At 63.5% G+C, this 55895-nt stretch carries 54 protein-coding genes and 4 pseudogenes (2 of these 58 only partly in view); 27 read left to right on the forward strand and 31 right to left on the reverse strand.

Translation table 11 applies throughout. The features are described from left to right. From P7644_RS17610 to P7644_RS17660, 11 genes are all read left to right on the forward strand, one after another. A protein-coding gene (locus P7644_RS17610; RefSeq protein ID WP_404300536.1) for a CaiB/BaiF CoA transferase family protein crosses the window boundary here: on the forward strand, positions 1–81 show its 3' portion. 1080 nt of this gene lie to the left of the window's left edge; only the last 81 of its 1161 coding nucleotides appear in the window; its start codon lies beyond the left edge, outside the window; it ends in the stop codon at positions 79–81. Between the two features lie 8 nt (positions 82–89). After that, complete coding sequence (locus tag P7644_RS17615; protein ID WP_404300537.1) at positions 90–866, forward strand: enoyl-CoA hydratase; 777 nt, start codon at positions 90–92, stop codon at positions 864–866. 119 nt (positions 867–985) lie between these two features. Beyond that, positions 986–1942: a Bug family tripartite tricarboxylate transporter substrate binding protein gene (locus P7644_RS17620; RefSeq protein WP_404300538.1), complete on the forward strand. Its 957-nt coding sequence runs from the start codon at positions 986–988 to the stop codon at positions 1940–1942. Continuing rightward, on the forward strand, positions 1935–2321 hold the full coding sequence (locus P7644_RS17625; RefSeq protein WP_404300539.1) for a Zn-ribbon domain-containing OB-fold protein: 387 nt from the start codon (positions 1935–1937) through the stop codon (positions 2319–2321). Before P7644_RS17620 ends, P7644_RS17625 begins: the two co-directional genes overlap by 8 nt. A 2-nt stretch (positions 2322–2323) precedes the next feature. Further along, entirely contained in the window at positions 2324–3493 is a 1170-nt protein-coding gene (locus P7644_RS17630) for an acetyl-CoA acetyltransferase (RefSeq protein ID WP_404300540.1), read from the forward strand. Next, positions 3494–4399 carry an SDR family NAD(P)-dependent oxidoreductase gene (locus tag P7644_RS17635; protein ID WP_404300541.1) on the forward strand — a complete coding sequence of 302 codons (906 nt, stop codon included), beginning with the start codon at positions 3494–3496 and terminating at the stop codon, positions 4397–4399. It abuts the gene before it with no gap. Between the two features lie 5 nt (positions 4400–4404). Continuing rightward, positions 4405–5286 (forward strand): MaoC/PaaZ C-terminal domain-containing protein, encoded by an 882-nt coding sequence (locus tag P7644_RS17640; protein WP_404300542.1) that lies wholly within the window; start codon positions 4405–4407, stop codon positions 5284–5286. Between the two features lie 2 nt (positions 5287–5288). After that, positions 5289–5951: a 3-oxoacid CoA-transferase subunit A gene (locus P7644_RS17645; RefSeq protein ID WP_404303246.1), complete on the forward strand. Its 663-nt coding sequence runs from the start codon at positions 5289–5291 to the stop codon at positions 5949–5951. After that, entirely contained in the window at positions 5948–6649 is a 702-nt protein-coding gene (locus P7644_RS17650; protein WP_404300543.1) for a CoA-transferase, read from the forward strand. The genes P7644_RS17645 and P7644_RS17650 overlap by 4 nt, the downstream gene beginning before the upstream one ends. Further along, positions 6646–7818 (forward strand): acyl-CoA dehydrogenase family protein, encoded by a 1173-nt coding sequence (locus P7644_RS17655; protein ID WP_404300544.1) that lies wholly within the window; start codon positions 6646–6648, stop codon positions 7816–7818. Before P7644_RS17650 ends, P7644_RS17655 begins: the two co-directional genes overlap by 4 nt. 2 nt (positions 7819–7820) lie before the next feature. Beyond that, positions 7821–8852 (forward strand): acyl-CoA dehydrogenase family protein, encoded by a 1032-nt coding sequence (locus tag P7644_RS17660; RefSeq protein WP_404300545.1) that lies wholly within the window; start codon positions 7821–7823, stop codon positions 8850–8852. A gap of 86 nt (positions 8853–8938) precedes the next feature. Here P7644_RS17660 and P7644_RS17665 read toward each other — a convergent pair whose 3' ends face one another. From P7644_RS17665 to P7644_RS17705, 9 genes are all read right to left on the reverse strand, one after another. Then, positions 8939–10324, reverse strand: a complete 1386-nt coding sequence (locus P7644_RS17665; protein ID WP_404300546.1) for an IS701 family transposase — start codon at positions 10322–10324, stop codon at positions 8939–8941. A 149-nt stretch (positions 10325–10473) separates the two neighbouring features. After that, on the reverse strand, positions 10474–10905 hold the full coding sequence (locus P7644_RS17670) for a PaaI family thioesterase (RefSeq protein ID WP_404300547.1): 432 nt from the start codon (positions 10903–10905) through the stop codon (positions 10474–10476). 66 nt (positions 10906–10971) lie between these two features. Further along, positions 10972–11727, reverse strand: coding sequence for a citryl-CoA lyase (locus P7644_RS17675; protein WP_404300548.1), 756 nt, complete (start codon positions 11725–11727; stop codon positions 10972–10974). 40 nt (positions 11728–11767) lie between these two features. Then, positions 11768–13900, reverse strand: a complete 2133-nt coding sequence (locus P7644_RS17680) for an acetate--CoA ligase family protein (protein ID WP_404300549.1) — start codon at positions 13898–13900, stop codon at positions 11768–11770. Beyond that, complete coding sequence (locus P7644_RS17685; protein ID WP_404300550.1) at positions 13897–14394, reverse strand: MaoC family dehydratase; 498 nt, start codon at positions 14392–14394, stop codon at positions 13897–13899. Before P7644_RS17685 ends, P7644_RS17680 begins: the two co-directional genes overlap by 4 nt. Then, positions 14391–15140, reverse strand: a complete 750-nt coding sequence (locus tag P7644_RS17690; RefSeq protein ID WP_404300552.1) for an SDR family NAD(P)-dependent oxidoreductase — start codon at positions 15138–15140, stop codon at positions 14391–14393. Before P7644_RS17690 ends, P7644_RS17685 begins: the two co-directional genes overlap by 4 nt. 55 nt (positions 15141–15195) lie before the next feature. Then, positions 15196–16161, reverse strand: a complete 966-nt coding sequence (locus P7644_RS17695) for a Bug family tripartite tricarboxylate transporter substrate binding protein (protein ID WP_404300553.1) — start codon at positions 16159–16161, stop codon at positions 15196–15198. A 25-nt stretch (positions 16162–16186) separates the two neighbouring features. Next, entirely contained in the window at positions 16187–17650 is a 1464-nt protein-coding gene (locus P7644_RS17700; RefSeq protein ID WP_404300554.1) for an aldehyde dehydrogenase family protein, read from the reverse strand. Between the two features lie 10 nt (positions 17651–17660). Then, positions 17661–18866 (reverse strand): iron-containing alcohol dehydrogenase family protein, encoded by a 1206-nt coding sequence (locus P7644_RS17705; RefSeq protein WP_404300555.1) that lies wholly within the window; start codon positions 18864–18866, stop codon positions 17661–17663. Between the two features lie 105 nt (positions 18867–18971). On the opposite strand from P7644_RS17705, the gene P7644_RS17710 reads away from it, so the two are divergent. Genes P7644_RS17710 through P7644_RS17720 form a run of 3 tightly spaced genes read left to right on the forward strand, consistent with a single transcriptional unit; the run spans position 18972 to position 21028 of the window. Further along, on the forward strand, positions 18972–19760 hold the full coding sequence (locus P7644_RS17710) for an IclR family transcriptional regulator (RefSeq protein ID WP_404300556.1): 789 nt from the start codon (positions 18972–18974) through the stop codon (positions 19758–19760). Beyond that, complete coding sequence (locus P7644_RS17715) at positions 19757–20800, forward strand: NAD(P)H-dependent flavin oxidoreductase (protein ID WP_404300557.1); 1044 nt, start codon at positions 19757–19759, stop codon at positions 20798–20800. Before P7644_RS17710 ends, P7644_RS17715 begins: the two co-directional genes overlap by 4 nt. 21 nt (positions 20801–20821) lie before the next feature. After that, on the forward strand, positions 20822–21028 hold the full coding sequence (locus tag P7644_RS17720; protein WP_404300558.1) for a hypothetical protein: 207 nt from the start codon (positions 20822–20824) through the stop codon (positions 21026–21028). Positions 21029–21181: 153 nt separating this feature from the next. Here P7644_RS17720 and P7644_RS17725 read toward each other — a convergent pair whose 3' ends face one another. Further along, positions 21182–22081 (reverse strand): LysR family transcriptional regulator, encoded by a 900-nt coding sequence (locus P7644_RS17725; RefSeq protein WP_404300559.1) that lies wholly within the window; start codon positions 22079–22081, stop codon positions 21182–21184. 124 nt (positions 22082–22205) lie between these two features. Here P7644_RS17725 and P7644_RS17730 point away from each other — a divergent pair, with 124 nt between their 5' ends. The 9 genes from P7644_RS17730 to P7644_RS17770 all read left to right on the forward strand — a co-directional run bounded on the left by P7644_RS17730 (position 22206) and on the right by P7644_RS17770 (position 32610). After that, the gene (locus P7644_RS17730; protein WP_404300560.1) at positions 22206–24338 is read left to right on the forward strand and encodes a 3-hydroxyacyl-CoA dehydrogenase NAD-binding domain-containing protein; all 2133 of its coding nucleotides are present in this window, start codon (positions 22206–22208) and stop codon (positions 24336–24338) included. A gap of 57 nt (positions 24339–24395) precedes the next feature. Next, positions 24396–25586, forward strand: a complete 1191-nt coding sequence (locus P7644_RS17735) for an acetyl-CoA C-acyltransferase (RefSeq protein WP_404300561.1) — start codon at positions 24396–24398, stop codon at positions 25584–25586. Between the two features lie 18 nt (positions 25587–25604). After that, positions 25605–26801: an acyl-CoA dehydrogenase family protein gene (locus P7644_RS17740; protein ID WP_404300562.1), complete on the forward strand. Its 1197-nt coding sequence runs from the start codon at positions 25605–25607 to the stop codon at positions 26799–26801. A gap of 16 nt (positions 26802–26817) precedes the next feature. Beyond that, the gene (locus P7644_RS17745) at positions 26818–27954 is read left to right on the forward strand and encodes an acyl-CoA dehydrogenase family protein (RefSeq protein ID WP_404300563.1); all 1137 of its coding nucleotides are present in this window, start codon (positions 26818–26820) and stop codon (positions 27952–27954) included. 3 nt (positions 27955–27957) lie between these two features. After that, a complete protein-coding gene (locus P7644_RS17750) occupies positions 27958–28752 on the forward strand; it encodes an oxepin-CoA hydrolase, alternative type (protein WP_404300564.1) in 795 nt (264 codons plus the stop codon). Positions 28753–28867: 115 nt separating this feature from the next. After that, positions 28868–29869, forward strand: a complete 1002-nt coding sequence (locus P7644_RS17755; protein WP_404300565.1) for a Bug family tripartite tricarboxylate transporter substrate binding protein — start codon at positions 28868–28870, stop codon at positions 29867–29869. A 35-nt stretch (positions 29870–29904) separates the two neighbouring features. Further along, entirely contained in the window at positions 29905–30693 is a 789-nt protein-coding gene (locus P7644_RS17760) for a crotonase/enoyl-CoA hydratase family protein (protein ID WP_404300566.1), read from the forward strand. 13 nt (positions 30694–30706) lie between these two features. Beyond that, positions 30707–31249, forward strand: a complete 543-nt coding sequence (locus tag P7644_RS17765; protein ID WP_404300567.1) for a VOC family protein — start codon at positions 30707–30709, stop codon at positions 31247–31249. Positions 31250–31383: 134 nt separating this feature from the next. Next, complete coding sequence (locus tag P7644_RS17770) at positions 31384–32610, forward strand: CaiB/BaiF CoA transferase family protein (RefSeq protein WP_404300568.1); 1227 nt, start codon at positions 31384–31386, stop codon at positions 32608–32610. 88 nt (positions 32611–32698) lie between these two features. Here the strand turns inward: P7644_RS17770 and P7644_RS17775 are convergent. The 10 genes and pseudogenes from P7644_RS17775 to P7644_RS17820 form a co-directional block, all read right to left on the reverse strand. Then, a pseudogene (locus tag P7644_RS17775) lies at positions 32699–33562 on the reverse strand (IS5 family transposase). A gap of 244 nt (positions 33563–33806) precedes the next feature. Beyond that, positions 33807–35792, reverse strand: a complete 1986-nt coding sequence (locus P7644_RS17780; RefSeq protein WP_404300569.1) for a relaxase/mobilization nuclease domain-containing protein — start codon at positions 35790–35792, stop codon at positions 33807–33809. Positions 35793–36287: 495 nt separating this feature from the next. Continuing rightward, positions 36288–36887 carry a S26 family signal peptidase gene (locus P7644_RS17785; RefSeq protein WP_404300570.1) on the reverse strand — a complete coding sequence of 200 codons (600 nt, stop codon included), beginning with the start codon at positions 36885–36887 and terminating at the stop codon, positions 36288–36290. Continuing rightward, complete coding sequence (locus P7644_RS17790; protein WP_404300571.1) at positions 36884–37417, reverse strand: DUF2840 domain-containing protein; 534 nt, start codon at positions 37415–37417, stop codon at positions 36884–36886. The genes P7644_RS17785 and P7644_RS17790 overlap by 4 nt, the downstream gene beginning before the upstream one ends. Beyond that, positions 37414–37677, reverse strand: coding sequence for a chromosome partitioning protein ParB (locus tag P7644_RS17795; protein ID WP_404300572.1), 264 nt, complete (start codon positions 37675–37677; stop codon positions 37414–37416). The genes P7644_RS17790 and P7644_RS17795 overlap by 4 nt, the downstream gene beginning before the upstream one ends. Beyond that, positions 37674–38312: a ParA family partition ATPase gene (parA, locus tag P7644_RS17800; RefSeq protein ID WP_404300573.1), complete on the reverse strand. Its 639-nt coding sequence runs from the start codon at positions 38310–38312 to the stop codon at positions 37674–37676. Before parA ends, P7644_RS17795 begins: the two co-directional genes overlap by 4 nt. A 265-nt stretch (positions 38313–38577) precedes the next feature. Next, the gene (locus P7644_RS17805; RefSeq protein ID WP_404300574.1) at positions 38578–39429 is read right to left on the reverse strand and encodes a replication initiator protein A; all 852 of its coding nucleotides are present in this window, start codon (positions 39427–39429) and stop codon (positions 38578–38580) included. A 26-nt stretch (positions 39430–39455) separates the two neighbouring features. After that, the gene (locus P7644_RS17810) at positions 39456–39746 is read right to left on the reverse strand and encodes a helix-turn-helix transcriptional regulator (protein WP_404300576.1); all 291 of its coding nucleotides are present in this window, start codon (positions 39744–39746) and stop codon (positions 39456–39458) included. 83 nt (positions 39747–39829) lie between these two features. After that, the gene (locus P7644_RS17815; protein WP_404300577.1) at positions 39830–40579 is read right to left on the reverse strand and encodes a DUF2285 domain-containing protein; all 750 of its coding nucleotides are present in this window, start codon (positions 40577–40579) and stop codon (positions 39830–39832) included. 342 nt (positions 40580–40921) lie between these two features. Then, a complete protein-coding gene (locus tag P7644_RS17820; protein ID WP_404300579.1) occupies positions 40922–41269 on the reverse strand; it encodes a DUF2958 domain-containing protein in 348 nt (115 codons plus the stop codon). A 223-nt stretch (positions 41270–41492) separates the two neighbouring features. Here P7644_RS17820 and P7644_RS17825 point away from each other — a divergent pair, with 223 nt between their 5' ends. Next, positions 41493–41786, forward strand: coding sequence for a helix-turn-helix domain-containing protein (locus tag P7644_RS17825; protein WP_404300580.1), 294 nt, complete (start codon positions 41493–41495; stop codon positions 41784–41786). A 365-nt stretch (positions 41787–42151) separates the two neighbouring features. On the opposite strand, the gene P7644_RS17830 is transcribed toward P7644_RS17825, so the two are convergent. The 4 genes and pseudogenes from P7644_RS17830 to P7644_RS17845 all read right to left on the reverse strand — a co-directional run. Next, complete coding sequence (locus tag P7644_RS17830; RefSeq protein ID WP_404300581.1) at positions 42152–42466, reverse strand: DUF736 domain-containing protein; 315 nt, start codon at positions 42464–42466, stop codon at positions 42152–42154. Positions 42467–43268: 802 nt separating this feature from the next. Then, on the reverse strand, positions 43269–43661 hold the full coding sequence (locus P7644_RS17835) for a YkvA family protein (protein ID WP_404300583.1): 393 nt from the start codon (positions 43659–43661) through the stop codon (positions 43269–43271). A 218-nt stretch (positions 43662–43879) separates the two neighbouring features. Continuing rightward, a complete protein-coding gene (locus tag P7644_RS17840; protein ID WP_404300584.1) occupies positions 43880–44089 on the reverse strand; it encodes a hypothetical protein in 210 nt (69 codons plus the stop codon). 62 nt (positions 44090–44151) lie between these two features. After that, positions 44152–45624, reverse strand: a pseudogene (locus P7644_RS17845) (chromosome partitioning protein ParB); the annotation flags it as partial. A 172-nt stretch (positions 45625–45796) separates the two neighbouring features. Between P7644_RS17845 and istA the strand changes: the two are divergent. Together istA and istB are read left to right on the forward strand one after the other, a co-directional pair. Continuing rightward, positions 45797–47340: pseudogene (istA, locus tag P7644_RS17850) on the forward strand (IS21 family transposase). Positions 47341–47397: 57 nt separating this feature from the next. Continuing rightward, positions 47398–48135, forward strand: coding sequence for an IS21-like element helper ATPase IstB (gene istB, locus P7644_RS17855; protein WP_404300585.1), 738 nt, complete (start codon positions 47398–47400; stop codon positions 48133–48135). A 145-nt stretch (positions 48136–48280) separates the two neighbouring features. Here the strand turns inward: istB and P7644_RS17860 are convergent. Together P7644_RS17860 and P7644_RS17865 are read right to left on the reverse strand one after the other, a co-directional pair. After that, a pseudogene (locus tag P7644_RS17860) lies at positions 48281–48871 on the reverse strand (ParB/RepB/Spo0J family partition protein); the annotation flags it as partial. Positions 48872–48936: 65 nt separating this feature from the next. Then, positions 48937–49761, reverse strand: coding sequence for a DUF932 domain-containing protein (locus P7644_RS17865; protein ID WP_404303247.1), 825 nt, complete (start codon positions 49759–49761; stop codon positions 48937–48939). Between the two features lie 622 nt (positions 49762–50383). On the opposite strand from P7644_RS17865, the gene P7644_RS17870 reads away from it, so the two are divergent. Further along, positions 50384–50689 carry a hypothetical protein gene (locus P7644_RS17870; protein WP_404300586.1) on the forward strand — a complete coding sequence of 102 codons (306 nt, stop codon included), beginning with the start codon at positions 50384–50386 and terminating at the stop codon, positions 50687–50689. On the opposite strand, the gene P7644_RS17875 is transcribed toward P7644_RS17870, so the two are convergent. The 5 genes from P7644_RS17875 to P7644_RS17895 form a co-directional block, all read right to left on the reverse strand. Next, entirely contained in the window at positions 50681–50959 is a 279-nt protein-coding gene (locus tag P7644_RS17875) for a hypothetical protein (RefSeq protein WP_404300587.1), read from the reverse strand. The genes P7644_RS17870 and P7644_RS17875 overlap by 9 nt on opposite strands. A 65-nt stretch (positions 50960–51024) precedes the next feature. Continuing rightward, positions 51025–51375, reverse strand: coding sequence for a DUF2958 domain-containing protein (locus P7644_RS17880; protein ID WP_404300588.1), 351 nt, complete (start codon positions 51373–51375; stop codon positions 51025–51027). A 376-nt stretch (positions 51376–51751) separates the two neighbouring features. After that, positions 51752–52822 carry a competence protein ComEC gene (locus P7644_RS17885; RefSeq protein WP_404300589.1) on the reverse strand — a complete coding sequence of 357 codons (1071 nt, stop codon included), beginning with the start codon at positions 52820–52822 and terminating at the stop codon, positions 51752–51754. Positions 52823–52867: 45 nt separating this feature from the next. Continuing rightward, the gene (locus P7644_RS17890) at positions 52868–55123 is read right to left on the reverse strand and encodes a ThiF family adenylyltransferase (protein WP_404300590.1); all 2256 of its coding nucleotides are present in this window, start codon (positions 55121–55123) and stop codon (positions 52868–52870) included. Then, positions 55120–55895, reverse strand: partial view of a metallohydrolase gene (locus P7644_RS17895; RefSeq protein ID WP_404300591.1) — the 3' portion only. Its footprint extends 418 nt past the window's final position; only the last 776 of its 1194 coding nucleotides appear in the window; its start codon lies beyond the right edge, outside the window — the gene reads right to left on this strand; its stop codon occupies positions 55120–55122. Before P7644_RS17895 ends, P7644_RS17890 begins: the two co-directional genes overlap by 4 nt.

Here is a 55895-nt window from a genome sequence, read left to right on the forward strand (position 1 = left end):
GCCGTGTCGCCGCGCAAGGGTGAGCACACCCAGGACTACGTCAAGGCCAGCCGCGAGAGCGGCCTCGCTTCTACCACTTGAGATCGACCATGAACAACACCAGCAATTCGTATCGTATCGATGATATGGGCGTTGCACGCCTAACCATTGACAGCGGCGGGCCGCTCAACATCATCAGCAGCGCCACCGCGCTGCAACTGGCCGAACGCTTGCGCCAGCTCGCCAAGGAGCCGTGCGCACGCGTGGTCGTCATCGAAGGCTCCGGCGCCAAAACCTTTGTAGGTGGCGCGGACATCCGGGAACTGGCGGCCTTGAAGCCAGCGAGCGCGCGTGAATTCATCAGTGCGTTGCATGCCATGTGCGAAGCCGCCAGGGATCTGCCGGTACCCAGCATCTGCGCGCTTCCCGGGTGGTGCATCGGCGTCGGTCTGGAACTCGCCGCATCCTGCGATATCCGTATCGCCGCGCAGAACGCCCAGTTTGTGATGCCCGAGGTCAAGATCGGCATTCCTTCCGTGATTCAGGGTGCGTTCCTGAGCCGGCTGGTTGGCGACGGCCATGCACGCTGGCTGATGCTCACCGGCGAGGCCATCGACGCCGATACGGCGCTGGCCTGGGGGCTGGTCGCAAAGGTGGTTCCCGTCGAGGCGCTCAAGGCTGCGGTCGATCGGATGGCGCTTTCTCTTGCCGAGCTGGCGCCATCGGGCATGCGAGCCCAGAAGCGCGTGCTGCGCACCAGCGAGGCGCCGTACCTGACCGATGCGATGCAGCACAGCATCGAGATCTTCGGCACGGCCTACGAGTCGCAGGACCCAGAACTGCTGATGCGCGCCTTTCTTTCCAAGAAGGGCGCTGTCCGCCACTAGCCCGAGGACGCTTCCCCTTGCCTCCAAGGGAGGCTTCCAAGTGCGACTTTATGCGACGCGGCGGGCGTTTTGCGCCTGCGCACGAACCACTGCTTCTATATCAACCCAAGGAGACTTTCATGAAACGACGGCTTCTCATTCTCGCTGGCGCCCTGAGCACCACCATCGCATACGCCCAGCCGGCATACCCCTCAAAGCCTGTCACCCTCGTCGTCGCCTATGCGCCAGGCGGCATGACGGACATCCTGACGCGCAAGGTTGCCCGCGATCTCCAGGAATCCCTAGGCCAGCCCTTCATCGTCGAGAACAAGGCCGGCGCGACTGGCCAGATCGCCACCGAATACGTCGCTCGGCGCCCTGCCGATGGCTACACGATCCTGGTTGGGGCAACGAGCCACGTCATCAACCAGGCGCTGAAGAAGTCGCTGCCCTACGATCCGCGCAAAGCCTTTGACCCGGTGGCGCTTCTGGCGGTCAGTCCCAATCTGATCTTGGCCAATGCGAAGCTCAACATCAAGAGCTTCGCCCAGCTCAAGGGCTATGCCGAGGAGCACAAATCGCTGCCGTTCGGAACGGCCGGTACCGGGGGCGCGCCGCATATCGTGGGCGAGCTGCTCAAGTTCAAGAGCGGACTGCCGTTCAACCACATCGCCTACCGCGGTGCGGGGCCAGCCATGGCCGATCTTGTCTCGGGTCAGGTGCCGTTTGGCGTCTCCGAGTCCGTGACGGCCGATGCCTACCTCAAGGACGGTCGGATAGTGCCGCTGGCGGTTGCGTCGGCCAACCGAAGCAAGCGCTATCCGGATGTCCCGACGCTAGACGAGCTGGGCTACAAAGGCATCGATCTCTCCACATGGGTCGGCGCCTACGCACCGGCTGGAACCCCTTCCCAGATTCTCAGCAAGCTCAACGAAGGCATCCGCCAGGCGATCGCCAAGCCGGATACCACGGAATACATCCGTTCCACCGGCTCCGAGCCGGGCAACCTGAAGCTGCCGGACTATGTGCGCTTCGTGAACGCCGAGTTCGACAAGTGGAAGAGCGTGATTCAGCAAGCGGGAGTCAAGGATGAGTGATGCAAGCAACGTGGCTCAGGAGTCGCCCGAGGCGCGATTCCTGCAGGAGCTCGCGACAGGCGAACCCAAGGTGCAGTGCTGCCAAGGCTGCGGCAGGCGCTTCTACTACCCGCGGATCCAGTGTCCGCATTGCCGAAGCGACGATTACCAATGGGTCCCTATGAACCGGGGCGGGACGGTTTATTCGTACTCGACGTTGTTCGGTGCCCCGGGGTCCGAGCCCTACAACGTCGTGCTGGTGGACATGGACGACGGCTTCCGGCTCATGTCAACCTGCCCGGGTGCGACCATGAACATGGGCTGGATAGGCGCGCGCGTGCAGGCCAGGTCCGACCTTGACGCCCAGCCGCCGCGACTTGTTTTTGGAAAGGCGGCCTGACCATGGATTGGGACAATACCCTGCGCGGCAGCATTGCGATCACGGGCTGCGCCACCTACGGCATAGGCAACGCTGGCGGGCAGACCGATCTGGAGGTCTGCGCGCGCGCCATCGATGGCGCGTTGAAGGATGCTGGACTTAGGCATGAGGATATCGACGGCTTCATGACCGCGGGCCTGAGCTCGTCGATGTGGGTCGTGAAGCTGGCCGAATACGTAGGCATCCGTCCGCGTTTCTCCGACAGCACGCAGATCGGTGGGGCCTCGTTCGTCGGGCATCTGCTGGTCGCCGCCGCAGCGATCCGGGCGGGCCTTTGCCGCAACGTGGTGATCGCCTATGGTGCCACGCCGCGGGGCGGCAAGAGTGTCTCGGCCACGTCGCCGGCGCGCGCGGCCATGGACCCGTACCCGTTCGAGGATCCCTTCAAGCCGTTCAACCCGCCCACCAGCTACGCGCTGGCGGCGACACGCCACATGTATGAATTCGGCACCACGCGCGAGCAACTCGCCGAAGTCGCCGTTGCGGCCCGCAAATGGGCGAACCTCAACCCCGAGGCGTTCCGTAAGGGCGATCTCACGGTGGCCGACGTGCTTAACGCACGCCAAGTGTCCACGCCGTTCACCACGCTCGACTGTTGCCTTGTCACGGACGGCGCCGGCGCGATCGTGGTGCGGGCCAGCGAACAGTCGCAGGACGGTCCGTCGCAGCCGATTTATGTGCTGGGCACAGCCATGGCGCACCACCACCGGCAGATCTCCTGCATGGAAAACCTGACGGTGACCACGGCGCAGGTCACGGGTAAGCAAGCCCTTGCGCGGGCCGGCGTCGGGCTGGAAGAAATCGACGTCGTGCAGCTCTATGACGCCTTCACCATCAACCCCATTCTCTTCCTGGAAGACCTGGGCTTCTGTGCCAAGGGCGAAGGCGGCGCATTCGTTTCCGACGGACGGATCGCGCCCGGCGGCAGCCTGCCCGTCAACACCAACGGCGGGGGGTTGTCGTGCGTGCATCCGGGCATGTACAGCATGTTTGGCCTGATCGAGGCTGTTCGGCAACTGCGCGGCGGTTGCGGTGCGCGGCAGGTGGCAGGCGCCGAATTGGCGCTGGTGCATGGAAACGGGGGCGTTCTGAGCGCCCAGGCAACCACCATTCTTTCGAAAGCGTGGAACTAAATGTTGAACGGAAAAGTAGCTATCGTGACCGGCGCAGGTGCTGGTATTGGGCGATCGATCGCCATGCATCTTGCGAGCCTGGGTGCCAGCGTCGTGGTTAACGATCTGAGTGTCTCCCTCGACGGAAAGGCTCAGTCGGACAACAACGCCAGCGCCGTGGTGCGCGAGATCGAGGCCGCCGGCGGCCGCGCCGTGGCCAATACCGACTCGGTCGCAGACTATGCCGGCGCCGAACGCATGGTAGCCCAGGCCCTGGACTCGTTCGGTCACCTGGACATCGTGGTTAACAACGCCGGCATCGTGCGCGACAAGATGTTCTACAAGCTCACGCCTGATGACTTCGACGCCGTGGTCAAGGTCCATCTGTACGGCACCTTCAATGTGAGCCGTGCGGCCGCCGATCACTTCAAGGAACGCGGCGAAGGCAGCTACATCCACATGACGTCGAACTCGGCCGTAATCGGCAACCGCGGACAGTCGAACTACTGCGCGGCCAAGTTAGGCATCGTCGGCCTTTCCAAGGCTATCGCTCTGGACATGCGCCAGCACAACGTGCGCTCCAACTGCATCGCGCCGCTGGCTTGGAGCCGAATGACCGAGACTATTCCCGCAAAGAATGAGCAACAAGCCAAGCACATCGAGAAGATCCGCCGCATGTCGCCGGACACGATTGCCCCGCTCGTCGGCTTCCTTGGATCGGACGCTGCCAAGGAAGTGTCGGGCCAGATCTTCGCCATCCGCCTGAACGAGATCTTCCTGATGTCGCAGTCCAGGCCCATTCGTTCCATCCATCGTTCCGAGGGCTGGGATACGGAGACCATTGCCAGCCACGGCATGGCCGCGCTCAAGCCATCGTTCATGCCCCTGGACACCTCGGCCGAGGTGTTCGCCTGGGATCCGGTGTAAGCCCGATGTCGCTCGACTACCAAAAGCTCAAGGCGGCATCCTTGCCTCCTATCGAGGAGCAGCTTTCGGCCGACAAGTGCATCCTCTACGCCCTGGGCGTGGGGGCCGGCCTAGGCGATGCGGAGCAGGCCGGGCGCGAGGTCGCGCTCGTTTTCGAGGAGCGGCTCGAAGTGCTGTCGGCCATGGCCTGCGTCGTAGGATACGCGGGCTTCTGGATGCGCGATCCGCAGTACGGCCTTGACTGGAAGCGGGTGGTCCACGCCGAGCAGCGCATGCGCTTCCTCCGCGCCCTGGAGCCAGGCGTCCAAACGCTCGGTACCACGCGGGTGAAAAGTATTGGAGACAAGGGAGCCGACAAGGGCGCTGTGGTCGTCATCGAACGGCAACTGCGCGATGCGTCGGGGCAACTGCTGTGCGAAATGGAGCAGGTCAACTTCTGCCGAGGTGATGGCGGCTATGCCAAGGGCGATCCCACGCTTTGCGACGCGCTGCCCGAGGCGATCGACAGGCCACCGTCCCGAGCCGCGGACGCGGCGATTTCCCTTCCATCCAGCCGCAATCAAGCGGCCATATACCGACTTACCGGCGACCGCAATCCGTTGCATGTGGACCCCGCGGCGGCCCAAGCGGCCGGCTTTGCGCAGCCCATCATGCACGGCGCGGCCTCCCTTGGGATGGTGAACCGGGCGCTGCGGCTCTCAGGGGGCCCGGGACAGTCCGCAGTGCTGGCCAGCCTGGACATCCGTTTCACCGGGGTGTTTTTTCCCGAAGAAATCATGCTGGTTGAGATCTGGCACTCCAGCCCGGCGGCCTCGTTTCGGTGTTCCGTGGCGAGCAGATCGCAGGAGATCGCTTACGGCAGCGCAACCTGGAGGGATGCGCCATGAGCATGTTCAAGAACAAGGAGTTCGACCTGGCCGCCGCCGTGGCGGACATTCCGTCGGGCGCTTCCATCTTCGTCGGCGGCTTCGGCGGCTCGGGAATTCCCGCGCGCCTGCTCCAGGCGCTGTGCGAGACCACGTCGGCCAGTGACCTGACGCTGATCAACAACAACGCCGGCGCGGGCGATCCCAGCTTTAACCGCCTGGTGGATACCGGGCGCGTCAAGCGGCTGGTCTGCTCCTACCCGCGCATGCCCGGCTCCGGCAACATCCGCAAGCTGGTCGAAGAGGCCCAGGTGATCCTGGAGGTCATGCCGCAGGGCACCTTGGTCGAGCGCATGCGCGCCGCTGGTGCGGGCCTGGGCCCATTCTTCACGCCCACTGGCTACGGCACCGCTTTCGCCGAAGGCAAGGAATGCCGCGTCGTCAACGGCAAGGGCTACGTGCTCGAACATCCGCTGGCCGCTGATTTCGCATTCGTGCGCGCCTCTGTGGCCGATCAAGTCGGCAACCTCGTGTACCGCTATGCGCAGCGCAACTTCGGCCCGGTCATGTGCATGGCAGCCACCGTGACGCTGGTTGAGGTCGAGCAACTGGTGGCACCGGGCGAGCTTGATCCTTGTCAGGTCGTGACTCCGGGCATCCTGGTCGACCGGATCGTGAGGATATGAGCATGCACACATTGTCACGCGAAGAATTGGCGCGCTTGGTGGCGCACGACCTGCCCGATTTCTCCTCGGTCAATCTGGGCATAGGCATGCCCACGATGGTCGCCAGGTACCTGATGCCGCAATCTGGTGTGCAGTTGCACAGCGAGAACGGCATCCTCGGCATGCGGGATCTGCAGGCGGACGAGGCCGAAGATTCCGATCTCATCAACGCCAGCAAAGAATTCATCCGGCTTGCGCCGGGCGCGTCGATCTTCGACCACGCGCTGTCGTTCGGCATCATGCGCGGCGGCCATCTCGACGTCACGGTACTAGGCGCCTTCGAGGTGTCGAGCAACGGCGATCTAGCCAACTGGTCGCTGGGCGAGTCGGATCCACTGCCCTCGGTGGGCGGCGCTATGGATCTGGCGCAGGGCGCGCGCTCGGTCTGGGTGATGATGGAAACCCGCACTCGCGATGGACAGTCGCGTCTGCGCAGGCAATGCACGCTGCCGCTCACGGGGCACGGCGTCGTCAGCCGGGTCTATACGGAACTGGGCGTTTTCGCCGTGTCGAGCGGCGCCTTCCGACCGCTCGCTCTCGTGAAGGGAGCGACTGAAATCGCTGTCCGCAGCAGTATCGACGGCGCCTTGCAATGGACGGACGACTATCGCGTCATTGCGTCCGGTGAGAGCGCCACACCAGATGGAGGTCAAGCATGAATATCCGAGACAACACGGATGGGGCGTTCCTGGCGGACGTCGAACAGTGGCTGGATGCCACCCTGGCACGGATGCGCACGCGGTTTGCACCGCACGAATGGGTCCATGCCGAATGCCGCACGGCCTGGAATGCCGAGCTCTGCGCTGCGAATCTGGTGGCGCTGGACTGGCCGCGGGAACTCGGCGGCAGAAACCTGTCGACCGCCGCGCTGATCAAATTCCATGAAATGTGCGCCGTGCGCCGCGCGCCGCAACCGCTTAACAGCATCGCGCACTCGATCTTGGCGCCCACCTTGCTGAAGTTCGGCACTGAGGAGCAAAAGCGCAGCTTCCTCGAAGGCATACGACTTGGCACGGAGGTATGGTGCCAGGGGTATTCGGAGCCAGGTTCTGGCTCGGATCTGGCCTCTGTGAGGACGCGCGCAAGTCGAGAGGGCGATGGCTGGGTGGTCAATGGCCACAAGGTCTGGACCACCCAGGCGCACGCCGCGCGCTGGTGTTTTGCCCTAGTGCGCACCGATCCGGACAGCCGCGCCCACAAGGGTCTGAGCTTCATGCTGGTGGACCTGAAGGCCGCGGGCGCGCGCGTCGAGCCTATCCGGCAGATCACCGGCGAGGCCGATTACAACGAGGTATTCCTGGAGCAGGTCCATGTTCCAGACGGTAATCTGGTCGGGGCACCGGGTGACGGCTGGCGCATCGCCATGGCGGCCGCCGAGTACGAGCGCGGCATCTACTTCCTGCCCCGGGTCATCCAGTTGGAGGCCGAATTGCAGGAGGTCGAGACGCTGTTCGAGCGCGCGGCCCCAGCGGAGCCGGCAAGTACCCGGCTTGCGGCGACGCTGGCAACGCTGTCCGACACCTGCTTTGTGATCCGGTGCCGTGTCGACGCCATTCTTCGTCGCGTTGCCACCGGCAGCACACCGGGCACGGATGGCACGGTGCTCAAGCTCTTATGGAGCGAAACCCGCCAGGCCTTGCAGGAGATTCGCATGGAATTGCTTGGCGAGGCCGCCATGCTCGGCCCGGACAGCGGCGGACGTTTTTCCGAAGCTGCGGTCGCCACACGCGAGTTCCTGTGGTCGCGCGCCGAAACTATCGTCGCAGGAACCTCGGAAATCCAGCGAAACATCATCGCCGAGCGCGTGCTCGGTCTACCGAAAGGTTAGCAATGTCGGCAATGCCTGAAACATCAGAATTCGTTCTCGCCTCTGCGTTCGAGCGGCTGGTCTCGGAACAGCACCCCATCGTGCTGGTCCGCGATGTAGTCCAAGCGGACGCGAGCCTGAATCCCAAGCTGCTGCAACTATGGCGCGAACTGCACGACGGTGGCTGGCTCAGCCTGGGAACCGAGGCCATGCGGGCCGAAGCCATGCCGGAACTCGCTCGCATGGGCGAGGCCTCGGGACGCAGCCTTCTCAGCGTGCCTTTCGCCTTCACGTCGCTGGTGCTGGCGCCGCTGGTCGAGGCGACGCCCAACCTGGCCGACGAGTTCCTCACGGAGCCCCTAGAAGCGGGGCCGGTCTCCGGCCGGATCGACCTGGACAGCAGCGCTGGACCACTGCTGTTCGATTACGTCGGTCCCCGCGCCGGCTACTACCAGCTCGCCAAGAGCGGGCCGGCGATCGTGCTGCGGCGATACCTCGCGGCGTCACAGCCGGTGGATGGCCTGGATGCGGGTGTTCCCGTGCTAGCCTTCGCCGCCAGCGATGTGCGAAATGCGGCAGAGCGCAGATTAGACGCCCAAGCCAAAGACGTCGTGCAGTTGCTCCACCCGTTCTTCGTGTTCCAGTATGGCCATTTGCTCGGCGCAGCCGCCGCAGCATTGGATAGCGCAATCGCTTACGCTAAGGAGCGGCGCCAGTTCGGGCGCGCCATCGGTGAGTTTCAGGCGGTGAAGCACGAGTTGGCCAATGCTTGGGTTGCGTTGGACAACGCACGCTATGCGATCAACGCGCTTGCGCAGGCGGACGGCGCGCAGGCGCTTCAACGATTGCTGGGCATCACGGACCGTCTCGTTGCGGCGGGAACCAAGCTGGCCACCCGGGTGACTGTTCAGATCCACGGCGCCATCGGATTCGCCTGGGAGCACGACGCCCACCTGTACCTGAAGCGCGTTTACAAGACCTCTGCACAGATGACTCACATCGCTGGGCAGCTTATTGCGATTTGCTTGAATGAAGATTCAATGAACTGCAAATAGCGCAAAAATTCCCTATCCGCCACCTGCGATCGACTCAAAAATGGCGGAATTGTCCGCTAGTCTTACTGTGTCGTAAGTGTCTTCTCTCATTTGCCCTTCCACAGCAAGGACACTGCCCGAGGCGGGCGATCAACTGGTAGCTCAGGCGTTGGCGCAGGCTCGTGATTGAGGTCGCCACGTGGCGCTGCGCGCGCAGGACTGCCGCGGGGGATGTAATCCTTGGGAAGGGCAGGCACTTGGCGTTCGATGAAGTTTTTTTTACCGCCGACAGACTTGTCGGCAATAAGACGTTCTGCCATCAGGAATCCGTAGGCCGCGATGCTCAAGGCAGCATGGTGGTGGAATCCCCGCCAGCCTCGGCCCTCGTAGTGCCCGAGGCCGAAGTCCTGCTTCAGATCTTGGTAGTCGCGCTCGATACGCCAGCGCTGATGGGCGACACGGACGAGTTCGTCGATGGTGACGTCCTCGGGTAGCGTAGACAAGAAGTACTTGCTCGGCTCTTCGTCTTTCTCCGGCCACTCGATGAGCAGCCATTGCTCGGGACGCAGACGTGCCTTGCCCACATTTCCGCCAGCGTGGCGCACCCGCACGGCAGCGAAGCGCTCGCGCAGCGGTATGTTGGTGCCCTCTCGCCAGGTGACGGTCTGGAACTCTTCGGACGGCAATGACATCGCCAATGTCTTGACACTTATGGGCTGGAGGGTGGCTGTGCGCCGAGGTACTACGGGAGGGCGACCCTTGCCGCTGTACCGCTTGGGAGGCAGCGGCTGGACTCCGGGCGGCCAGACCACGACGGCCGAAGTGACACCGACCGCGTAGAGCAAACCCATGTCGCTGAGCGCCTGACGAAAGGCGTTGTCCACGCCATAGCCGGCATCGGCCAGCACGCAGTAGTGCGGCGCGCCTTCGTCCAGCAGAGTGCGCAATTGCCGCAGCGCGATCTGCGTCTTCGTGGCGAAGCGCACCTCCTCGGGAACGCCGGCCTTGGCACGTCGTTCAGTATCCGCCGCCCAGTCCTCGGGCAGGTACAACTGCCAGGCCACGGGCAAGCTGCCCTGATTGCTTGCAAGCGAGATGCTGACGGCCACTTGGCAGTTGTCCTGCTTGCCCAGCACCCCGCAATACTGGCGGGTGACACCGACCGAATGGCGGCCCTTCTTCGGGAACCCGGTGTCGTCGATGATCCACCAGCCGCCTTGGCTGAAGTCCATCTTGGGCATCACCCACTGGCACACGCGACGCAACATCTGGCTATCGGACCACTCGGCCTTGGCCACGAAGTGGTGCAGTGACTGGTGCCGCGCGCTGGCGTACATCGGATCCACTCGCGCGGCCATGGGCTCCACGCTCTTGCGAGACAGGGGGAGCATCAGGCCCGTGCAGTAGCCACGAAGGCCAGCATGCCGGTCCGCGTGTCCCAAGCCCTCGCTCAGGTGCTCCATGTAGCTATCGAAGCGCTCGGCTGCATTCATCGATCCCCCGGCCCGAAGTCCAGAAGATCGAATTATGTCACTTATGACACAGTAAGACTAGAGCAGTAGCCCACGCATCTGGCCAGTTGGGGCGATGAGCTGCTTCCACACCGCTGGCAGTCATGCCCACAACCCGCACCTTCAGTCGGCTAACGTCGGATCGACGAGAAGACCGCACTTGCGCGGAATGCTAGCTTCCTTCCTACTATGCCCGTGCACGCCATAAATAGCAGCCTCTTTCCCCGTCGATCCAGATGGCTGCGAACCTCCAGCCAATCGCCTTCAGACACCCGCGCCAAATAGTCCACCGCCAGATGCACGGTCGCGACCGGCAAGCCCAGGGCCTGCGCTGCGTGATAGCCCATTGCGTTGTCGACCAGACTAGCCACTGCACCACCATGCACTGCCTCCTGATGATTGAGGTGCTTTTCGTGCACCCTCAAACCGATAGTGATTCCGCCGTCGCGCTCCTCGCGCGCATACAGCGGCCCCATCGACTCCATAAAAGGGCTCTTTGCCCGATATGACTCAAACCCTGGCGGAATAACTCGCATCAAAGTCCTGGTGGTTTCTTCAGCCAAAGCTTGCCTCGCATGCGGGCACCATTTGTCCGCGCCCATTGAATCCAATAGGCAGGTGGATGAGCATCAATCGTGTGAGCTGTTGCCAGCAGCCATGTCCCAGACCTTCTGTGCGATCGGGCTCTGCTGTTCCTCGATGATGTGCGCCATCAGGCCGACCGTGCGACCGATCATGGTCAGTGCCTTGCCTAGCTCGGGTGTCAGCCCCATGTCGAGCACGATGGCGCCCTTGGCTCCCGTGGCGTTGAGCGGAATCTTGCGACCCGACAGGCGGGCAGCGGCAGCGGCCAGCTCCACCGCAAAGCGCGAGTGGTAGCCGTAGTAGCCGCATTCCTTGGCGATCTCGAACATCCTTTCGCAGCGCGGGTCGCCGTCCACGTGGATGGGGTGGCCAACGCCGGGAATCTTGCGCTTGGCGGCCTTGTTGGCCTTGACGCACTCCTCGGCGTAGGCACGCAGTTCTTCGTCGGTGTAGCTGTCCTGCTTGGGCAACGCGTCGCGCAGAAAGCGCGCGCTGTACTCGATGACGCCCAGGAAGCGGCTGCCCGCGCCCAGCAGGCCGGCGGCCAGCGCGCCCTGCATGGCCTCCGGGGCGCCGTGCAGCGTCAGGCGCGACGACAGGGCGCTGGGCGTGAGGCCGTGGTCGGTGGCGCTGACCAGGAACAGGTTCAGCATGCGCTTGAGATTGGCGTCGGGGAACTTGCCCAGCAGTTCCAGGGCCAGCACGTCGATGAAGTCGCGATTGAACAGGTCGTTGACCAGGTCATGGCCGCGCACCAGGATGGAATGGGCGTCGCCGCCGCCGATTTTGCTGTCGAACATGGATAACTCCGTGACTTGATGCTTCATTGGGGCCGGTCCGTCACTCGATGACGGCATCCAGGGCCACCACGCCCTGGCCGTCGTTCAGCACGACCAGCGGGTTCACTTCCAGCGATTGCACACTGTCGCCCAGGGCCAGGAACAGCGCGGCAATGCGCTGCATGGCGTCCAGCAGCGCGGCGCGGTCGCGCGCGGGCAGGCCGCGGTGGCTGGCCAGCCGCCGGGCGATGCGCGTCCTGTCAAGCGCGCGTTCCAGCACGGCACGGCCGGCCGGCAGGTGGCAGCGGGCCACGTCGGCCTCGACCTCCACCCACACGCCGCCCGCGCCCACGGTCAGCACCGGGCCGAAGACGGCATCTCGGTGGATGCCGACCAGCAGTTCCACGCCGTCCGTCACCATTTCCGACACCAGCACGCCCCGAACGGCCTGCTGAGGCACCCGGTGCTGCTGCGCGTTGGCCATGATGCGTGCAAAAGCGTCGCGCACCTGTTCCTCGCTGCGCAGATGCAGTTGCACGCCGCCGATCTCGCTCTTGTGCAGCACACCGTCGGCCACGAGCTTGAGCGCCACCGGAAAGCCGATCCCTCGCGCTTGCGCGGCGGCTTCTTCCGCCGTGCCGGCCTGCTCCTCCCGGGGCGAGCGCACGCCGTATTCCGCGAGCAAGGCCTTGGCCTGCGCCTCGTTGCAAGGCAGTGGCACCTGCGGCGCCACCGCCGGCAAGCCTGCCACCTCGGACTCTGACTCGTCGCCGCGGCTTGCCTGTTGCGCATACCAGCTGCAGCGCTTGAGCGCCAGCATGGCGTTGCGCAGGCTGTAGAACGGCGCGAAGCCCTCTTGGATCAGCAGGTCGTGCGCGGGTCCGCGGCGGCTACTCATCCATACCGGCACGAAGGCCTTGCTGCCGCCGCGGGCCACGTCCAGCATGTTGCGCACCGTGCCTTCGGTGGTGGCCGCGTAGTTCGAGGTGATCGGATACAGCACCACGTCCACCCCAGGATCGGCGAACAGCGGCGTGAGGCAGCGCTTGGCCAGCAGGGGGTCCACCAGCGCCTTGGTGGTCAGGTCCACCGGATTGGTCAGCGCCGCGTAGGAGGGCGCATGTCGCGCCATCTCGGCCACGGTGGCCTCGGCCAGCGTGGCCATGGCCAGGCCCGCCTCGCCCACCTTGTCGGCCGACAGCACGCCCGCGCCGCCCGACGACGAGTACACACAGATCCGCTGCAGGCTGCGCACGCCCACGCGCGAGATCAGGCCGGCCACGTCGAGCAGCTCGTCCAGGTCTTCCACGCGGATGACGCCATACTGCGAGAACACCGCATCGTTGACCACGTCCTCGCCGGCCAGCGAGGCCGTGTGCGACTGCGCGGCCTTCTTGCCGAAGTCCGAGCGACCGATCTTCAGCGCGATCAGCGGCTTGCCGGCGCGGCGCGCGGCCTGCGCCGCCGCCACGAAGCGCGGGCCGCTCTTGATGCCCTCCATCACCGTGCAGATCAGGTCGGTGGCGGGGTCGTTCGCCAGCCAGTGGATGAAGTCGGCGCTGTCCAGATCGACCTCGTTGCCGGTGGAGAACCAGCGCGAGAAGCGCACGCCGCGCTCGTCGCCCTGCATCAGCGAGCGGCCGAGGCCGCCGCCCTGCGTCACCAGCCCGATGCGCGACAGTGCGCCGCTGCGGCCGTCGTTGCGGAACTCGGTGGAGAAGGTCAGCCCCAGTCGCGGCGCCAGCATGGTCATGCCCGCACAGTTGGGGCCGTAGATGCGCATGCCGGTGCGCTCGGCCAGCGCGCGCATCTCGGCTTCGACCGAGCGGCCGGCCTCTCCCAGTTCGGCGAAGCCGCCGGTGAACACGATGGCGTAGCGCACGCCCCGGGCCGCGCAGGCTGCCAGCGTCTCCATGGCCGACTCGGCGGGCACCAGCAGCAGCGCCACGTCGATGCCATGGGCAGGCACGTCGCCGACGCCAGGGTACAGCGTCTTGCCCTGCAGTTCGCCGCCCTTGGGATTGACCAGGTACACCTCGCCCGCAAAATCCGAATGCTCAAGCACGTTGAGCACGGTGGTGTGGCCCAGCGTGCCCGGCGTGGTGGAGGCGCCGACGATCATCACGGAGCGCGGCTGCGTCAAGGCCGCGAGGTTGTCGAAGCGGACAGAGGTATCGATGGTGGGCGGGTTCATGCGGCCTCCGTTCTGCACTTCATCAGTGTGGTCCATTCGGTCTCGGCCACCACCTCGTCATGCTGGTTCTTGACGATGCGGTGCATCACCACGCGGCCCGTGTCCGGGCGCTTGGTCGACGGCGTCTTCTCGCCGATGCGCAGCTCCACATGCAGGGTGTCACCGATGAAAACGGGCTTGCGCCACTGGCAGCGCAGCTCGGTCAGCGCCAGGCGCGCGCCATCCATCAGCCGGTACACCGGCATGCGGGTGGTCAGGCCGGAGGCAATCGCCAGGGTCAGCATGCCGTGGGCGGCGCGCTGGCCAAACGGGTGGTCGGCTGCAAACACTGCATCGGTGTGCAGCGCGTTGTAGTCGCCCGAGAGGCCTGCGAACTGCACCACGTCGGCCTCGGTCACCGTGCGGCGCGGACTTTCCCAGCTCTGGCCGGTCTGCAGATCGTCGAAGTACAGGCGCCGGCCCAGGTGCTCGTCCAGATCGAAGGGCGTGCTCATGCGTAGCGCCCTCCGCTGACGTGCACGGTCTCGCCGGTGGTGAAGCCGGCTAACCTGGACGCCAGGAAGGCCACGGTGGCTGCCACGTCGGCCGGGTCGCCGAGCCGGGCCACGGGGGTGTTGGACTTGGCGCGCTGGGTCAGCTCTTCGTAGTCAGGCCGCTTTTGCATACGCGGCGTGGAAATCACGCCCGGCGCGACGGCGTTGGCGGTGATGCCGAACTTGCCCGATTCGAGCGCCAGCGAGCGGGTGAAGCCGATCAGTCCCGCCTTGGCCGCCGAGTAGTTGGTCTGCCCCGGATTGCCGAGGTGCGCGCGCGAGGCGATGTTGACGATGCGGCCGAAGCGGTTTTCCATCATTAGAGGCAGTACGGCGCGCGAGCAGTGGAAGGCGCCCATCAAGGTCACGTCGAGCACCGCATGCCAATCTTCTTCGCGCATCCTGGTCAGGTAGCTGTCGCGCGCAAAGCCCGCGTTGTTGACCAGCACGTCCACCTTGCTCCAGCGGTTCACGACCTGCTCCACGGCGTTCCCCACCTCGTCCTTGCTGGTCACGTCGGCGCGCACGCCCAGCGCCTGGCCGCCCATGGCGGCGAGTTCCCTGCAGGCCGCGTCAATGGCCTCCTGGTTGGTGTCGCACACGACGACCTTACAGCCTTCCTGCACGAATCGCTGGGCCATGGCAAAGCCCAGCGTGCCCGCACCGCCGGTGATGAAGGCGGTGCAATCTTTCAATCCCAGATCCATGACCAATATTCCATTTGATGAGTTATTCGGCAGAGCGAAGTGACGGGTTCAGCCATCAATCGATCTGCAGCTTCGCTTTCTCCACCAGCGTCTTGGCGTCCGCCCGTTCCTTAGCCCAGAACTTGGCGAACTCCTCTGGCGTGCTACCCACCAGCGGCGTGTGGATGCGGGCAAAGCGCTCGCGTACCGCGGGCGTATTCAACGTCTCGCGCAGTGCCTTGGACAGCTTGTCGACGATGGGCTGGGGCGTTCCCGCAGGCATGACCACGGCCTGCCAGGTGGTGACCTTGAAGCCCGGCACGCCCGATTCAGCGACGGTGGGCACATCGGGCATGTCCGCGACCCGCTTGTCGCCGCTGACGGCCAGTGCGCGCAGCGAACCATCCTGTACGAACGGCAGGGTGGTGGAACGGCTGTCTACCATGAAGGTGAGGCGTCCGGCCAGCAGATCCTGGATCGCCGGCGCGCTCCCCTTGTATGGCACGTGGGTCATTGGCGAATTCAAAGCCAGCGCCAGGGATGCTCCCGAGACGTGCATGGAACTGCCGGGGCCTGCGGAGCCGTAGGTCATGTTGACGTCAGGCTTCTTGGCGGCCTGCACCAGTTCCTGCATGCTGCGGTAGGGAGATGACTTGGGCACCACGACCACCAGCGGTGAATCTGTCAGCTGCGTGACCGGCACAAAGGCCTTGGCCGGATCGATCTTGACGCCCTTGTAGAGATAGGTGTTAATGGCCAATGGCCCTACGTTGGCCCACAACGCCGTATAGCCGTCGGGTGCGGCAGTGGCGGCAGCCTGGTTGGCGATGTTGCCGTTGGCGCCGGGCCTGTAGTCGGGAACGACCGGTTGGCCCAGCCTTTTCGACAGCTCGTCCTGCACCATCTTGAAAGCGATGTCCGATGCACCGCCAGGTGCAAAACCGATCACCATGCGAATGGGCTTTTCGGGCCAGTCGGCGAATGCGCTCGCCGCCAGCGTGAGGGCGGCGATGCCGCAAATGAGTTTGCTTCCAGTGTTCATCAGGATCTCCTATGCAAAAGAGGGGTCACACGCCCATGTCGTACTTGACGTTCTTGAGCTGGGTGTTTTCGTAGATCGCCTCCAGCCCGCGCTCCTTACCGATGCCGGACTGCTTGTAGCCGCCGAACGGCGCGTCGAACGAGGTGCGCACGCCGGTGTTGATGGCCACGCTGCCCGACTGGAGGCCGCGCGCCATGCGCAGGGCACGGCCGCCGTCGTGTGTGAACAGCACGGCAGCCAAGCCGTAGCGCGAGTCGTTGGCGATGCGCAGGGCGTCTGCCTCGTCGCGGAAGCCGATGACCGACTGCACCGGCCCGAAGATTTCGTCCTGCGCGGACTGCATGCGGTTGTGCGAATTCAGCAGCAGCGTGGGGCGCACGAAGAAACCCGGCTGCGTCGCGTTGTCCAGCAGCAAGTTGCCATGCACCGCTGGCGTGGCGCCTTCGTCACCCGCCAGCTGGATGTACTTTTCCACGCGCTTTTTTTGCGCGGCGCTCACCAGCGGTCCCATCTCTGTGGCAGCGTCTGACGGCGAGCCGACGCGAACGGTGTCTAGCCGCTGTTGCAGCTGGCCGAGGAACTCGTCGCGAACGGATTCCTGCACCAGCAGCCGCGTGCAGGCAATGCAGACCTGGCCGGAGTTCTTGATGATGTCACCCGCCGCCACGGCCACCGCCTTGTCCAGCGGCGCATCTGCGAACACGATCAGGGGCGACTTGCCACCCAGCTCCAGCGTCACGCGCTTGACATCGCTGGCCGTGGAGGCTTGGATCCTGGCGCCCGTCACCGTGCCGCCGGTGAACGACACGCGCGACACCAGCGAGTGCGTCACGAGGCGCTCGCCCACGGTGGCGCCCTGGCCGTTGACCACGTTCACCACGCCGGGTGGAAAGCCGGCTTCCTCGAACAGCCGCGCCAGGGCCATGGCGGACAGCGGCGTGACTTCAGACGGCTTGAGGATCACCGTGTTGCCCGCTGCCAGCGCCGGCCCGAGCTTGTTCACGGTGAGCGTCATCGGGTAGTTCCAGGGCGTGATCAGCGCACACACGCCCAGCGGTTCGCGGAGGGTGAAATTGAGCACGTCGTTGTCGCCCACCGGAATCGTTTCGCCGCGCACGGCCGGGATGATGCCGGCGAAGTACTCCAGCGACGAGGGCATGGCCTTGAGCGAGTCCAGCGAGTGGGTGATGGGTTTGCCCACGTTCAGCGTTTCGATCCACGCGATCTTTTCGCGGTCGCGCTCAAACAACGCGGCCAAACGCCGCAGAAGCCTGCCGCGTTCGGCAGGCGTGGTCTTGCGCCAGTATTTCTCGTAGGCTTCATGGGCCGCGCGCACGGCGGCGTCCACGTCGGCTTCGCTGGCCTCGTGCACCTGGGCCAGCACCTGGCCCGTGGCCGGATTCAAGGTGTCGAAGGTGTGGCCCTGGGAGCCGGCGGTCCAGCGCTGCCCGATGAGCAATTCGTAGGGTTGGGAATCGATGACATTCATTCCAGGCTCCTTACATCGCCAGTTGCAGATACAGCGACTTGATTTCCTCTAGCATCAGGGGACGCGGATTCAAGGGCGTGGATGCGCTTTGCAGCGCCTGGGCGGCAAGCTGCCCGGCGTCCTGGTCCGAGAGGCGCAGATCGGCAAAGCGCGTGGCGATCCGCCCTTGCCGGGCCAGGGATTCCACCGCCTCGATCAACGCGAGGGCGTCTCGCTGGTCGCCGCCGGTGTGAGCCATGCCCAGCGCCCGCGCCGCATCGGCGTAGGGGCGGGCATGCGTCTGCACCGTGTAGCGCGCGACCACGCTAAACACGGGGGCCAGCACCTCGGCGTGCGCCATGTGCATGCGTGCTTCCAGCGGCGTGCACATGCCATGCACCGCATCCACCTTGCTCATGCCGATGGCCACGCCGGCCATGTAGGCGCCCATCTGCATCTCGGCGCGGGCCTGCAGGCTATCGGGCGTGCGCAGCACCGCCGGGTAGGCCTGCAGGCACAGCCGCAGGGCATGCAGCGCCATGGCCTTGCCGATGGGGGACGGATCGGTGTTGACCCAGGCGCCCAGTGCGTGCAGCAAGGCGTCGAAGCCGCCCTGCGCTGTGGGACCAAAGGGCAGGCTGAGCGTCAGTTGCGGCTGCAGCGCCACCAGCGCCGGCCGGGTGCGCAGCGATCGGAACAGGCGCTTGCGGCCATCCTCGCCCTGAATCAACGCCGCCGAACTGCTTTCGCTGCCGGTGCCTGCCGTGGTCGGAATGGCCAGGAACAGCGGGTCATCGGGCATTGCGGCAGCCGCCAGCCAGGCCTGGCCACGCGGTGTTGGCAGTTCCTCCACCGCCAGACCACCGGCCAGACACGCGAACACCAGCTTGGCGACATCAATGGCGCTGCCGCCGCCCACCGCGACGATGCTGGCGCAGCCCTGGGCCCGCGCCCTGTCCAACGCAGCCCGTACCTGGGCCAGCGTGGGGTTGGGCGAAACCCCGTCATAGACATGCCATTGCAGCCCCGGCGCAGTCGCCAGCGAGAGTTGCACGGCGGGGCCGACGGCGCGCCAGACGGCAGCGTCGGTGACCACCAGGGGATGTCGCAGGCGCGGGCCGGCGGCCTGGATGGCGCTGGCCAGCGCATCGTCCCCCCAATAGCAAACGCCTGGCCAAGAGATGCATCCCCCGGTTAGGGAGAGAGGGCTTTGCAAGTGCTTGATTTCGTCTTTCATATCTCGTAAAATTCGCACAACGAATTACAAATTCGTATAATGAATTAATGATAGAAAGGTAACAAGGCTATGTCAAGAGTCTCTGCGTCCGCACGCGACGTCGACGTGCAAACTGAAGCATCCGAACCAGACCGGCAATTCGTGACGGCGCTCGCGCGCGGGCTGGAGATCCTGCGCTGCTTCGACGCAGAGCGGCGCATGCTGGGCACCACGGAGATTGCCCACCTGACCGGCTTGGCGCAGCCCACCGTCTGGCGGCTGTGTCATACCTTGCAAAAGACGGGCTTTCTGAACGCCGTGCCGGGCAAGGAGAAGTTGCAATTGGGGGTGGCCGCGATTGCGCTGGGTGGTGCGGCGCTGGCGGGGCAGGAGGCGCTGGAGGTCATCCGTCCCCTGCTGCAATCGCTGGCTGATCGCTACCAGGCGGCGGTGGCGCTGGGCCGGCGGGACGGCGACAGCATCGTCTACCTGCTGCGCTGCCAGGGGAATTCGCCGTTGCTGATGAACCTGCGGGTGGGATCCAGGATTCCGCTGTTTCACAGCGCCATTGGTTGGGCCTACCTGGCCTGCTGCGCGCCCGAAGAGCGCTCGGGTCTGCTCGCGCAAGCCAGCGCCAGCGGCAAGGGGGGGGCCGATGCGGCGGAGCAGCAGGCCATGGCGAAGGCCCTGGCGCTGTACCCGGCGCGCGGCTTCGTGTTCCATGAGCGCCCGCAGTACCAGATCAATACGGTGGCGGCGACGATCGAGCTGCCCGTTGGCGAGCGCTATGTGGTCAGCTGCGGAGGCCCGGCCTCGCTACTTCCACAAGCCCTCATGCTGGATGAGGTGGGGCCCCTGCTGGCCCAGCTCGCCCGCGAACTGCAGCCGATCCTGCTGATGGGACGGCACGTATGAGTGCGAACGCATACACGGCTTGGCGCGCCGAAGCGAAAAGGCCGATCCCGCCGCAATGGCCCACGCGCATCACCGAACTGCTGGGCATTCGCTGGCCGCTGCTGTTGGGCGGGATGATGTGGCTGTCCGATGCCCGCTTGGTGGCCGCCATGGTGCGCGCCGGTGGCATGGGCTTCATCACCGCGCGCAGCTCGCGCACGGACGAGGCATTCCGGCAGGCACTGCGGGACTGCCGCGCGCTGACGGGCGGCCTGGCCTTTGGCGTCAATCTCACGCTTTCGCGCCGTGCGGCGCACAACGACGGGATGCTTGCGCGCCTGCACATCGCGCTGGAGGAAGGCGTTCGCATTTTCGAAACGGCTGGCTTGCCTCCCACGCAACTGCTTCCGGCCATCCGCGAAGCCGGCGCGGTCGTCATCCACAAATGCGCCCATGTGCGCCACGCGGTTGCCGCGCAGAACATGGGCGTGGATGCCGTCACGCTGGTGGGCATGGAGGAAGGCGGCCACCCGGGAAGCAACCCCTTGCCGACCTTCCTCAACGGGGCGTATGCGCTAGAGCAGTTGCATATTCCGCTCGCGCTGGGTGGCGGCATCGGCCATGGCCGGCAGATCGCCGCTGCGTTAGCGCTGGGGGCGGATGCGGTGGTGATGGGCAGCGTGTTCACCCCGGCGTTGGAAACGCCTGCCCACGAGGCCTACAAGCGGCGCGTGGTTGCCACCGATGCGCACGGCACCCGGGCCGTGCTCGGCAGCCTGGGTGACACCTGGCGCGTGCTCGACAACGACAACGCTCGCAAGGTTGCCGCGCTGGAACAGGCGGGCGCGCGCAGCTACCCGGAGTTCGGCGACCTGATCAGCGGCGAGCGCACGCAAGCCCTGGCTTACCAGGCCGGTCAGCATGAAGAAGGCATGCTGTCCATGGGACCCGCAGTGGGGTTTGCACGCGCGGTGGAGCCGGTGGCGGGCATCGTCGCCCGGCTGCAAAGGGAATGCGCCGAGGCCAGCGGCCGCTTTCAACGCATGCTTGGTTCCATTTGATCGCTTGGATGGATAACGCTGATGGATCAGACAGCAGTCGTCATCTTTGGCGAGTCATGGCATCCGCTGACAACACTGATCCTGCTGCCAGCGGGTTATCCGGTCGCTGAGCTACGGCAAGTGAATGCGCCACTCGGGCAATCACTGACGCGCGCAGAGACTTTGAACAGGCTCTCAGAAAAATCCCCGCAGGACGATCGCCCTGCGGGGATTTTTTTGGATTCATAGAAGGATGATTTCATTCAGGCTCAAGTAGCGACACCTATTGAGCACTCGCCCCGTCGAATTGTCCAACGTGCATATGCAGACCATGAAGCAGTGGTATCAGGAGCAACCGGATCTGTTTCATAAGCGACCATATGATCGTTCGGGATGTGACACCTAGACATGCGCCAGGAGTTTTGCCTTGTCTACCAGGAATTCGATGAATGTCGCCACTGTACGGGTGTGATACTTGTCCGGCATAAACAAGAGATGCATTCGATTGCCAAAGATGGAAAGCTCCCAGTCTCGCAGTGCCTGCACGACCTTTCCAGAAGCGATGTGCTCCTGAACAAGGTAATCAGCAACCAGGCCAACGCCTAGATCATCCAGCACTGCATCTCGTAAGAAGAGAAAGTTGTCTGAAGCCAGCGAGGGCTCCAACAGCAGTTCGTGCCTGACGCCTGCCTGTGTCGCCGCGACGCGCAGCTTCTTGCCGATCACTGATGAAGTAATGGTGGGAAACCTTTTCAAATCATCCAACTGCTGCGGAAGTCCATGCTTCTCAGCGTATTCGCGTGATGCACATGCAATGACATTCACGGGTCCAAGATCACGAGCTTCCAAATTTTGGGGTGGATCCGAGAGCACGCGCACCGCCAAGTCGACTTCATCGCGTATCAGATCATGGATCCGATTTTCGAAGATGACATCGAGATTGATGCCCGGGTGCAAATGTTTGAACTGCAGCAACCACGGCGTCATCACCAGCTGGCCATAACCATTCGGAACTGATAGCCGAATGAGTCCTTGCAGGGCGGTCTGGCCCTGTGAAGCCGCTTCTTGTGCAACTGCCAATGCGTTCTTGATCACACAGCCCTGTTGGTACAGGCGCTGTCCAACTTCTGTCAGCGCCAAGCTGCGAGTGGTCCGTCGCAATAGTTTGGCGCCGACATTTCGCTCCAGTTGGTTGAGGTGATAGCTCACGTTTGCCCGCGTCATCTTCAGGCGCCGCGCTGCCGCACTGATGTTGCCGGCATCAACGATTTCAACCAAATGCAATAGGGCGATGCTTTCCATAGTGAACCTCTCCATACGCAAATGTAATTTGCGTATATGTCAACGAATTTTTGGAATTGTCAAATTTTATAATCCATTGAACAATGATTCCACTGCTCTAACGAAACACCAGTAGGAGACATGGATGACTCAAGCGGAATCGAATCGGGCCTACGCGCCAGTACAGATGGAAGTACATGGGCCGGTGCTCTTGGTCACGATCAACCACCCCCCTGTCAACGCGCTCGGGCTCCCGGTTCGGCAGGGCTTGGCTGCAGCGGCAGACCGGCTCGAGCAAGATCCGTCCATTGCCGCCATGTTGATCGTTGGCGGTGGCGGCAACTTTGTGGGTGGCGCCGATATCCGCGAGTTCGGCAAGCCGCGTCAGCCTCCTTTCGTCCGCGACATTTGTGCTCGCCTTGAGGGGGCATCCAAGCTGGTGGTGGCCGCTATCCAAGGCGCAGCTCTAGGGGGCGGCCTGGAGCTTGCGCTGAGCGCACATTACCGACTTGCGGTTGATGGGGCTCGGCTTGGTCTGCCGGAAGTTCTTCTCGGTCTCTTGCCCGGTTCTGGTGGTACGCAGCGCCTGCCGCGCTTGATCGGAGTCTCTGCGGCATTGGATTTGATGTTGACCGGGCGTCATATCGGGGCAGAAGAGGCGCTAGCCCTCGGCCTCGTCGACCGCATCGGCAAGGGCGGTGATGCGGCCAAGGCCGGCCTGACATACGTTGAGGAACTGTTGCGTGCAAAGACCGCACCACGTCCTACGCGCAGTGCCGGCGCCGTGCGCGGCGACGAGCAAGACCTGAACGCGCTGGCCGTCGCTCGTGAAACCCAGCGCAAGCGCAGCCCATTGCTGCTGTCGCCTCACTTGATTGTCGATGCGGTCGAGGCCTCCGTGCGGGACTCTTTCGACGATGCGATGGTATTCGAGCAGCGGGTATTCCAGCAATGTGTCGACAGTCCTCAGCGTGCAGGGCTGATCCATGCCTTCTTCTCCGAGCGCCAGGCCACCAAAGTGCCGGAGGCCGACCGAGGAAAAGCACGGCCAATCGAGCAGGTTGGCGTCGTCGGCGGTGGAACCATGGGAGCAGGCATCGCCGTCGCAGCCTTGAACGCAGACCTGCGGGTTACGTTGCTAGAGCGCGATGCGGGTTCACTGGCGCGAGGCGTGGAGCGGATCGAAAACGTATACGCCGACTTGGTTGCCAAGGGACGGATGACTCCAGAGGGACGCGATGCGGTGCTGCACCGCTTGACGAGTTCGACCGAGTACGCAGCGCTGGGCGATTCCGACCTGGTCATCGAAGCCGTCTTCGAAGACATGGCGATCAAGCATGCGGTGTTCATGGAGTTGGACCGTGTCTGCAAGCCAGGCGCTTTGCTGGCCACCAACACCTCATATCTCGATATTGACGAGATAGCTGCCAGGACTTCGCGCCCGCAAGACGTGATCGGGCTGCACTTCTTCGCGCCGGCCCATGTCATGCGTCTGCTGGAAGTGGTTGTGCCGCGCCTCGCCAGCGCGGATGCCGTCGCTACGGCGTTCGCCTTTGCACGTCGCCTGAAGAAAGTGGCCGTGCGAGCGGGCGTGTGTGACGGCTTCATTGGAAACCGCATTCTTTCTGTGTATCGCCGCGCGGCCGATTACATGATCGAAGACGGCGCCTCGCCCTACGAGATCGACGAGGCGCTGCGCAGCTTCGGCTACCCCATGGGGCCGCTCCAGGTTTCTGATCTTTCGGGGGGGGACATTGGCTGGGCGACGCGCAAGCGTCAGGCAGCCACGCGTGATCCCAAGCAGCGCTATGTACAGATCGCCGACCGGATTGCCGAGCGCGGTTGGTTTGGGCAGAAGACCGGGCGTGGCTGGTATCTGTATCGCGACGGCGCACGGGTTGGGCAGCCTGACCCCGAAGTCTTGGCGATTGTCGACGAGGAACGCAAGCGCGCCGGAATCACTCCGCGTCCCTTCAAACCCGAAGAGATTCTGCGTCGCTACTTGGCAGCCATGATCAACGAAGGGGCCAATGTAGTCCACGAAGGTATTGCGCTGCGCCCCCTGGACGTGGACGTTGTCTTTGTCCATGGCTTTGGTTTCCCGAGATTTCGTGGCGGCCCCATGTTTTATGCCGACAGTCAGGGCCTTGGAAGCATCCTGGCTGATATCGAGACGTTCGCGAAAGAGGATCCCGCGTTCTGGCGCCCTTCCCCGCTTCTGGTCGAACTGGTCCGAGAAGGACGCAACTTTGCGTCCCTGAATACCGCATTGGCCTGATGCGTCAGATCAAAACCTCAACCTAACCATTCTCAATAGTCAATTTTGGAGCCACGTATGCGTGAAGCCCTTATCGTGTCCACCGCTCGCACGCCCTTGACAAAGGCGAATCGAGGCGCTTTCAACATTACGCCCGGACCTTCACTGGCCGCCTACGCGCTACGCGCAGCCGTTGAGCGCTCCAAGGTGGATCCGGAGCAACTTGAAGACTGCATCCTTGGCTGTGCTTTCCCCGAGGGTACTACCGGAAAAAACATTGGTCACATGGCCGCCGTTCGCGCTGGGCTCCCCGTCGGGATTGCCGGCGCTACGGTCAACCGCTTTTGTGCATCGGGGTTACAAGCCATTGCAATGGCGGCTGGCCGCATCGTGGCTGATGGCGCATCGGCCCTGATCGCTGGTGGCGTGGAAAGCGTTTCTCTGATCAAGGCGCGCGGTCCGGTTTCTGTATCTGACCCGGACATCGATCAATGGATCTACGAGAACCGTCCAGCGATGTACATGCCAATGATCGAGACGGCCGACATCGTCGCGCAGCGTTATGGCATCAGCCGCGAGTCCCAAGATCAATTCGCGCTGCAAAGCCAACAAAGAACGGCTGCAGCGCAGACGGCAGGCCGCTTCGCCCAAGAGATCGTCCCGTGCAAAGCCACCATGGGCGCATTCGACAGCCAGGGAAACGTCGTCGACCGCACCGAAGTCAACGTGGACGCTGATAACTGCAATCGCCCGGACACCACGTTAGAAGGGTTGGCCAAGCTGGCTCCGGTGCGAGGCTCTGGACAATTCGTCACCGCTGGCAATGCGTCGCAGCGCTCCGATGGCGCTTCGGCCTGCGTGTTGATCGAGGCGCGTGAGGCCGAGCGCCTGGGGCTGGAGCCGTTGGGCGCGTTCCGGGGGATGGCTGTGGCCGGCTGCGAAGCCGACGAGATGGGCATTGGACCGGTGTTTGCTGTTCCCAAACTCCTCAAGCGCCATGGTTTGACGATTGATGACATCGGCTTGTGGGAGCTTAACGAGGCTTTTGCGTCTCAGGCGCTTTATTGCCAACAGCGCCTGGGCATTCCCATGGAAAAACTCAACGTGGACGGAGGCGCCATCGCTGTCGGACATCCGTTTGGCGTCACGGGTTCGCGCCTAGTGGGGCATGTACTGCTCGAAGGGCGGCGTCGCAAGGAAAAGTACGCAGTCGTCACCATGTGCATGGGCGGCGGCATGGGGGCGGCAGGCCTGTTCGAGATCTTCTGACGGAAAGCGAGAAAGTCAATGGATCTGAACTACACGTCCGAAGAGCAGGCCTTTCGTGATGAAGTGCGTGAGTTTCTTGCCGCGAAACTGCCGTCAAGACTTTCCACGAAGGTAGCCGCCGGCTGCCATCTGAGCAAGGCTGAGCACGAAGAATGGCACGCGATCGTCAACCGACAAGGTTGGCTCGCCAGCCACTGGCCTGTCGAGCACGGCGGTACCGGCTGGACTGCGATACAGCGATTCATCTTTGAACATGAATGTGCGCTAGCCAACGCACCACGCATCATCCCGTTCGGGCTGAGCATGTTGGCCCCCGTCATCATCAAGTTCGGCACAGAGGCACAAAAGAAGCACTGGCTGCCACGCTTGCTCGACGGAGCCGATTGGTGGTGCCAGGGGTACTCCGAGCCCAACTCGGGATCGGATCTGGCGAGCGTGCGCACGACAGCGATCCGCGAAGGCGATCACTACATCGTCAACGGGCAGAAGACGTGGACGACACAGGGGCATTTCGCCAACATGATCTTCTGCCTGGTGCGTACCGATATGGCGGCAAAGAAGCAGCAGGGAATCAGCTTCCTGTTGATCGACCTGGCTACACCTGGCATCGAGATGCGGCCTGTCATCACCTTGGACGACGAGCACGAAGTCAACGAAGTCTTCTTCACCAACGTACGCGTTCCCGTGGAGAACCTGGTCGGCGAAGAAAACCGTGGATGGGATTGCGCCAAGTATCTGCTGACGTATGAGCGTACCGGTGTGGCAGGCGTTGGGCACGCCTGCGCACTGCTGGAGCGTGTCAAGCGTGCCGCACGGGAGCGGACTGTAGCGGGCGTCCGGTTGATCGATACGCCGAGTTTCGCGGCCAGGCTGGCAAAGGCCGAAGTGGAGCTGGAGGCCATGAAAACCACGAACCTGCGTGTCGTCATGTCGGTCGACGGTGGCGGTGTTCCGGGCGCTGAAAGCTCGATGCTCAAGGTCAAGGGAACGGAAATCCGCCAGGAGCTGACCACCCTGCTGCGCTTCATCCAGGGGCCATACGCACGGGTGATGCCGGATGCAGCCTGTGATTTGTCATCGCCTCTGTATGAGGGCGGACCCTGCAACGTCAGAACGGGGATGCTCAATTATCTGAATCAGCGAAAGCTCTCGATCTACGGCGGCTCCAACGAGATCCAGCGCAACATCATCGTGAAGTCCATGCTCGGTCTGTGAGCTGCGAGGAAAGAACATGAATTTTCAACACACAGAAGATCGCCGCATGTTGGCCGATGCGTTGAATCGCTACGTGACGCAGGAGTACAGCTTCGAGGAACGACGCGAGATCGCGGCATCCGAGCAGGGCTACAGCAAAGCAAAATGGCGGCAACTTGCCGAGTTGGGCGTCATCGGGGCGCTCTTCACGGAAAAGCAAGGCGGCTACGGCGGGCAGGGCTTTGATATCGCAACCGTGTTCGAGTGCCTCGGCCGTGGCCTGATCTTGGAACCGGTTATGGAAAGCGCACTGCTGGCGGGGACGGTACTGCTCGATGCTGAATCTAGCGTACACCAGCCGCTAACCGAAGGGGTGGTATCGGGAAACACCATCGCGGTATTGGGCCATTTCGAGCCCGACTCGGGATACAGCCATACCTATGTCGGTACGTCGGCCAGCCGTGCAGGCGATGAATGGGTCTTGAACGGATGCAAGGTCAATCTCTTCCAGGGCCAATCGGCCGTGACCTATGTCGTAAGCGCCAGGACATCCGGCGCGCCTGGCGACGTACAAGGAATTTCGTTGTTCGTGGTTCAGGCAGGAACGGCCGGCGTGTCCCTGCGCCAGCATCCGAGTGTCGATGGTGGCCGCGTTGTCGACCTGGTGCTTGACGGAGTGCGCGTGCCAGCTGCTGCGATGCTGGGCGATGAGGGCAAGGCAGCTGCGCTCATCGAGCGCGCACTGGGCAAAGGGGTGCTGGCACTGTGCGCGCAGGCGGTTGGCGCGATGGACGTGGCACTGGCAAACACGGTTGACTACCTGAAGACCCGAAAGCAGTTTGGCGTTCCTATAGGCAGCTTTCAAGCACTCCAGCACCGTATGGCCACGATGCTCATCGAGGTAGAGCAGGCGCGCTCGGCACTGATCAACGCGAGTGCGGCTATCGACACGGAGGACCGAATCGCGAGGGAGAAAAGCCTATCTGCGGCGAAGTACTTGATCGGCAAGGTAGGCACGCTGGTAGCCGAGGAATGTGTGCAGATGCACGGCGCCGTCGGCATGACGGCCGAGTTACCGCTATCGCATTACGCAAAGAGGCTCGTGATGATCGACCACGAACTGGGAGACGCAGCCTTCCATCTGGAACGATTCATTTTGTTCGGTAAGGAGTAGCCAATGTCTTCCTCAAGTTTGTTGATAGAGCGCATAGGGGCGGTCATATCCGTGGTATTGAACGCTCCCCAGACACGCAATGCCCTGAGTCCCGTGATGTTTGACGAGCTCGGATCTGTGCTCGAGAGCGCAGCCACAGACGGTGCGGTGGCCGCCGTCGTCATCAGCGGGAATGGCGGCTTTTTTTCCGCCGGCGGTGACCTGAACCAGCTGCTGGCCAATCGATCCCTTGAACCGTCTGCCAGGCTGGCGCGGTTAGGCAAGCTCAACCGAATGATTCAGAGCATCCAGGCATCCCCCGTGCCGGTAATTGCAGCTGTGGAGGGCGGCGCCGCGGGAGCCGGCATGTCGCTGGCATTGGCATGCGACATGGTGGTGGCGTCGCGCAGCGCCAAGTTCGTTGCCGCGTACGTGAAGGCTGGGCTGACGCCAGACGGCGGCCTGACCGCCTCGTTAGCGGCAATTGCGCCGCGCCAAGTGGTGTTCGAGCTTTGCGCTCTTGGCATGCCGGTCACGGCAGAGCGGATGCAAGCATTGGGCGCCGTCGGCCAAGTCGTTGAAGAAGGCCAGGCCTTGAACGCGGCGCTTGCGCTGGGCGACAAGTTTGCCAAGGCGCCGCGGCGGGCAGTTGGGCGAATTAAACATCTTTCGCATGCCGCCTGTGTGAACTCGATGGCGGATCAACTGGCGCTCGAGGCCCGTTTGATGGTGGAAAGTCAGGGTGACGATGAGGCGGGCGAAGGAATAGCTGCCTTTTTGGAAAAGCGTCTACCTGATTTCGAACGCTTAAGAAGTTGAACTACCGAGAAATGCAAGGCTTTTCGACGCAAAAAGACCCATCAAGATAGTTTTGAATCATTTCATATGTGATTTCAAAACAACTTGAATTACTAACGAAACAGGAGATATTTGAATGACTGATTTGAGTTCACGCCGTGGCTTCGTGCAAGCTGGCGCAGTCTTGGGCGTAGGGATGGGATTATGCCCATCACTCTTTGCCCAAAGTCAGTGGCCATCCGCACCGGTCAAACTGATCGTGCCATTCAGTCCGGGCGGCGCAACCGACATCGCGGCCAGGGTGTTGGCAGATGGCCTTCAGAAAAACTTGGGCAAAACATTCGTTGTCGACAACAGAACCGGGGCTGGCGGCTCGATCGGTACGGCCGCCGTTGCTCAGGCCAAACCCGATGGCTTGACTTTCACCGTAGGGCTGACCTCATCGCTATTGGTGAATCAGTTTCAGTACAAGCGTCTCGCCTACGACCCGCGCAAGGACTTGACGTTGGTTTCGCAATTGGCGATAGCACCCATGACGGTCAGCGTTCCTGAGAAATCACCGGTCAAAAATATGGCCGAGCTGCGCCAATACCTCATGGCGAACAAGGGCAAGCTGTCGTACGGCTCCTATGGAAACGGATCCTATTCCCACTTGGTGCTGGAGCACCTGAACCAAGCTTGGCAAGCCGACATGATCCATGTCCCCTACCGCGGCGAATCAGCAGTGGTACAGGCGCTTCTGTCAGGGGAGGTTGCGTTGGGCATTTGCAGTGGCGTGGTGGCGGTGCCCCAGGCAAAGGCCGGAAAGATTCGTGTGTTGGGTATCACGGGACCGCAACGTATGGAAACCTTGCCTGATGTACCGACACTGATCGAGCAAGGCATGACGGATGACGCCTATCGTGTAGTTGGCTGGATCGGCATGGCCGCCCCAGCCAAGACGCCTTCCTACATCATCGAGCAGTTGGCTCGCGAGACAGCAGTTGTGATGCAGTCCGAGGCTGTCAAGAGTCGCCTCAAGGATCTTGGCCTGGTCGCCTTGGGCAACAGCCCTCAACAGTTCAAGCAGGCCTATGACGCCGAATACGAAATCTGGAAACGGATGTTCCAGGCTTCAGGAGCCAAGGTCGAAGACTGATCCCATCCCCAATCATGCAAGCTAAGGAGAATCAAATGAATGATGCAGTCAAGACGCCTGAAGTGCGCCTGAATCGCGACGGCCACGTTGGCGTGATTACTATCGACAACTCTGCCAAGAAAAATGCCCTGACGCCTGAAATGATGCAGCAATATTCATTGCTGCTGACCGAGTTCGAGCAGGACGATGACCTTTGGGTGTTGGTCGTTGATCCGGCTGGCGAGCACACGACGGCAGGCCTCGACATGCCCAAATTCTTCGGTCCTGCGGCAACGGCAAAGCCTATTCCGGAAGGCCAGGTCGATCCCTTTGGGCTGAAGCGCCGAACCACGAAACCAGTGATCTTTGTAGTTCAAGGTATTACCTACACTGCAGGAATCGAAATGATGCTGGCGAGCGACATTGTCATCGCTGCAGAGACTGCACGTTTTGGCCAAGTAGAGGCCAAGCGCGGAATTGCCCCCTTTGGCGGCGCGCATTTCCGGTACCTGACACGAACCGGTTGGGGCAATGCCATGTATCACCTTTTTCTATGCGAAGAATTCTCCGCTCAGCGAGCGCTGGAGATGGGCTTTGTACAGGAAGTTCACCCCTATGGAAAGCATCGTGAACGCGCTTTGGAAATCGCTCGTCAAATCTGCAAGTGCGCCCCTCTGGGACTGAGGGCAACCAAGATCGCTTCCATGAAATATTGGGAAGCCGCTGAAAAAGTGGGGATCGAATCCATTCCTGATATTCGCCGTGCGGTGCTTTCATCGGAGGACTGTAAGGAGGGAATCAAGTCCTTTGTTGAGCGCCGGGAAGCAAATTTCCAAGGCCGTTGATGGGGAATGACAAATGACTGATGGTCGTAACGTGACGAATAGCAAAGAGCATGACGCCCCGGCCGTCGCCGGACTTCAGTTCCCGTCCGAGCGATATCCGTATGGATCGACTGATCGATTCCATATGCACCATGCGCATCTTTTCGCTTCGGACTTGGATGCAAGCCTGGCTTTCTATCAAAAGTGGTTTGATGGAAAGGTGATGTGGGATGGTGCCTATGGCGGTTCACGAAACGTATTCATGAAAATCGGCATAGGGGCATTGCATTTCTATTCGCAGCCACCCCATGACCGAGGACGCAATGCAATCCATCACTTGGGGATGCAAGTCGTCGGCCTGGAGGATTTGTACGAGCGGATGAAGGCCGACGGCATTGTTTTCCGCAACCCCATCCGAAAAGCCGATGGCAGCTGCTACCTGATGCTCGAAGCACCTGATGGCGTGCTCTGGGAACTGTTCGAGCCTGGCATTGGGCGAGATGCGGCAGTGCTTCGCTATTACGGACTGGGGCAAATCGCTCCCATGGAAGAGCCAGCTTCCGGGAATTCTGTTTGAAAACCAGTGCCGGAAGCAGAGAAATGGAGACAAGCGTGAACCAAGAATCAAACGCCGAAATACGGGCGTCTACACCTATGCAGCGAGCGCCGAGCCGCGGCCCCGCACCGCTGCATGGCGTGAAGGTACTAGATATGAGCCGAGTGCTCGCCGGGCCATGGACTGCGCAGTTGCTCGGTGATTTGGGAGCAGACGTCGTCAAGCTCGAAGCGCCTGGACATGGCGACGATGGCCGCCAGCTTGGCGTCGCCGCCGCTGAGGATGACCAAACTGGGATGCGTGGGCGAAGCTCCAACTTTTACCTGGCATGCAATCGCAATAAGCGGTCTATTGCGGTGGATTTGGCACATGAACAAGGACGGGCCGTGGTGTTGGATCTGGTACGACAAGCCGACGTACTGATCGAGAATTTCAAAGCGGGCGGAATGGATCGACTTGGAATTGGTTGGACTACTCTTTCCGCCATCAACCCTCGTCTCATCCACTGTTCGGTCACAGGATTCGGTCAAGACGGGCCGTACGCGTCCCAGCCCGCATACGATTTCATCATGCAAGCCATGACCGGCATGATGAGCACTTGCGGCCTGCCAGATGGCATGCCTGGCGCGACGCCTGTACGCACAGCCATTCCAGTGACCGATCTTGTGACAGGCTATCAAGCTTGCGTATCAGTGCTTGGGGCGTTGATCCAGCGAGGTATTACTGGGCAAGGCCAATTTATCGATGCGTCCATGCTGGACGCCAGCGTAGCCTTCAATGTGCACCTCGCGCAGGGATACTTGATGGGGTTGGGTGTGCCGACCAGGCAGGGCAACAACAATCCCATCGCTAGTCCATCTGGAGTTTTCCAAAGTGCCGATGGCTGGCTGGTGATCGCGGCGGGCAACGATCGGCAATTCGATAACCTGTGCTCAGTGCTCGGCGTCGGCAATTTGCGCGAGAGGTCAGAATTCGCCACCAACGCTGAACGCGTAAAACATCGCGATATGCTCCATGCTGCAATTGAGCCTGCGATTAAGGACAAGAGCAGTACCCAGCTTCGAAAGAGCCTTCAGGTTGCAAGTGTGCCGTGCACGACTATCAATGACATGCAGGCTGTTTTCGATGACCCCCAGGTCAAGCATCGAGCCATGATCGTTGATGTGCATCAGGCGGACGGCAAGACGATGCCTATCCTGCGCAGTGCTTTGAATATGTCTAACTTCGAAGTCACGTACAAGGCACCGCCAAGGTTGGCGGAACATACGCGTGAAGTTCTGCGGGAATGGGCAGAATTGGAGGACTCCCGGATTGAAGAGTTGTTGCATGCGGGTGCAGTAACTACCCACTCGAGTTCGACACCACCCGCGCCAACTCGTTGATTCCATTGAACCCATTTTTCATATTGCCACTACACTGGACTGCACGAGGCACATTGGCCCTCCCGCCTACGGCAATGTCATTAAGGATTTATCCGTAAATAATATTAACGGGCAGGTGGATCTTCCGCAACGCGATGATGGCGGCAGCGAGATGGTTGAGTGCGAGGAACGTGTGCTCCAGTTTCTCGTAGCGCACCAGCAATTTCCTGAACCGGTTGAACCAGCCATGGCAAGCCCCCACAACCCAACGGCGCGCTTTCTTCTTCGGATCACGCTTTTGTGCTCTGCCTCGCTTTTGCGGCCCACCATGTGCGGGATATAGCCGTGGGCCAGGATGATCTTCATGGCGTTCTTGCCCCGGTAGCCCGCATCATCACATAGGTGCTTGCTGCGCCGCTGCTTGGGCGTGGGGCGTTTGACCATGCAGGACGACAGCACGGTCTCAAGTTGCGTCACGTCATGCGCGTTCGCCCCGGTCACGACGAGCGACAACGGGACGCCACGCCCGTCCACCGGCAGGTGACGCTTGCTGCCTTTTTTTCCCCCGATCCGTCGGGTTGCGCCCCACAGCCTCCTGCGCCAAGGGCGCCTTGAACATGGCGCCGTCGATGCTCTGCCAGCGCCAGGCGATGCCTTCACAGTCGTCGTATTCGGCAAGGCCGGCCTTCCACAGGTTCTCGAAGAACCCGGCCTTGGACCACAGCATGAACTTCTGATGGATCGCGCTGGCGCTGCCAAAGCGTTCAGCCGGCAGTGCCTTCCACTGGCAGCCCGTGCGCAGCACATACATGATGGCCTCGAACACCAGCCGTGGCGGCTTTGCGGGGCGGCCCGCCCCTGCTGCGCGTTTGTACTGCTTGCCTGGATCGCGCACTGGCTGTGGCACCAGCGGCTCCACCAGCTTCCAGAACTCGTCCGTTACCTCCCACGAATTGGCATGCGCCTTGGCCATTCATCGCTCCTGCGTCGCATCACGGGCGACTCGGGGGGATTATAATTTACGGATAAATCCTAAATCTGTCGCGTACTTCGTTTGGAAGCGCGGCAACACTGACCCAGCACTTCTCGGATTTACCGCCTACCTCAGGAAATGGTGTCAAGGAGCGAACGCCGCCGATCTTTGAATATCGCTTGATATGAGCCACGCTGAAATTCGGGGCGTTCTGGGAAAATGCGATTGTAGAAAAAATACTCAATCAGTAGATAAAAATCCCCTTTTCCCGGCCAACTTTCCACGACACCTCACCGCCGCGTACTGTCCCTGCAAGCTGCTGCCCCAGCCGCTGCTCGATCACCGGTTTCCACGGCACTAAACTGAACCCCATACCGTCATCGAGCAACGCGTAGCGTCCGCTGGCGAGCATCACGCTGCGCCGGTAGATACCGGCCACGCGCTGTCCCTCCACCGTCGGGCGGTGTTCCAAGCCAGTTTCCGCAGCGATTTCCTTGGCCACCTGCACCAGCTCCCGGTTGCGCAGCGTGCCCAGGAGGTTGCGCGCCAGGATCACGCGCTGCCCGCGCCGCTCGGCCAGTCCCTGTTCAACCAGGAAGTCGGCGCGCTGCTGCATCGCCTGCTTGGCCTCGCCGCCAAAGCCCAGGTCGCCCAGGCCCGAGCCGCCGCCGATCAACTGCTGATCCAGCCAGGTCGCGCCAACGACTCGGGCCTGCCGCTCGATGGGCAGGTGCGATTTCAGCTCCACGGCCACGCCGCCCAGGCGCTGCGCATCGTACTGGCGGCCCCGCTCTGGCAGGTCGCCCGGCACCTTCCATAGCCCCTCGGCCACGCGCTCCACGATGCTCGCCCGGCGCAGGGCCTCCAGCCGGCGGACATGGGCGGCGACAACCTCTTGCGGGTCGCGGCCAGGTATGGCCTGGCCTTGTGCGATGGCGAGGTGATGGTCGGTACGGTACAGGCCATCGCTCGCCAGCGCGGCGATGTTTTTGTCGGCCGCGCGCACGTCGGCCGAACCCTTCACCTCCACCACGGCGCCGGCCGGATAGTTCGCCAGTTCGTCGCGGGCGTTGAGCGCGACGTAGTGGGCCTTGCCGTCCACTCCGTCGATGACCAGATAGCCCCGGTCGCGCAGCTCGTCGGCCAGCCCCTTCGCGGCCACGCGGCCGAGAATGGCTCGGCCATCGTCGCCTGGCTCGAACACCGCCAGTTCCCGCGGCTCGCCGCGCATGGCCCGCTGCATGGTGCGGATGATGTCGCCACGCTCGCCCAGGGCGCGCAGGGTCTTTTCCGCGTCGGCATGGACGGCCCAGGTGCCCGGCTGCATCTCGTCGGCCAGGCCCAGGCGCTGCAAGCGTTGCAGGCGGCCGATCAGCAGCAGGCGCTGGCGTTGCAGCCGCGGTTCGTTGAACCGTTCGATCTGCACCCGGCCATCCTCGCCGGCCTCACGTTGCAGCGTGCGATCCAGGCTCGTCCACCGCTCTTGCTCGACCTCGCGCTGCAAGGTCTGCTGGATCTCCAGCTCGGTACGCGGCCCCAGCCATTCGGTCGCCAGTTCGGCGGCGCGATGGCGGAAGCCATCGGCGATGTAGTCGCCCGCGATGATGAGGTCTTTGCCGGTGTCGTCGCGTCCGCGCACGACGATGTGCGTATGCGGGTTATCGGTGTTCCAGTGGTTGACGGCCACCCAGTCGAGGCCCGTGCCCAGGTCGGCCTCCATGCGGCCCATCAGGTGCCGCGTGTAGGTGCGCAGGTCTTCCAGCTCGGCGCCATCCTCGGGCGAGACGATGAAGCGGAAATGGTGCCGATCGTCGGCGCAGCGTTCCTTGAAGGCGTCGAGGTCGGCGGTATCGGTCCGCGGCCCGTAGGCTTGGCCCGGCTCACCATCGCGGCCCACGCCGTCGCGCTCGATGTAGCGCAGATGCTTGGCGAGCGATTGCGGGCTGGCGTTGCGCTGGTTGACCAGCAGGGTCTTGATGGTCACGCGCCGCGACATGGGCGTCAGCTTCGCGCCCGCGAAGCGCGCCGCCGTGTGACCGCGCCCCAGGCGCGAGCCGGGCCGCTGGCCTGTGCCCTTCCCGGTGCCACTGGCAGCGCCAGGACGACGCGCCGACGACTTGCCGCTGCTGGCCTTGCCTGCTTGCTTGAGCACCTTGGAAACGAAGCCCTGGCCCCGGTTCTTTGGGGCGCTGAGGCGGATGCGGAAATCATCGTCGCGGCGGTCGGTCATGGCTGCGCTCCCTGCAAGCTCCGGCGTGTCCAGTTGTGCGAAGCACGCGGACACGCCTGCATCGGCGCGGGCCTCGCGCCCCAAGCGGCACGGCGGCGAAGCCGCTGCGTGCCGCGCCACCCCCACGTGCAGACTAGCTTTGCGGGCCGACAGGTGCCGCACCCTTTTGTCTTGCCTTCCGCATTTGCCTCCCCTGGCCTTCCGCATTTGCCTCCCCTGGCACCCCAGGCTCTCGCTCCCAGCACCTGCGGCCCGGCGGCGCTGCTGTACCCGCAGCCAGCGCCCCGGCGAACACGGCGATGGCCGCAGGCCAGCCGTTTTCGAGGCAAGACGCCTGCACGTGGGACGGCTGCGCCGAAGGCAGCGCGAAATGCGGTGCTGGATACGCAGGATCGGCATCTGCACTGCACGCGCGACGACACGGCGACAAACAGCAGAACGACACGCCCGATGGCACGACAAGATGCGCGGTAACGTGCAGCGAGTAGGCGGCCATCATGGCTGCTTCTCCAGCCAGACCGGGCGCGCAACGCCGATCACGGCGGCGGCGCTGATCGGCCCGAAATACCGGCTGTCGAACGACGCCGGATTGGTGACGCTGAGCAGGAACAGCTCGCCGGGCCGAAGGCGGCGGCATTGCTGCCAGGATGGCAGCGGCCGGCCCCAGCGATCGGCAGACAGGACGGCGGCCGAAGGCACGCCGTCGATGCGAACGCTGCCTCCAGTGATGCACACCTCTTGCGGCGCCACCGCGCCCACGCGCTTGAGCAGCGGGATGCGCGTCGGCAGGTAGCCGCGCTGCGCAGCGAGCGCGGCAGCCTCGGCAGGCAACGGAACCAGCACGATGCTGTCCACGTGCAATGACGGTGGTAGCGGACGCGGCAGCGAATCGGCGCGGTGGCCCAGCGGATCGACGCGATACCAGCCGACCGCCACGCTGTCGGACGGGTTGTAGGTCAGGCGCGGCAGCGGATGCACGAAGGACGCCCAGGCCAGCGCAGCGAGGCCGCAGGCGGACATGCCCGCCAGCACGAGGCGAGCGCGCAGGCGCGAGCGAGGATGCGTGACAGCAGTGGAAACAGAAACCGTGGTCATGACAGCGCCCTCCTGGTCAACCAGGCGGCGTGCCGCTCTGCGCTGTAGTCGGGCAGCGGCAAGCGCGCCGCGAGCCGGTTGCCCAGCGTGCGCCAGTACGCAGGCGAGGCTGTGGAGGGCGTGATGCCCAGTGCCTCGATCGCTTCGATGCGCGCCAGCACTGCACGCACCGACTGTTCACCCTCGGCGTGCAGCAACAGGCGCACGCCCGGCTGCACACCGGGGATGCGCTGCGCGCCATCCATCGGCATGCACGCCTGCATCACCATGAGTTGCCAGCGGATCGTGCCGTAGTCGTTGGCCTGCCAACGGATGCGGCATAGAACCGCGTTCGGCGTGAACATCGCGCAGCGGCGCCAGCGGTCGAACCGGATGATGCGCGCAGGATCACCGAAGCGCAGATAGAGGTCGAAGCGTTGGTCGATGTACGCGAGCGCAACGCGCGTCAGCGGCACGCCGTCGGCCCTGCCGACAGGCGGGATGGACGGCGGCGCCAATGCAGTCGAAGCCGTCGAGGCGGGTGTGTTCATGAGGACTTCTCCGGGAATTCGCGCTCCAGCAGCGCGCGCAGCAGATCGGTCACCGTCACGCCCTGCGTGAAGGCCGACACCTTGATGCGCGCCCGCATGGCGGGCGTGATGTCGAGCGTGAGGCGGGCCGTGTAGAGGTCGACTTTCTGGAGGTCATCGGCACTGCCCTGGCGAATCCACGCCTCGGCGTGCGGATTCGCGGGCGGACGCGCGCCGATGCCGATGCGCTTGCCCGTGCGCTTGCTGGCAGGACTGCTCATGACGGCCACCGCAGCAGTTCATCGACCAGCGCGGTGATTTCGCGCGCGGCGGCGCTGTCTGGTGCCGTCTCGCGTGCGAGCCGACCGGCGGCCACGCTATCGGCGAACACGATGCGCTGATGCACTTCCGCGCGCAGCGCAGGAAGTGGCTGCTCGGCCAGCGCGCCGCGTGCTTCGCGTCCGATCACGGTGGTGCTGACGCGCCGATTGATGACAAAGGCCGCGCGCAGCGCAGGCCGGAACACCTGCGCCTCGCGGATCAGCGTCACCATCTCGGCGCTGGCCCACAGGTCGTAGGGACTGGGCTGCACCGGGATCAGCACGCGCTCGGCCGCCAGCAGCGCGGAACGCGCCAGCGCCGCGATGCGCGGTGGGCCGTCGATGACGACGTGATCGGCCCGCCGGGCGAGTTCCGGCGCTTCCTGGTGCAGCGTTTCCCGTGCGAGGCCCACGGCGCTGAACAGCCTTGGCAAACCTTGCTGGCTGCGGCGCTGCGTCCAATCCAATGCAGAGCCCTGCGGGTCGGCGTCCAGTAGCACGACGTGCTGGCCGCGCATCGCCAGCTCGCCGGCGATGTGGGTGGCAAGCGTGGTCTTGCCTACGCCGCCTTTCTGGTTGAGCAGCGCGACGATCATGGCCTGGCCCTCCGTGTTGGAAAGCTGGGCTGTTGCTGCCGGTTTTCGTGCCTTGCGTTCGCCGGTTTGGTGGTTGTCCACCGTGGCGCGGCGCCTCTACTAAAAGTTAGAGAATTTAAGTTAGGGAAGTTAGGAGAGGCCGAAACCCGCGCCAGCATTGGCTTTGCGGCCGATGGACACGTCTGATAGCACGATAGTCCCACGCCTGATAGCACGACACCTGGCACGCCTGATAGCACGAGCCCGTCCACAGGCTTTGCCCCGGTTATCCCCGTGCCGTGGGCGGCACGGGCCGAAACGTCAGCAGCTCGACGCCATCCAGCCGATCGATGCCCAGGACGTAGCCGGGCAGCGACTGCCGCGCCACCAGCGCGCGCAGATCGCAGGCGAAGTCGTAAGGCTTGGCCGTGCTGCCCGACTTGCGGTAAAGGTGCTGGAAGTCGAACTGCCAGCCGCCAGGCTGCCGTCCGCCGTGCTTGCGCACCAGCCGGTACAGCCATCGCTCGATCCCGCCCGTGAGCCGGAAATACGCCGGGTCGATGGTAAGCACCAGTGCCGCATCGAGCACACCGGCAAAGAACCAGTCCGGCAGGATCAATTCGAGGCCCAGCGGCGTGCCCTTGGCGTCGGCCAGCTCCTTCCACTCGTTGATCCACGAGAACCGATGCAGCCGCCTTCCCGTGGTCTCCCGGATCGACGTGGCCACCGTGGTTGATTGCAGGCGATCCAAAGCCGCCTTGAGGCGCTGGTAGTCGCGCAGCGACGTACCGCGCCCGATAAAGCGCAGGATCTCGTAGGGCGTGGCCTGCATCAGCCGCGACGGGCGCAAGCCCGCGTCGCGTGCTTCCACGATCTGCGAGGCCGCCCAGATCAGCACGTCCGCGTCCCAAATCGTGGCGATGCCATGCTCCTGCGTGCCCTCCACGCGGATGGTGACGTTCCCGCTGCGAAAGTCGATCGGCGCAACGCGCCGCGACTTCGCCAGCGAGAAGAACGGAAAGGCCATCAAATCTTGGCTGTCGCGCGGCGCCATGTCGCCCGGCAGGGCGCGGAACAGGTCGAGCTGTTCGCGCTCTGGCACGGGCCGCTGCCGGGACGGCAGCGCAGGGCTGGACATGGCGAAGGCCACCCGCGCGCAAGCGGTCAGCGCGCACGGCTGTCCGCCGAGTGCTGCTCGGCATACTCAGGATCGGACGTGCTCTCGAAGCTGCGCTCGGCGGCCCAGGCATCGAGGTCGGCCACGGCGTACATGACGCGCCGGCCGAACTTGCGAAACTTGGGGCCGCTCCCCAGCACGCGCTGTTTCTCCAGCGTGCGCGGCGACAGGCGCAGGTAGTCGGCGGCTTCGTCGTTGGTCAGATAACGCTGCGGCTGTGCGGCAGCGGTCGAGACAGTGGCGGGAACGGCGGCAGGCCGCAAGGGAGCAGGACGCATGGTGAGAACCTCCATCGGTTGCAGGGCTCCGGCCACATAGCGCAACCGGATGGAGGCAGTCTCAGAAAACGAAGCCCTCGTGCTCAGGGTCGTTTTGCACTCTCTTCAAAACGACCCTTCTCAAGCGGCGCAAGCTGTGCTAGGCGGCGATAGCCACCGCGCATCAGCGCATCGCCACGCCGCACCAGGCGGCGCACCTTGGAGCGCAGGCCGCCGTCGCTGTACCAACCGGCTGCGGCATCCACGCCGAACAAGCCCTCGGCCACGTCGCGCAAGGACGCACCCGCGAGGGTGGCGTCGAGCACCTGCAGCGTATGCAGTTCCAGCAGCGCGGCTGGGGGCGGCCGGGGGCGAGCCATCGGCGCTGGCGTGTCAGGCACGTGGGTGGCCCCACGGCCACGGTAGGCATGGGCCACGGCCATGCCGTCCTCCAGGCCAGGCGCCAGCGCATAGCGCAGGCAATGGCCGGGGTTGCGCGCGATCAGCGCCAGGCCCTTACCGTCGTGGAGCAGTTGCTTGTGGCCAGGGATGCGCCAGAACGCGAAGGCGGTGGCATCCGGCGGCGGGTCGGCATCAGGGTAGAGCTGCACCACGGCCTCATGGCCGGGGAGCCAGGCCGGATGCGCGTCACGCGCATCCAGGGCCGGGTCTTCCAGCAGACGCAAGCCCCACCGATGCGCAGCATCGGGGCGGCGCGCACGGTGCAGCCAGTCAAGCCGGTAGTCGGGATGGCGGCGCAGGTACTCCCAGGCCAGCGCCAGCGTGTCCAGGCACAGCACGTAGAGGTAGGCGGCAGTCGGATACCAGTGCGCGAGGTGGTGCGGTTCGGCCATGACGCAAGCTCCCGTAGAGCAGGACCGCCGTCACCGGTTTCACACGCCAACGTCACCGCATCGAACTAGCATCCAATCGTGAATAAGCTGGTAGATTAGTAATCTTGCGTGTCAAGACGAAAAGCATCCGATGGATTGCGTGGATCGTCTGAATGCGACGGTGGCGCGCAAGGAAATGCGGCCTCCTGCGATACCCACCGTGCCCGATGGCACGGCTGGCGTCATGACCGTTTGCGTCAGGGTGGCACTGGTTTGGTGCAACAGTGCGGACTAAGACCTGATGGGTCTGGAGCAAGACCGAAATAGTCTCAATGCGCCCGGCTTGGCTTGGCCGCGAGCGACTCAATCGAGGACGGAACCGTTCTCCTGAGCCAGCCGCAGGTACTCCGACAACGGGCGCACCGCCCGGAAATACCGGTCCCGCATCACGGGCTGTTTGCTCGGCCCGACGATGGATGCGAGGTCGGACAGCTTGATCTCGCCCAGCTCGGGCATGCCGATCCCCAAGTCGATCAGGCCATGGGCCGTATCGCCGTCGGCGGGGTCGAGCGACACCAGCAGCCAGGTGGCGTGTGCGTCCGGCGTGAACAGCCGCACCACGGGCAGCGGGTCGATGGCCCGGCCAGCGGCGCGGGCCTGGCCGTGTTCCAGCAACAGCCTGCGCTCGTCCTCGGTGATGAGTTGGTTCATGGGCGTCCCCTCATTCACACAAAACCGCCGAAGCGTGAAAGCGCAGAACCGTATCGGCGGGTTTGAGGAAAGGCACAGAAGCGGCTTTGCGCGTCCGTCCAAAGCCGCAGATACGGATTTCCGTAAAAGAACAAAAGCGGCAGATCCACATGAATGAACACTATAGATTGTAGTCCTATAGGGCGCAATCGACTGTCATCTTGGATTTTGGGGAGATCCAGGGTTGGCAGCGAAACATACATTGTCGGAGGCACTAAAGACCATCAGGAAAGCGCGTGGATTGAGCCAGGAGGCGTTCTCGGACGTGTCCAGCCGCACCTACATGAGCACGCTGGAGCGCGACCTCAAAAGCCCCACCTTGAACAAGCTGGCCGAGCTGTGCGAGGTCATGGAGATTCACCCGCTCACGCTGCTGACGCTGGCCTATGCCGGCGACGACCTGCAGCAGGTCGATCAGCTTCTGGTGCAGGTGCGCCAGGAGTTGGAGACTGTGGCGAAGAAGAGTGACACGCCATAGCGTGCGTCGGCGCTGGCATGGCCGATCCGGCGCCACCGGTTCGGGGACTGCAGGGGCGCCAAGCATCGCGCGGCGGGGATAGGCCGCAGGGCTTTCCCCCGGAGGCAAGCAAAGCGCGCAGCGCCGTAGGCGCGAAGGCGTGAGGGATTGAAGCCGGATGGCCGTGACGGCGAAGTCGGCACGGGGCGCAGCCCGCAAAGCCCGGCGGTGCAAGGCACCGACACGCCCGGCCGTTCTTGCAACCGAAGGCTGCAATACCCAGGAAGCAACTCGACACGGCGCAGCCCAGGCGATGGTGTTGCCTTCCTTGAAGTGCCGCGAAAGCAGCACAGCGCCCCGCCGCGTGGGCGGGGCGCTGGCGGCCGTCAGGCCGCCTGGGGCTTGCTGCGCGACCAGATCAGGTCGTGCGTGCCGTCCTCGGCTTCGATCAGGCGGGCGTAGACCGTGGCCGGGAACGAAGGATCGTCGAGGGTCACGGAGATGTACTCCCGCCCGGCCTCGCTGGTCTTCTTCCACGCCGCGCCGATGTCGTGACTGGCCGCCTGCAGGCGGAAGTCCGGGGCCTTCTCGCTGTCTCCCTTGTCGTTGGGCACCAGCTTGACCTTGACGTTGAGCGTCAGGGTGCGAAGCGTGCCGGTGAAGCCGTCTTTGTCTGCGGTGAAGCTGCCGATGTTGGCCATGATGAAACTCCTTTTGGTGGAACAAGGTTCGCGCCCATCGCGTCCTTGTTGTGATCCGGCCGGCGGGGGACGGGCGGGCTGCACCGCTTGCGGTCGCAACGCAGTGGAGAGCCGGGAGGCGAAAAGAATTTGTCCCGCGAGGAATCTGCGCAGCAGAGGGGAAATTGTTTTCGCTGGACGGTTGCAGCCATGGAGCCCGAGGCGCAGCCGCGCCACCGCCAGGATTCACAACAACCCAAGGACGCCTTGGGCCGAACCGCATCGAAAGGAGACAGGGCCGGCTCGGCATCCCCGCACGAAGACTGCACCGGCTCGCACCCAGACGCGGGCCAGGTCAATACCCCAACGACAGACGAGAACGCCCCGGCCGCACCTTGCGGCGCCGGTCTTGAGGCGTGACGTGGAAGCTCCATAGCGATGCCGGGCGGGATGTCCGTGAACCGTCCTTCGTGACGTGATGTGCGAGAACCGCCAGCGTTGAGGACGGCACGCATTCGCACAACCTGCCGCAGCAAGCCCTGGCGTACCCGCCTCAGCCCCGCCAATTGCGGTGGGGCGCTGGCCGGGCCGATCCGGCGCAGCCGGTTCGGCGGTATCGAGGGGCGCCAAGCCTGCGCGACGGGGATGGGCCTTGTGCCGATCCCCCGGAGGCAAGCGAAGCGCGCAGCGCCACAGGCGCGAAGGCGTGAGGGATCGAAGCCGAATGGCCGTGACAGCGAAGTCGGCACGGGGCGCAGCCCGAGAGCCCGGCGGCGCGTCGCGCCGACACGCCCAAACCGTTCAGAAAGCGATCATGAGCAGCCTACAGATGCGGCCTGAGCCAGAACCACAATGCAGCCCCCATCGCCAGCCATAGCACCACGATCATCGCTGCGCCGAATCGGCTACGCGGCTTGGCTCCTTCCACCCGCATCCATTCATCTGCCTGGACACGGCATTGCGTCAGCACATCGGATGGCAGCAGCTGCACGGTCAACCAGATCAAAACCGGCAACAGGATCACATCATCCAGATAGCCTAGCACCGGGATGAAGTCTGGAATCAGGTCAATGGGACTGAGCGCATAGGCCACCACGAACAGCCCCAGCGCCTTGGCATACCAAGGCGTGCGAGGATGTTTGCCGGCAAACCATAGCGTCACGTCGTCACGTTTGATGCGCTTGGCCCAGGTTTTCAAGGTGGTGCTGATGCTCATGACAAAAAGTGTGGCATAGCTGAATGACGCGATCGGCACATCCAGGCATCGCGCTCCACCGCGATGCCTTCAATGCCACCGCCTGAGCGCCAAGCGAGGGCGGCGGCTTTCTGATCAGACTGTTGGCTTTGAACACCGGGCGCGGCCACTGCCGCGCCCGGATTTTTGAAGTTTACCGCGCCCAGGGCGGAACGGCCTGGGCGCGGTGCTGACGATGGTTATTCCTTCGTCTCGATGATCCACCACGCGGCCCGCGCCAAGGCACGGCCCGTGATGGGATGAATGTCGGTAAGGTCGGCGCGGGCTGTCCAGGCCGAGGGCGGGCGGTAGCCGCGCACGTCGCCATCGCCGTGCCAGCGGCGAGCGCGTACCGTGCCGGGGGAGTAGATCGCCGCCATGCGTGGGCGGCTGGCGGTAGTGCGGGTCATGGGGGTTGCTCCTGACAGCGAAGCGCCCCGGTCGAGGCCGGGGCGCGTGCCTTCAGCGCGGGTCAAGCGGCCAACACTTCAGCGGGTTCATCCGCCTCGGTGGCGACTTCCTCCGCACCGTTCTGCGGGTCTGCCTCCGGCGCGTCTGCCGTCTTGAAGATGGCAGGCATCCAACCCTTGCCGTTCACCAGCCGCTCGGCCTCGCTGGCAATGTCGGCCTTCTTGAGCTTCGCCAGCCGATTGACGCTCTCGGGCGCAAATTCGCCCACGGCTTGCAGAACCACCGCCTTCGGAACGTGCTTGAAATAGCCTTCCGCAGTGGGTTGCCACCATGCGGCCATGTCGAGGCCCACGGCCTGCGCGAGTGCCGCGCCGGGTTGGTGCGGCGTGGCGCGAGGCGTCACCACGTCCGCCGCCCCCGCCATGCACACGGCCAGCAGCTTGAGCAGTTCGCCTTGTTCCATCGCCAGCAGCGTGGCGAACAGTTCGGCGCTGTCCTCGGGCAGCTTGCCGCTCCATGCCTCTTGCAGTTCGCGCAGGGCCACAGCGGCGGGTGAATCGGGCCAGTCTGGGGCCATGCCTTCCAGCCGGTCTTGCACCGTCAGGCGCACGCCCAGCGGTAGATCATGGCCGTAGTAGCGGCCCTGCAAGACGGTCTGCACCATGCCATGCACCAGCGCGGCCAGCGCCACCTGTGGATGCTGGGCTACCTCGATTTGCAGTGCAGCGGTGCGATGGGCGCTCAGGCGCTGAGCCAGTCGGTCGGAAATCGCTGCGGCCTTGGGCGTTTCGTCGTCCTCGCCGTCCTCGGTTTCGCCCTCCACACTACCGAAGCCTTGGCGCAGCTTCTCCAGCGTGCGCAGCGTCTTGGCCTCGGCCTCGCGCAGCAGCCCGCGATGAATCACGGCCTCGCCGTTGCGGTCGATGGTCACAATGGCACCGGCTGCGGCCTTCACGTTCGCGCCGTATCCCTGCAAGCCTTCTTCCAGCGCCTGCAACTGCTCGCCCAGGGCTTCGCCTTCCTCCTGCAAGGCATCGGCCTTGTCCTCGTCGTCGGCGTCCGTCGCGGCATCAATGGCTTCGGCCACCTCCTGCATCTTGGCTTGCAGCTTCTCGATGCGTTGCGCTTCGCGCTTGTTGGGTTCGCGCCGCTCCCTCGGGGCACGCTGGAAGGCGTGCAAGTCGGCATGGGTCATGCCCGGCGTGGCATCGGCCCAAGCCCAGCCCTCGGCCTTCACCTCGGCGGCGATGCCCGCCAGCTTGTCTTGCGCCAGCCGTTCCAGCAGCGCGGCGTCGGTCAGGTACACGCCCGCATCGCCTTCCGCGAACAGATCGCGGCGGATGCCGCCGCCCGCCTGCTCGTAAGCGTCCAGCCCGACGAAGCGCACCAGCGGATGCCGGTAGGCATCAATCTCGCGCTCGGTCAGGCGTTCGCGCAGCGCGGACGGTTGGCGCTGCCACTGCGGCGCATCGTAGAACGCGGCTTCCTGCGCGGCGTGGTCGTCGGTGATGGACAACGCCATTGCGTATTCCACGCGATGGCGGACACGATTCCAGGCTGATGGCGGACAGTGTTCCAGCGTCATGGCGGACACCGTTCCACGGTGAAAGCGGACAGCATTCCATGTTGATGGCGGACACCTGAGCGGTGTTCTGAGTGACCCGAACGCGGCATAGGCTGCCCGGTTTTTTTGACCGGAACCAGCGATGCCCACACCCAGGGTCACCATGAGCAAACTACGACACACACTGCAACTGCTGCACGGCGGGGCCTTGAGCACCCGCCAAATCGGCGCCGTCCTCGGCATCTCCAAATCCACCGTCAGCGAGATAGCCAGCTACGCACGCGTGGCCGGCGTGGACTGGGCGCTGGCCCAGGGCTTGAGCGACGAAGACCTGCAAGCCAGGCTCTACCGGCCACCGGTGGCGCGCGAGTCCCGCCACCTGGAGCCCGACCACGTCCACATCCACCGCGAACTTCGCCGCCCCGGCGTCACCCTGCAACTGCTATGGGAGGAGTACCAGCAGCAACACGCAGGCCAAGCCTACAAGTACAGCGCCTTCTGCGAGAAGTACAAGGCCTGGGCCCGGCGCCTGCAGCGCTCCATGCGCCAGAGCCATGAGGGCGGCGACAAGCTCTTCGTGGACTACGCCGGCCAGACGGTGCCCATCGTGGATGCATGCACCGGCGAGATAACCCCCGCGCAGGTCTTCGTCGCCGTGCTGGGCGCATCAAACTACACCTATGCCTGCGCCACCCTCGGCCAGAAGGCGGCCGACTGGGTGGCCAGCATCATCGCCGCGCTGGAGTTCATCGGCGGCGTGCCCCGCCTGCTGGTGCCCGACCAGCCGCGTGCCCTGATGGCGCGGCCCGACCGCTACGAGCCCACCGCACACCGCCTGCTCGAAGAACTCTCGGCGCATTACGGCCTGCCTGTCATGCCGGCGCGCCCGGCCAAGCCCCGTGACAAGCCCAAGGTGGAAGTCGCCGTGCAGTCGTCGAGCGCTGGATTCTGGCGCGGCTGCGCCACCAGACCTTCTTCAGCCTGGGCGCCCTGAACCGGGCCATCGCCGCGTTACTGGTGGACCTGAACCAGCGCCCGTTCAAGAAACTGCCCGGCTGCCGAGCCAGCGCCTTTGCCGAACTCGACGCGCCGCTATTGCGTGCGCTGCCGTCGGTGCGCATGGCCATAGCCCGCTTCAAGCGCGCCCGCGTGAACATCGATTACCACGTCGAGCTTGACGGCCACTACTACTCGGTGCCCCACGCCCTGGTGGGCGAGGCGGTGGAGCTGCGCATCACGGCCGCCGCGGTGGAAGTCCTGCACGGCCACAAACGGGTGGCAGCGCACGCCATCAATCCCCGCCGGGGCGCGCACACCACCACGCCCGAGCACATGCCGGCCTCGCACCGGGCACACCTTGAGTGGACGCCTGCCAAGCTCATCGCCTGGGGCGAGCGGGTGGGCGCGGCGACCGCGGCCGTGGTGCGCTGGCAGATGGAGCACCGCCAGCATCCCGAGCAGGGCTACCGCTCCTGCCTGGGCCTGATGCGGCTGGGACGTGAGTACGGGGCCGAGCGACTGGAGGCGGCCTGCGCGCGGGCGCAGTCGATTCGCTCACCGTCCTACAAGAGCATCGCCTCCATCCTCGGCTGTGGCCTGGACCAGCGCCTGCTGGAGGCACCCATCGCCGTACAGGCCAGCCTGCCGCTGCACGAGAACGTGCGTGGTCCGGGCTACTACCACTGATGCCGACTGACGATGCCCAACACCGCTACCCCTACACCCGACACCGAAAGAACAATCATGCTCACCGAACAGACCCTGAACCAACTGCGCGCCCTGCGCCTGGACGGCATGGTGGCCGCACTGAACGACGCTGCCACCCACATCGCTGCCAGCGAGCTGCCCTTCGAGCAACGCCTGGCGCTGTTGGTGCAGCGGGAGATGGACTGGCGCGACAGCAAACGTCTCGAACGCCTGCTCAAGGCCGCCCGGCTCAAGGTTTCCAGCGCCTGCCTGGAGGACATCGACTGGCGTGGCAGCCGAGGGCTGAGCCGGGAAGTCGTCGCCGGCCTGGCCGGCGGGGACTGGCTGCGTCATGGTCACAACGTCTTGCTCACCGGTGCCACCGGCTGCGGCAAGACCTGGCTGGCCTGTGCACTGGGTCAGCAGGCCGCACGCCTGGGCTTCTCGGTGCTCTACGCCCGCGCACCACGCCTGCTGGAGGAATTGCACGTGGCCCACGGTGATGGCAGCTTTGGCAAGCGGCTGGCGCAACTGGCCCGGCTGGACCTGCTCATCCTGGACGACTTCGGCATCGCCCCGATTGCCGCACACGAGCGCAACGACCTGCTGGAACTGCTGGACGACCGGGTAGGCACGCGCTCGACGCTCATCACCAGCCAGTTGCCGGTGACGGCCTGGCACGCCTGGCTCGATGAGCCCACGCTGGCCGATGCCATCTTGGACCGCATCGTGCATGGCTCCCACAAGATAGCCCTCAAGGGTGAGTCGATGCGCAAGCTATCCAAAACCGCCTGAGCCAGCCAAGCCGACCGCCATTCCACGCTGATGGCGGACACTTCGGCTACGATTTGCACGTCACTCAGGACACCCGCGCAGCGTGTCCGCCATCGCATGGAACGCTGTCCGCGATGGAAATGGAATCACTGTCCGCCATCAGTGGAATGCGCAACGCCATCAACTGGTCAAGGCTCACGGCATCGGCGCGATAGTCCGTCATCAGGCGCGGGGAGACATTCGCCAGCTTCAAGCGGCGCTGCACCACCAGCGGCGTGACACTGAAGTCTGCCGCAATGTCTTCGATGGGCCGGCCTTCGGCCACCAATGCGGCGAAAGCCTCGAACTGGTCTGCCGGGTGCATGGCTTCGCGCTGCACGTTCTCGGTCAGGCTGGCGGTGCGGGCCGTGCCATCGGCCACCTGCAGGCAAGGCACGTCCCAATCCTTGGCGATACGGTGTTTCTTCGCCAGCAGCTTGAGGGCTGCGAGGCGACGGCCACCCGCGACCACCTCGTAATGTTCGCCATCGGCGGCGGGAATCACGATCAGGTTTTGCAGCAGGCCCACGCGCTGGATGCTCGCTGCCAGTTCGGGGATGGACATGCGCGGGACGGTCTTGCGCACGTTGCGGCCCATGGGGCGCAGCACCAGCCGCGACAGCGGAACCAGAATCATGTGCTTGCTCGGATCGGCGGCTTGCAGCACGTTGGCGCGGGTGTCGAGGGCTTGGGCTTCGGTGTAGGTAACGGCGTTCATGGTGTATCTCCAATCGAGTGAAACAAGGGAATGGAGGGGAAACCGCCCCTCCGGCGGGGGAACGGTCAAGCCTTGAGGGCGCGCATGCCATCGGCCAGCAGCCACAGGGCGCGGTTCAGGCGAATGTCGGAATCAATGCCCTGCACGGGCCGAGTGCTCTGGCGGCGTCCATTGCTGCTGCGGCCATGCAATCCGCCCTTGGTCAAGTTCTCCTGCGTGCGGTTGAACACGCTCCACAGGTCGGGGCGGCGGTCTTCAAACCGGCGCGGCATCAGGATTTGCGACTCGGTGACAGGCGCGGGCTTGTTCGGGTTGTCATACTTGAGGGCCAGCGCGGCGCGGGCGAACACTTCCGATTCGCCATCGTCCAAGGTGATGGCGCGCATGGCATCGCGGGAATCGCGCACGCGGTCAAAGCCGCTCAGTACCTGATACGCGCCTTCGATCACCAGCCCGGCCACGTCACCTTTGTGGGGCACGCGCACATCGGCCACGGTGTCGCCACAGACAAGGCCATTGCTGCAAACGAACCTGAACTGGCCCGCCAGCATCTGATAGCTGCTCGTGCCATCGTGCGAGTTCAGCAGCACGATTTCGTTAGCCTCCGCGCCGTTGATCTGGCTGGCATGGCGCAGGCGCAGCATGTGCTTGGTGTGCTCGCGCTTGCCTTCATCGCGCACGCGGGTCTGCGTCACCATGAAGGGCTGAAACCCCTCCTTGCGAAGCTCGGTCAGCACGGCGGCGGTGGGGATGTAGCTGTACCGCTCGGAACGGCTTTCGTGCGGGGCATCCGCGAAGATGGACGGGGCCACCCTGCGAATCTGGTCATCCGACAGCGGGGTGTCGCTGCGCAATGCCGGGGAGTGGGAAGCAAAACGGGTTGCAAGCATGTCGTTCTCCTGAACAAAAAGGCTGTTGATGAAAAGCGCACACCGGATTCCTAGATTCGGAGCCCAGCCTTTCGGCTGTTCGGTGCGGTCGGCACGAGGAACCCGGTTGGCCCTGTTGCCACCGTCTTTCCTGAGTTCATCGCCCGCGACGAAAGGGAGCCCGTGGACGGGGGCCGTCAAGGAAACAAGCGCAGGGTGGGTGCGGCCCGCAGGCGCAGCCGAGGACACGGCCCTGCGCGCCTTGATGGCACACGGGAGCGGGCTACAGTCGCGGACAAGGTGATGAAGTCAGGGAAGACGGCTGGACATGGCAACGGTCTCCCCACACGCCGACCGCACGGCAAGCGAAGCGCGCAGGCCCGAAGCTGGAAGCCGGGCCGGAGGCGTCAGCCGAACGGAGTGAGGGAACGATGGAAGCCCGAAGGGGCGAAACCCCGCAGGGGGTTCGATGCGCAGCACGACAGCGCGACCGGCCATCTCCCAGAGGGCCGGGGACGCCCATGTCTTGCTTGCCTGATGGTGTCAGCTGATGCTGAAAACCGGGCCATTTGGTGGCGATTTCGACTGGCGGCCAGAAGAACGCCTACCTATCGTGAGGGCTCCACAGCAGCGGAGTTTTCTCATGACGCAGCAAACACCCACCGAGGATTCAGCACCCGGCACGCCATCGCCAGGAATCTTCCTGCCGTCGATGATCTGGACGACCGACCGCGAGGTGATCGAAGCGGAGAAGCAGCGGCTTTTGGCCATGCACCAGCAACTCAATGTCGTGGTGAACAACGTGGACCATGCCGACGAATGCGCCACCTGGCACATGATGGCTGAGGCATCGCTATGCCAATTGGATCGCGACATTGATGCGTTGTTTGATTGGCTGGAAGCCACGCAGCGCGCAGCGCCCCGTCAGGGGCGCGAAGGCTCATGCTGAGCCAGCGAGACGCAGGCTGGATTCCGACACCGGCATCCACGGCGATGACGAGTCCAGCAGATAGCGCGCACCGCGCGCGTACAGGCCCGAAAGCCCGCTGGGCCGATAGAGCCCGGTGACGCGGCACCGAAACTGTGCCCCGAACTCGTTGGTGAAGATCACCGCGTCGCCGATCGTGAAGCGCAAGGGCTGGCCGTTCTCCGGCGCGAACGGCTTGAGCGCATCATGCTGCGCCGTGATGTCGAGGATGTAGTCGTGATGGCTGCTCATGGCGTGGATCTCCTTCGATGGTTGAGAAAGCGCAAGGAGCGCCTTGCGACGCTCCATAGGCCACGTCAGACAACGACACGCCCGGCCAGCCGCGCCTCGCGCGCATAGGCGCTCAAGCGCTTCTCGGCGCGGAACGACAGGTCACGCTCGATCGGCAGGCCCAGCCTGCCGCGCACCGTCGCCAGCTCGTCCAGGCTGACCCAGCCGATTTCCGGCATCCCCAGGCCCAGGTCGCAAAGACCGAAGGCGTGATCGTGGTCATCGGGATCAATCTCGGTCAGCAGCCAGGTCGCGCCGGCATCCGGCGTGAACAGCTTGACCGCAGGGGCCGGATCGAAATCCGGGTTCTGGAGAGATTCGCGGCCGTTGGCCAGTAGCAGCGCACGCTGCTCGTCGGTGATGAATGCGCAGTTCATGATCGAACTCCTGAAGGTTGCCGGGCGGAATTGCCCAACCCGTTCAGGACACGGCGCAGCGCAAGCAGTCAAAGATCGAAGACGGCCGCCAGGCCGCAAGCGCCGAAGACGCGCAGTCATTGACGGCGAGCACGCCGTGGCACGATGAAGGGAACAGCAAGCCGCCACACCCCACCACCCAGCCACCCCGGTATTGGCAAGCGCAGCGCGCAGGTCCGAAGCGTCAGTCCAGGTCAGAGCGTCCGGGCTTGAAGCCGGATGACTGCGATTCGGCACGAAGCTCGGGGCGCAGCCCATGAGCCCGACGAAGGAACGTCGGGATGCAGGCCAAGTTGTCAGCAGGCAGTTGAAAAGCAGTGCTGGCCTTCAGGCGCAGTCAATTTTCTTGATCTTCCGGATACGCCGCCTGGGGAATCGGCACCCAGCCATCGCGGGTGATGCCTGCCCCGATGCGTATGTTCTGGCTTTCAGTTGCCGCCCAGTGCCCACCCCGGTGCAATACAGCGCGAATCACCGACTTCCGCGGATGATCCTCATCCGCCTTGGCAGAACTGCATATGGCATTCCAATGGTGCTTGTCCGGCATACTGTTCAACCGTGGGCCAAGCAATTGATCCAAGACTTCGGTCGAAACGTTGTGTCGCCCGCCGTGATGGGGCACTTGGAAATACCGAATACCTGGCAACGCAAGCCCTGCAAAAGGCGCGTAGTCGATCACCTCCTGCAGTGCTTCACGCCCGGCATCGCCAGTAAGCATGACGCGATGACCGTTCAAGACAGCTGACTGCACCACACTCATCTCATTCTCACGACTGGTCGGCTCAGGCGGAAAATATTCCTCGCCCCAAAGGGACTTGATGTAGGCGGTCGCGGCCTTCACTGCCCGGAATATGCTGCTCAGCGCGCTATCCAAAGCACTTTCTTCAACAGCTTCTGGTGTCTTCGCGGAATCCACAATCAGGTCGAAGTAGCGTCCTAGGGTTGGTGCCATCACCATGAAGGGACCGATGCTCTGCCCCTGAAGAGGGGCATGGATTGGAATCCCCTTCTCCACCGCAATATCCTCAAGAATTGCCGTGGCATCGTAGATTGAGCGCAACTTCCGTCGCAGGGCTTCAACCGATTCATAGGTCTCAAAGCGATCGATCAACTGGTCCGCGTATATCCACGGCCGGTTGATCCAAAGATTCCTGACCGTGCACTGCTCCAGGACTTTTCGTAGTCCATTGGCGTGATCGCGATCTGGGTGCGTGAGGATCACATGGTCGATGACTGTTGTTCCATAGTACGTCTTCAGATGCTCGACTATCTGATCACCCGTATCCAGATACCCACCGTCAACAACGTGCACGCCCTCAGTGCCATTCACCGAGTAGCGCAGCGTGATCGCGTCCCCGCTTTTCGCTGTTTCGACGCCAAGAAAGTCGATCTCGAAGTAGTCAGCCATACATCCCTCTTGTTTTATGCCAACAAAGTGCCGGTGGCTTTGCACCTACCAGCGATCCACCGCACACGTGAGTCCTGTCGGAGTCCATACCAACGACACGGCCGGAAGGCCGCCAGCATCCTCGGCGATGCCGCGCAATGTATTTCGGTCGATACCCGAATGTGCGCCGCCTTTCGGGTGGCTGTGCCACGTTCCTATAAAGGCGAGATACCCCAAAGAGGCCGCGTTTGCGGCGCGCAAGTTTTGAACAAGCCCGTTGGTTCCGAGGACGAAGCGGGCGGCCTCTCGAACACTGTCAGGCGGTGCCTCAACAAGGCCTGCAATGGTGATGGTTCGATTTTCAAACGAGATGCGGCCGATCAAGGCGCCGCCTGTTTCCAGAGCACCCCAGCGCAGCGCATCAGCATGGATTGCTTGCGCAACTGTGGACAGGACCCGAATGTTCCAGCCACCATCGTCTGCGACTTCAAGCGCAGTGGTCGGGCCAAGGCTGGCGCGGGTCCATGCCATTCCAAGACCTTCGGCATCTGAGATTCCGGCGCAAAGCGTCGCTTCCTTCGGAAGCCCATCAACGAGCCATCGTTCCAGTTGCAGGCCGGCTAGTGACGCCGACCGCGAAACAACGGCGTCAGACATAGGCATCGTCAGCGAACGACAGTTGTCACCCACGAAAATCCGGGTCGGCTCAGACGTATCGCCGGCAATCGACGCACGCAGTTCCGGTGCAAACCGGCAGCACTCGAACAAGAACGCCGTGAGGTCGTCAACTCGGCCGGCGCGGCCAGCTCCTTCGAGCAATACCGCCACACAGCGCCCCTGACCATACATCGCGATCCGTGCCAATCGGGCAGGGGATAGATCCAACGCTGCCGATTGTGTTTCTGCAGCCAGCACTTGAAGTGACGCCGTCGCATCCACGATGAGGGCTGCATCCTGCGGAACGGTTGCCGCAAACTGTTCCGGATCGACCAAAAGAGTCACTGCGTCGATGTCGAATGCGCGCGATTGAAGATGCGACAGCGATTCAAAGGCTGTCTTCATCAGCGCCGACTTCCGAGGCGGAACCAGCACTGATGCCCGCTCAATGAGTGCATGCCGCGCGGCGTTGTGAGGCGACATGGATTCGTTGTCGACGAAAGTCATCGAACCAAAGCCCGCTCGCCCCAGTTGCATCGCGACTTTCGATCCCACGCTTCCGCAGCCGAGCACGACCAGCGGCTGTGATGTGGCTGCGTATGGAATGCCGGACGTCCTTGCCAGCAGTTCAGGAGACAACGCATGCGCGTGAAAGGCCGGGTGAACCGTGGCGTTTCGCTCCAGGAGCGATTGAGCGTTGAGTTCATAGCGCACCACATAGGGCAATACCTCGACACTCCTCCCTGGCGAGCCCACAAGCGACGCTGGCCTTTGCACAGCCAGAATCACAATCGCGTACAAACCATGCACCCAGCCATGCGAGTCCTGTCGCATATCCAGGATCGAGCGTCCGTAATAACCGTCCACTCCCTGGGCCAAAGCGTCGCGATCAATGCCAAGCTCCGCTGCTCGATCGAGCAGCGTCGCTAGATCGACAACCGTCTCTGGTTGATAGCGTCCGATCACATGCGGGAGGCCGTCGGTCATCGGAGCGCGCGCGATGAAGGCCGCGGTATGGCCGTTCCCCCATTTGCCCAGCTTGTCGTTGTGAACATCCTGGTAAAACACAGGATCGACTTGTGCGGTCAGTTCGGCGTTGATGATGGCGTACAGACCGCCATCGATCGTCACGTAGCCTGCGGGAACCACCAGAATCGTGCCGTCAGCGGGAGCGGCAGCCGCGACCTTCTCGGCACTGAATACAACGGTCGAAGGACAGCTGTCTCGGCGCGTTGGCTCCCACCCCTGCTCCAGGTCCAGGAGTGTTCCGGCCGCGGCCTTGTGCAGCCAGTCGATCAACTGATCGACAATGGCGTCCAGGCCAAACCGATGCAGCAGCTCGTCCAACGACCCTTCGAATAGGCACGGCGAGACCAACTCGCCTTGGCGATGGGGGTTGATGTGCGGCAAGTTGAGCGGGAAGTCCGCACGCAAGAAGGGCTCGGGTGCGGACAGGGGCCAGTCACTACCGAATACCAGCACGCACGTCTCGACGGCGCGCACTCCGGTCTCAGAGATACCATTGCGCCGAGACCTGTTCGGCAGTTGGACCGCAACATCGACTTCAATCTCCGTCGATGCACCAGTTGTCCTTGGCTCGCCAACGCGGATAAGGCCTCGATGCCGCTGAAGTTGATGCAGTGCGTCTGCGATGGAGCCCGTCATGATGCTCCGTGCGGCATGGGGGTGCGCGCAGAGGTCACCACGGCAGCGGCCTTCGATCCGGACTCCTTCTTCGAGGGAGGCTGCACACCCTGAGCGGTTACGGTGAAAACGAGCGGTTCCACGGACTTTTCGCTGGGGTACTCGCCTGTGCAGTAGAACTCGCCTTTTGCTTCGTCCACGATCGTCACGTACTCACGCTTCGCACGGATGCAGGGCGGATCGCTGTCGTCGTCTGCAATCGGCTTGCAGCTGGCGACGATGACGGCGCCGTCACGGGTCTGCGAAAGCGCCTTGCGGGCATCAGCATCGAGCTTGGCTTTTTCACGGTAGTCGGACCAGCTGTCATAGGACAGCGAATGCCAGGAACAATGATGAGGCGCCTGCATGATGTCGTACTCAAGCACATCTGCTTCAGCCTTGTGGCGTTGCCACTGGCGGTTCCAGATGAACACCTCAGCATCGCCACCAGTAAGGAATTTCGCACCATCCGGCGTCTGCGCGTCAGCCGCCAACGTGATGTTCAGAATAACGCTGGACTGGTTCTTGACCAGGCACTCTTCCTCTTCTTCGTCATCCTGGGCGTCCAGTGGGGCCAAAAGAAACGCAGAAAAGAATGCGGAACTCTTGCCATTGATCGTTGAAAAGCGCGTGTCCACCTTCCGCACAATCGAGGTGAGATCATCGGTTTTTCCGTCGATGTCCTCGCCCATGATCTGAATGCGGTCACCGTTCCCGACGGCGAAATTCTTGTCACGGTTCAGTTGCACGCGCC

The sequence above is a fragment of the Alicycliphilus denitrificans genome (assembly GCF_044792555.1).
GTDB lineage: Bacteria > Pseudomonadota > Gammaproteobacteria > Burkholderiales > Burkholderiaceae_C > Alicycliphilus > Alicycliphilus denitrificans_A.

Bases quoted from the DNA above. Each gene is read 5' to 3' on its own strand.
- P7644_RS17755 (WP_404300565.1), top strand. From the start codon at position 28,868: ATGACTGATTTGAGTTCACGCCGTGGCTTCGTGCAAGCTGGCGCAGTC.
- P7644_RS17785 (WP_404300570.1), bottom strand. From the start codon at position 36,887: ATGACCACGGTTTCTGTTTCCACTGCTGTCACGCATCCTCGCTCGCGC.
- P7644_RS17840 (WP_404300584.1), bottom strand. From the start codon at position 44,089: ATGACCCGCACTACCGCCAGCCGCCCACGCATGGCGGCGATCTACTCC.
- P7644_RS17805 (WP_404300574.1), bottom strand. From the start codon at position 39,429: ATGTCCAGCCCTGCGCTGCCGTCCCGGCAGCGGCCCGTGCCAGAGCGC.
- P7644_RS17680 (WP_404300549.1), bottom strand. From the start codon at position 13,900: ATGAACCCGCCCACCATCGATACCTCTGTCCGCTTCGACAACCTCGCG.
- P7644_RS17690 (WP_404300552.1), bottom strand. From the start codon at position 15,140: ATGGATCTGGGATTGAAAGATTGCACCGCCTTCATCACCGGCGGTGCG.
- P7644_RS17625 (WP_404300539.1), top strand. From the start codon at position 1,935: ATGAGTGATGCAAGCAACGTGGCTCAGGAGTCGCCCGAGGCGCGATTC.
- P7644_RS17735 (WP_404300561.1), top strand. From the start codon at position 24,396: ATGCGTGAAGCCCTTATCGTGTCCACCGCTCGCACGCCCTTGACAAAG.
- P7644_RS17820 (WP_404300579.1), bottom strand. From the start codon at position 41,269: ATGAACCAACTCATCACCGAGGACGAGCGCAGGCTGTTGCTGGAACAC.
- P7644_RS17885 (WP_404300589.1), bottom strand. From the start codon at position 52,822: ATGGCTGACTACTTCGAGATCGACTTTCTTGGCGTCGAAACAGCGAAA.
- P7644_RS17620 (WP_404300538.1), top strand. From the start codon at position 986: ATGAAACGACGGCTTCTCATTCTCGCTGGCGCCCTGAGCACCACCATC.
- P7644_RS17770 (WP_404300568.1), top strand. From the start codon at position 31,384: ATGAGCCGAGTGCTCGCCGGGCCATGGACTGCGCAGTTGCTCGGTGAT.
- istB (WP_404300585.1), top strand. From the start codon at position 47,398: ATGCTCACCGAACAGACCCTGAACCAACTGCGCGCCCTGCGCCTGGAC.
- P7644_RS17685 (WP_404300550.1), bottom strand. From the start codon at position 14,394: ATGAGCACGCCCTTCGATCTGGACGAGCACCTGGGCCGGCGCCTGTAC.
- P7644_RS17650 (WP_404300543.1), top strand. From the start codon at position 5,948: ATGAGCATGCACACATTGTCACGCGAAGAATTGGCGCGCTTGGTGGCG.
- P7644_RS17875 (WP_404300587.1), bottom strand. From the start codon at position 50,959: ATGAGCAGCCATCACGACTACATCCTCGACATCACGGCGCAGCATGAT.
- P7644_RS17645 (WP_404303246.1), top strand. From the start codon at position 5,289: ATGTTCAAGAACAAGGAGTTCGACCTGGCCGCCGCCGTGGCGGACATT.
- P7644_RS17665 (WP_404300546.1), bottom strand. From the start codon at position 10,324: ATGAATGCAGCCGAGCGCTTCGATAGCTACATGGAGCACCTGAGCGAG.
- P7644_RS17655 (WP_404300544.1), top strand. From the start codon at position 6,646: ATGAATATCCGAGACAACACGGATGGGGCGTTCCTGGCGGACGTCGAA.
- P7644_RS17765 (WP_404300567.1), top strand. From the start codon at position 30,707: ATGACTGATGGTCGTAACGTGACGAATAGCAAAGAGCATGACGCCCCG.
- P7644_RS17705 (WP_404300555.1), bottom strand. From the start codon at position 18,866: ATGAAAGACGAAATCAAGCACTTGCAAAGCCCTCTCTCCCTAACCGGG.
- P7644_RS17745 (WP_404300563.1), top strand. From the start codon at position 26,818: ATGAATTTTCAACACACAGAAGATCGCCGCATGTTGGCCGATGCGTTG.
- P7644_RS17740 (WP_404300562.1), top strand. From the start codon at position 25,605: ATGGATCTGAACTACACGTCCGAAGAGCAGGCCTTTCGTGATGAAGTG.
- P7644_RS17695 (WP_404300553.1), bottom strand. From the start codon at position 16,161: ATGAACACTGGAAGCAAACTCATTTGCGGCATCGCCGCCCTCACGCTG.
- P7644_RS17630 (WP_404300540.1), top strand. From the start codon at position 2,324: ATGGATTGGGACAATACCCTGCGCGGCAGCATTGCGATCACGGGCTGC.
- P7644_RS17835 (WP_404300583.1), bottom strand. From the start codon at position 43,661: ATGAGCATCAGCACCACCTTGAAAACCTGGGCCAAGCGCATCAAACGT.
- P7644_RS17725 (WP_404300559.1), bottom strand. From the start codon at position 22,081: ATGGAAAGCATCGCCCTATTGCATTTGGTTGAAATCGTTGATGCCGGC.
- P7644_RS17760 (WP_404300566.1), top strand. From the start codon at position 29,905: ATGAATGATGCAGTCAAGACGCCTGAAGTGCGCCTGAATCGCGACGGC.
- P7644_RS17890 (WP_404300590.1), bottom strand. From the start codon at position 55,123: ATGACGGGCTCCATCGCAGACGCACTGCATCAACTTCAGCGGCATCGA.
- P7644_RS17730 (WP_404300560.1), top strand. From the start codon at position 22,206: ATGACTCAAGCGGAATCGAATCGGGCCTACGCGCCAGTACAGATGGAA.
- parA (WP_404300573.1), bottom strand. From the start codon at position 38,312: ATGATCGTCGCGCTGCTCAACCAGAAAGGCGGCGTAGGCAAGACCACG.
- P7644_RS17780 (WP_404300569.1), bottom strand. From the start codon at position 35,792: ATGACCGACCGCCGCGACGATGATTTCCGCATCCGCCTCAGCGCCCCA.
- P7644_RS17715 (WP_404300557.1), top strand. From the start codon at position 19,757: ATGAGTGCGAACGCATACACGGCTTGGCGCGCCGAAGCGAAAAGGCCG.
- P7644_RS17865 (WP_404303247.1), bottom strand. From the start codon at position 49,761: ATGCTTGCAACCCGTTTTGCTTCCCACTCCCCGGCATTGCGCAGCGAC.
- P7644_RS17880 (WP_404300588.1), bottom strand. From the start codon at position 51,375: ATGAACTGCGCATTCATCACCGACGAGCAGCGTGCGCTGCTACTGGCC.
- P7644_RS17795 (WP_404300572.1), bottom strand. From the start codon at position 37,677: ATGAGCAGTCCTGCCAGCAAGCGCACGGGCAAGCGCATCGGCATCGGC.
- P7644_RS17750 (WP_404300564.1), top strand. From the start codon at position 27,958: ATGTCTTCCTCAAGTTTGTTGATAGAGCGCATAGGGGCGGTCATATCC.
- P7644_RS17790 (WP_404300571.1), bottom strand. From the start codon at position 37,417: ATGAACACACCCGCCTCGACGGCTTCGACTGCATTGGCGCCGCCGTCC.
- P7644_RS17830 (WP_404300581.1), bottom strand. From the start codon at position 42,466: ATGGCCAACATCGGCAGCTTCACCGCAGACAAAGACGGCTTCACCGGC.
- P7644_RS17635 (WP_404300541.1), top strand. From the start codon at position 3,494: ATGTTGAACGGAAAAGTAGCTATCGTGACCGGCGCAGGTGCTGGTATT.
- P7644_RS17675 (WP_404300548.1), bottom strand. From the start codon at position 11,727: ATGTTCGACAGCAAAATCGGCGGCGGCGACGCCCATTCCATCCTGGTG.
- P7644_RS17720 (WP_404300558.1), top strand. From the start codon at position 20,822: ATGGATCAGACAGCAGTCGTCATCTTTGGCGAGTCATGGCATCCGCTG.
- P7644_RS17700 (WP_404300554.1), bottom strand. From the start codon at position 17,650: ATGAATGTCATCGATTCCCAACCCTACGAATTGCTCATCGGGCAGCGC.
- P7644_RS17815 (WP_404300577.1), bottom strand. From the start codon at position 40,579: ATGGCCGAACCGCACCACCTCGCGCACTGGTATCCGACTGCCGCCTAC.
- P7644_RS17640 (WP_404300542.1), top strand. From the start codon at position 4,405: ATGTCGCTCGACTACCAAAAGCTCAAGGCGGCATCCTTGCCTCCTATC.
- P7644_RS17870 (WP_404300586.1), top strand. From the start codon at position 50,384: ATGACGCAGCAAACACCCACCGAGGATTCAGCACCCGGCACGCCATCG.
- P7644_RS17810 (WP_404300576.1), bottom strand. From the start codon at position 39,746: ATGCGTCCTGCTCCCTTGCGGCCTGCCGCCGTTCCCGCCACTGTCTCG.
- P7644_RS17615 (WP_404300537.1), top strand. From the start codon at position 90: ATGAACAACACCAGCAATTCGTATCGTATCGATGATATGGGCGTTGCA.
- P7644_RS17660 (WP_404300545.1), top strand. From the start codon at position 7,821: ATGTCGGCAATGCCTGAAACATCAGAATTCGTTCTCGCCTCTGCGTTC.